This window comes from Gloeocapsa sp. DLM2.Bin57 (assembly GCA_007693955.1).
GTDB lineage: Bacteria > Cyanobacteriota > Cyanobacteriia > Cyanobacteriales > Gloeocapsaceae > Gloeocapsa.
The window spans coordinates 1-57,671 of sequence record RECR01000053.1 but is presented as its reverse complement, the minus strand read 5'-3'; the positions used below and the strand labels follow the sequence as shown (position 1 = coordinate 57,671).

At 38.8% G+C, this 57,671-nt stretch carries 58 protein-coding genes and 2 pseudogenes (1 of these 60 running past the window's edge); 34 read left to right on the top strand and 26 right to left on the bottom strand.

Annotated features, from left to right (window positions below; genetic code table 11):
- Positions 1 to 743: the 3' portion of a glycosyltransferase family 2 protein gene (locus EA365_05085; GenBank protein ID TVQ46658.1), read on the top strand. 643 nt of this gene lie to the left of the window's left edge; the window shows 743 of its 1,386 coding nt (coding positions 644-1,386); its start codon lies beyond the left edge, outside the window; it ends in the stop codon at positions 741 to 743.
- A 58-nt stretch (positions 744 to 801) separates the two neighbouring features.
- A complete protein-coding gene (metH, locus tag EA365_05080) occupies positions 802 to 4,356 on the top strand; it encodes a methionine synthase (protein TVQ46657.1) in 3,555 nt (1,184 codons plus the stop codon).
- 39 nt (positions 4,357 to 4,395) lie between these two features.
- Here metH and EA365_05075 read toward each other — a convergent pair.
- The 4 genes and pseudogenes from EA365_05075 to EA365_05060 all read right to left on the bottom strand — a co-directional run bounded on the left by EA365_05075 (position 4,396) and on the right by EA365_05060 (position 7,441).
- Positions 4,396 to 4,848: pseudogene (locus tag EA365_05075) on the bottom strand (transposase).
- A 5-nt stretch (positions 4,849 to 4,853) separates the two neighbouring features.
- Positions 4,854 to 4,988: pseudogene (locus EA365_05070) on the bottom strand (transposase).
- Between the two features lie 176 nt (positions 4,989 to 5,164).
- Complete coding sequence (locus EA365_05065; GenBank protein TVQ46656.1) at positions 5,165 to 6,973, bottom strand: penicillin-binding protein 2; 1,809 nt, start codon at positions 6,971 to 6,973, stop codon at positions 5,165 to 5,167.
- A 3-nt stretch (positions 6,974 to 6,976) separates the two neighbouring features.
- The gene (locus EA365_05060) at positions 6,977 to 7,441 is read right to left on the bottom strand and encodes a hypothetical protein (GenBank protein ID TVQ46655.1); all 465 of its coding nucleotides are present in this window, start codon (positions 7,439 to 7,441) and stop codon (positions 6,977 to 6,979) included.
- A gap of 451 nt (positions 7,442 to 7,892) precedes the next feature.
- Here EA365_05060 and EA365_05055 point away from each other — a divergent pair, with 451 nt between their 5' ends.
- Positions 7,893 to 9,044: a serpin family protein gene (locus tag EA365_05055; protein TVQ46654.1), complete on the top strand. Its 1,152-nt coding sequence runs from the start codon at positions 7,893 to 7,895 to the stop codon at positions 9,042 to 9,044.
- A gap of 27 nt (positions 9,045 to 9,071) precedes the next feature.
- Here EA365_05055 and EA365_05050 read toward each other — a convergent pair whose 3' ends face one another.
- Positions 9,072 to 9,368, bottom strand: a complete 297-nt coding sequence (locus tag EA365_05050; protein TVQ46653.1) for a hypothetical protein — start codon at positions 9,366 to 9,368, stop codon at positions 9,072 to 9,074.
- Between the two features lie 39 nt (positions 9,369 to 9,407).
- On the opposite strand from EA365_05050, the gene EA365_05045 reads away from it, so the two are divergent.
- The 8 genes from EA365_05045 to EA365_05010 all read left to right on the top strand — a co-directional run bounded on the left by EA365_05045 (position 9,408) and on the right by EA365_05010 (position 17,274).
- The gene (locus EA365_05045; protein TVQ46670.1) at positions 9,408 to 10,634 is read left to right on the top strand and encodes a serpin family protein; all 1,227 of its coding nucleotides are present in this window, start codon (positions 9,408 to 9,410) and stop codon (positions 10,632 to 10,634) included.
- Positions 10,635 to 10,649: 15 nt separating this feature from the next.
- Complete coding sequence (locus EA365_05040; protein TVQ46652.1) at positions 10,650 to 11,249, top strand: DUF1517 domain-containing protein; 600 nt, start codon at positions 10,650 to 10,652, stop codon at positions 11,247 to 11,249.
- Positions 11,250 to 11,253: 4 nt separating this feature from the next.
- Positions 11,254 to 12,105 carry a hypothetical protein gene (locus EA365_05035; GenBank protein TVQ46651.1) on the top strand — a complete coding sequence of 284 codons (852 nt, stop codon included), beginning with the start codon at positions 11,254 to 11,256 and terminating at the stop codon, positions 12,103 to 12,105.
- Positions 12,106 to 12,188: 83 nt separating this feature from the next.
- The gene (trpB, locus tag EA365_05030; protein TVQ46650.1) at positions 12,189 to 13,424 is read left to right on the top strand and encodes a tryptophan synthase subunit beta; all 1,236 of its coding nucleotides are present in this window, start codon (positions 12,189 to 12,191) and stop codon (positions 13,422 to 13,424) included.
- Positions 13,425 to 13,438: 14 nt separating this feature from the next.
- Entirely contained in the window at positions 13,439 to 13,882 is a 444-nt protein-coding gene (locus EA365_05025) for a CAP domain-containing protein (GenBank protein ID TVQ46649.1), read from the top strand.
- Positions 13,883 to 13,885: 3 nt separating this feature from the next.
- Positions 13,886 to 14,515, top strand: coding sequence for a ribonuclease D (locus EA365_05020; protein ID TVQ46648.1), 630 nt, complete (start codon positions 13,886 to 13,888; stop codon positions 14,513 to 14,515).
- Between the two features lie 260 nt (positions 14,516 to 14,775).
- The gene (locus tag EA365_05015; GenBank protein ID TVQ46647.1) at positions 14,776 to 15,927 is read left to right on the top strand and encodes an NAD-dependent epimerase/dehydratase family protein; all 1,152 of its coding nucleotides are present in this window, start codon (positions 14,776 to 14,778) and stop codon (positions 15,925 to 15,927) included.
- Between the two features lie 213 nt (positions 15,928 to 16,140).
- Positions 16,141 to 17,274: a glycosyltransferase family 1 protein gene (locus EA365_05010; protein TVQ46646.1), complete on the top strand. Its 1,134-nt coding sequence runs from the start codon at positions 16,141 to 16,143 to the stop codon at positions 17,272 to 17,274.
- Here EA365_05010 and EA365_05005 read toward each other — a convergent pair whose 3' ends face one another.
- Both EA365_05005 and EA365_05000 read right to left on the bottom strand, forming a co-directional pair.
- The gene (locus tag EA365_05005) at positions 17,275 to 18,528 is read right to left on the bottom strand and encodes a LysM peptidoglycan-binding domain-containing protein (GenBank protein TVQ46645.1); all 1,254 of its coding nucleotides are present in this window, start codon (positions 18,526 to 18,528) and stop codon (positions 17,275 to 17,277) included.
- A 70-nt stretch (positions 18,529 to 18,598) separates the two neighbouring features.
- Complete coding sequence (locus EA365_05000; GenBank protein TVQ46644.1) at positions 18,599 to 19,171, bottom strand: leucyl/phenylalanyl-tRNA--protein transferase; 573 nt, start codon at positions 19,169 to 19,171, stop codon at positions 18,599 to 18,601.
- A 77-nt stretch (positions 19,172 to 19,248) separates the two neighbouring features.
- On the opposite strand from EA365_05000, the gene EA365_04995 reads away from it, so the two are divergent.
- On the top strand, positions 19,249 to 21,444 hold the full coding sequence (locus tag EA365_04995; protein TVQ46643.1) for a phosphoketolase: 2,196 nt from the start codon (positions 19,249 to 19,251) through the stop codon (positions 21,442 to 21,444).
- 35 nt (positions 21,445 to 21,479) lie between these two features.
- Here EA365_04995 and EA365_04990 read toward each other — a convergent pair whose 3' ends face one another.
- Positions 21,480 to 22,268 (bottom strand): DUF2993 domain-containing protein, encoded by a 789-nt coding sequence (locus tag EA365_04990; GenBank protein ID TVQ46642.1) that lies wholly within the window; start codon positions 22,266 to 22,268, stop codon positions 21,480 to 21,482.
- Positions 22,269 to 22,323: 55 nt separating this feature from the next.
- Positions 22,324 to 23,208, bottom strand: coding sequence for an alpha/beta fold hydrolase (locus tag EA365_04985; protein TVQ46641.1), 885 nt, complete (start codon positions 23,206 to 23,208; stop codon positions 22,324 to 22,326).
- A 119-nt stretch (positions 23,209 to 23,327) separates the two neighbouring features.
- Here EA365_04985 and clpS point away from each other — a divergent pair, with 119 nt between their 5' ends.
- Together clpS and EA365_04975 are read left to right on the top strand one after the other, a co-directional pair.
- Positions 23,328 to 23,615 (top strand): ATP-dependent Clp protease adapter ClpS, encoded by a 288-nt coding sequence (gene clpS, locus EA365_04980; GenBank protein ID TVQ46640.1) that lies wholly within the window; start codon positions 23,328 to 23,330, stop codon positions 23,613 to 23,615.
- A 20-nt stretch (positions 23,616 to 23,635) separates the two neighbouring features.
- Positions 23,636 to 24,439 (top strand): CPBP family intramembrane metalloprotease, encoded by an 804-nt coding sequence (locus tag EA365_04975; GenBank protein TVQ46669.1) that lies wholly within the window; start codon positions 23,636 to 23,638, stop codon positions 24,437 to 24,439.
- A gap of 78 nt (positions 24,440 to 24,517) precedes the next feature.
- Here EA365_04975 and recF read toward each other — a convergent pair whose 3' ends face one another.
- From recF to EA365_04960, 3 genes are read right to left on the bottom strand one after another with little or no spacing between them, the layout of a single operon-like run.
- On the bottom strand, positions 24,518 to 25,645 hold the full coding sequence (recF, locus tag EA365_04970; protein ID TVQ46639.1) for a DNA replication/repair protein RecF: 1,128 nt from the start codon (positions 25,643 to 25,645) through the stop codon (positions 24,518 to 24,520).
- Positions 25,646 to 26,524, bottom strand: coding sequence for an NAD(P)-dependent oxidoreductase (locus EA365_04965; GenBank protein ID TVQ46638.1), 879 nt, complete (start codon positions 26,522 to 26,524; stop codon positions 25,646 to 25,648).
- Positions 26,521 to 27,744 (bottom strand): hypothetical protein, encoded by a 1,224-nt coding sequence (locus EA365_04960; GenBank protein TVQ46637.1) that lies wholly within the window; start codon positions 27,742 to 27,744, stop codon positions 26,521 to 26,523. Before EA365_04960 ends, EA365_04965 begins: the two co-directional genes overlap by 4 nt.
- On the opposite strand from EA365_04960, the gene EA365_04955 reads away from it, so the two are divergent.
- The 3 genes from EA365_04955 to EA365_04945 all read left to right on the top strand — a co-directional run bounded on the left by EA365_04955 (position 27,650) and on the right by EA365_04945 (position 31,253).
- Positions 27,650 to 28,759 (top strand): esterase-like activity of phytase family protein, encoded by a 1,110-nt coding sequence (locus EA365_04955; GenBank protein TVQ46668.1) that lies wholly within the window; start codon positions 27,650 to 27,652, stop codon positions 28,757 to 28,759. The two genes, EA365_04960 and EA365_04955, sit on opposite strands and share 95 nt — an antisense overlap.
- A gap of 32 nt (positions 28,760 to 28,791) precedes the next feature.
- Positions 28,792 to 29,628: a phosphodiester glycosidase family protein gene (locus tag EA365_04950; protein TVQ46636.1), complete on the top strand. Its 837-nt coding sequence runs from the start codon at positions 28,792 to 28,794 to the stop codon at positions 29,626 to 29,628.
- 191 nt (positions 29,629 to 29,819) lie between these two features.
- Positions 29,820 to 31,253 carry an alanine:cation symporter family protein gene (locus EA365_04945; protein ID TVQ46635.1) on the top strand — a complete coding sequence of 478 codons (1,434 nt, stop codon included), beginning with the start codon at positions 29,820 to 29,822 and terminating at the stop codon, positions 31,251 to 31,253.
- Positions 31,254 to 31,287: 34 nt separating this feature from the next.
- On the opposite strand, the gene EA365_04940 is transcribed toward EA365_04945, so the two are convergent.
- Positions 31,288 to 32,511 carry a DNA cytosine methyltransferase gene (locus EA365_04940; protein ID TVQ46634.1) on the bottom strand — a complete coding sequence of 408 codons (1,224 nt, stop codon included), beginning with the start codon at positions 32,509 to 32,511 and terminating at the stop codon, positions 31,288 to 31,290.
- 3 nt (positions 32,512 to 32,514) lie between these two features.
- Here EA365_04940 and rdgB point away from each other — a divergent pair, with 3 nt between their 5' ends.
- Positions 32,515 to 33,105, top strand: a complete 591-nt coding sequence (gene rdgB / locus EA365_04935; protein TVQ46633.1) for an RdgB/HAM1 family non-canonical purine NTP pyrophosphatase — start codon at positions 32,515 to 32,517, stop codon at positions 33,103 to 33,105.
- Here the strand turns inward: rdgB and EA365_04930 are convergent.
- The gene (locus EA365_04930) at positions 33,102 to 33,233 is read right to left on the bottom strand and encodes a photosystem II reaction center protein Ycf12 (GenBank protein TVQ46632.1); all 132 of its coding nucleotides are present in this window, start codon (positions 33,231 to 33,233) and stop codon (positions 33,102 to 33,104) included. The genes rdgB and EA365_04930 overlap by 4 nt on opposite strands.
- Before the next feature lie 85 nt (positions 33,234 to 33,318).
- Between EA365_04930 and EA365_04925 the strand changes: the two genes are divergently transcribed.
- Positions 33,319 to 34,584 carry a glycerate kinase gene (locus EA365_04925; protein ID TVQ46631.1) on the top strand — a complete coding sequence of 422 codons (1,266 nt, stop codon included), beginning with the start codon at positions 33,319 to 33,321 and terminating at the stop codon, positions 34,582 to 34,584.
- A gap of 109 nt (positions 34,585 to 34,693) precedes the next feature.
- Here EA365_04925 and glmU read toward each other — a convergent pair whose 3' ends face one another.
- The 6 genes from glmU to psbU all read right to left on the bottom strand — a co-directional run bounded on the left by glmU (position 34,694) and on the right by psbU (position 41,364).
- Positions 34,694 to 36,049, bottom strand: coding sequence for a bifunctional UDP-N-acetylglucosamine diphosphorylase/glucosamine-1-phosphate N-acetyltransferase GlmU (gene glmU / locus EA365_04920; protein ID TVQ46630.1), 1,356 nt, complete (start codon positions 36,047 to 36,049; stop codon positions 34,694 to 34,696).
- A gap of 77 nt (positions 36,050 to 36,126) precedes the next feature.
- Entirely contained in the window at positions 36,127 to 36,627 is a 501-nt protein-coding gene (locus tag EA365_04915) for a hypothetical protein (protein ID TVQ46629.1), read from the bottom strand.
- Positions 36,627 to 37,961 carry a trans-splicing intein-formed DNA polymerase III subunit alpha C-terminal partner DnaE-C gene (locus EA365_04910; protein TVQ46628.1) on the bottom strand — a complete coding sequence of 445 codons (1,335 nt, stop codon included), beginning with the start codon at positions 37,959 to 37,961 and terminating at the stop codon, positions 36,627 to 36,629. The genes EA365_04915 and EA365_04910 overlap by 1 nt, the downstream gene beginning before the upstream one ends.
- A 5-nt stretch (positions 37,962 to 37,966) precedes the next feature.
- Positions 37,967 to 39,256, bottom strand: a complete 1,290-nt coding sequence (locus EA365_04905; GenBank protein TVQ46627.1) for a Glu/Leu/Phe/Val dehydrogenase — start codon at positions 39,254 to 39,256, stop codon at positions 37,967 to 37,969.
- A 21-nt stretch (positions 39,257 to 39,277) separates the two neighbouring features.
- Positions 39,278 to 40,915 (bottom strand): L-aspartate oxidase, encoded by a 1,638-nt coding sequence (nadB, locus tag EA365_04900; GenBank protein ID TVQ46626.1) that lies wholly within the window; start codon positions 40,913 to 40,915, stop codon positions 39,278 to 39,280.
- 50 nt (positions 40,916 to 40,965) lie between these two features.
- Positions 40,966 to 41,364 (bottom strand): photosystem II complex extrinsic protein PsbU, encoded by a 399-nt coding sequence (psbU, locus tag EA365_04895; GenBank protein ID TVQ46625.1) that lies wholly within the window; start codon positions 41,362 to 41,364, stop codon positions 40,966 to 40,968.
- A 232-nt stretch (positions 41,365 to 41,596) separates the two neighbouring features.
- Between psbU and EA365_04890 the strand changes: the two genes are divergently transcribed.
- From EA365_04890 to EA365_04875, 4 genes are all read left to right on the top strand, one after another.
- Positions 41,597 to 42,109 carry a DNA starvation/stationary phase protection protein Dps gene (locus EA365_04890; protein TVQ46624.1) on the top strand — a complete coding sequence of 171 codons (513 nt, stop codon included), beginning with the start codon at positions 41,597 to 41,599 and terminating at the stop codon, positions 42,107 to 42,109.
- 333 nt (positions 42,110 to 42,442) lie between these two features.
- Positions 42,443 to 42,685, top strand: a complete 243-nt coding sequence (locus tag EA365_04885; protein ID TVQ46623.1) for a hypothetical protein — start codon at positions 42,443 to 42,445, stop codon at positions 42,683 to 42,685.
- A gap of 105 nt (positions 42,686 to 42,790) precedes the next feature.
- Positions 42,791 to 42,934, top strand: a complete 144-nt coding sequence (locus EA365_04880) for a high light inducible protein (protein TVQ46622.1) — start codon at positions 42,791 to 42,793, stop codon at positions 42,932 to 42,934.
- A 194-nt stretch (positions 42,935 to 43,128) separates the two neighbouring features.
- Complete coding sequence (locus EA365_04875; protein ID TVQ46621.1) at positions 43,129 to 43,404, top strand: hypothetical protein; 276 nt, start codon at positions 43,129 to 43,131, stop codon at positions 43,402 to 43,404.
- A 22-nt stretch (positions 43,405 to 43,426) separates the two neighbouring features.
- Here the strand turns inward: EA365_04875 and EA365_04870 are convergent, their stop codons facing one another.
- From EA365_04870 to EA365_04855, 4 genes are read right to left on the bottom strand one after another with little or no spacing between them, the layout of a single operon-like run.
- On the bottom strand, positions 43,427 to 43,900 hold the full coding sequence (locus EA365_04870; protein ID TVQ46620.1) for a pentapeptide repeat-containing protein: 474 nt from the start codon (positions 43,898 to 43,900) through the stop codon (positions 43,427 to 43,429).
- A gap of 3 nt (positions 43,901 to 43,903) precedes the next feature.
- Positions 43,904 to 44,542, bottom strand: a complete 639-nt coding sequence (locus EA365_04865; GenBank protein TVQ46619.1) for a histidine phosphatase family protein — start codon at positions 44,540 to 44,542, stop codon at positions 43,904 to 43,906.
- A gap of 21 nt (positions 44,543 to 44,563) precedes the next feature.
- Positions 44,564 to 45,871, bottom strand: a complete 1,308-nt coding sequence (locus EA365_04860) for a TAXI family TRAP transporter solute-binding subunit (GenBank protein ID TVQ46618.1) — start codon at positions 45,869 to 45,871, stop codon at positions 44,564 to 44,566.
- Positions 45,858 to 47,690 (bottom strand): chloride channel protein, encoded by a 1,833-nt coding sequence (locus EA365_04855; GenBank protein ID TVQ46617.1) that lies wholly within the window; start codon positions 47,688 to 47,690, stop codon positions 45,858 to 45,860. The genes EA365_04860 and EA365_04855 overlap by 14 nt, the downstream gene beginning before the upstream one ends.
- Positions 47,691 to 47,740: 50 nt before the next feature.
- On the opposite strand from EA365_04855, the gene EA365_04850 reads away from it, so the two are divergent.
- Entirely contained in the window at positions 47,741 to 47,935 is a 195-nt protein-coding gene (locus tag EA365_04850) for a copper chaperone (protein ID TVQ46616.1), read from the top strand.
- Positions 47,936 to 47,940: 5 nt separating this feature from the next.
- Here EA365_04850 and EA365_04845 read toward each other — a convergent pair whose 3' ends face one another.
- Together EA365_04845 and EA365_04840 are read right to left on the bottom strand one after the other, a co-directional pair.
- Positions 47,941 to 48,276: a DUF4870 domain-containing protein gene (locus EA365_04845; GenBank protein TVQ46615.1), complete on the bottom strand. Its 336-nt coding sequence runs from the start codon at positions 48,274 to 48,276 to the stop codon at positions 47,941 to 47,943.
- 38 nt (positions 48,277 to 48,314) lie between these two features.
- The gene (locus EA365_04840; GenBank protein TVQ46614.1) at positions 48,315 to 49,331 is read right to left on the bottom strand and encodes a phenylalanine--tRNA ligase subunit alpha; all 1,017 of its coding nucleotides are present in this window, start codon (positions 49,329 to 49,331) and stop codon (positions 48,315 to 48,317) included.
- 53 nt (positions 49,332 to 49,384) lie between these two features.
- Here EA365_04840 and surE point away from each other — a divergent pair, with 53 nt between their 5' ends.
- The 10 genes from surE to EA365_04790 form a co-directional block, all read left to right on the top strand.
- The gene (surE, locus tag EA365_04835; GenBank protein ID TVQ46613.1) at positions 49,385 to 50,209 is read left to right on the top strand and encodes a 5'/3'-nucleotidase SurE; all 825 of its coding nucleotides are present in this window, start codon (positions 49,385 to 49,387) and stop codon (positions 50,207 to 50,209) included.
- A 56-nt stretch (positions 50,210 to 50,265) separates the two neighbouring features.
- Entirely contained in the window at positions 50,266 to 50,853 is a 588-nt protein-coding gene (locus EA365_04830) for a DUF3727 domain-containing protein (GenBank protein ID TVQ46612.1), read from the top strand.
- 74 nt (positions 50,854 to 50,927) lie between these two features.
- Positions 50,928 to 51,602, top strand: coding sequence for a deoxyribose-phosphate aldolase (gene deoC, locus EA365_04825; GenBank protein ID TVQ46611.1), 675 nt, complete (start codon positions 50,928 to 50,930; stop codon positions 51,600 to 51,602).
- Positions 51,586 to 52,386, top strand: a complete 801-nt coding sequence (gene recO / locus EA365_04820; protein TVQ46610.1) for a DNA repair protein RecO — start codon at positions 51,586 to 51,588, stop codon at positions 52,384 to 52,386. Before deoC ends, recO begins: the two co-directional genes overlap by 17 nt.
- 12 nt (positions 52,387 to 52,398) lie before the next feature.
- Entirely contained in the window at positions 52,399 to 53,757 is a 1,359-nt protein-coding gene (locus EA365_04815; protein ID TVQ46609.1) for an MFS transporter, read from the top strand.
- 86 nt (positions 53,758 to 53,843) lie between these two features.
- Entirely contained in the window at positions 53,844 to 54,845 is a 1,002-nt protein-coding gene (locus EA365_04810) for a ketoacyl-ACP synthase III (GenBank protein TVQ46608.1), read from the top strand.
- Positions 54,846 to 54,855: 10 nt separating this feature from the next.
- The gene (fabD, locus tag EA365_04805; protein ID TVQ46607.1) at positions 54,856 to 55,737 is read left to right on the top strand and encodes a [acyl-carrier-protein] S-malonyltransferase; all 882 of its coding nucleotides are present in this window, start codon (positions 54,856 to 54,858) and stop codon (positions 55,735 to 55,737) included.
- Entirely contained in the window at positions 55,721 to 56,362 is a 642-nt protein-coding gene (locus EA365_04800; GenBank protein TVQ46606.1) for a 1-acyl-sn-glycerol-3-phosphate acyltransferase, read from the top strand. Before fabD ends, EA365_04800 begins: the two co-directional genes overlap by 17 nt.
- A gap of 30 nt (positions 56,363 to 56,392) precedes the next feature.
- Positions 56,393 to 57,088, top strand: a complete 696-nt coding sequence (locus EA365_04795; protein TVQ46605.1) for a Uma2 family endonuclease — start codon at positions 56,393 to 56,395, stop codon at positions 57,086 to 57,088.
- 5 nt (positions 57,089 to 57,093) lie between these two features.
- A partial coding sequence (locus tag EA365_04790; protein ID TVQ46604.1) for a Uma2 family endonuclease occupies positions 57,094 to 57,671 on the top strand: 578 nt, incomplete at its 3' end.

The window sequence follows — 57,671 nt, the reverse complement described above, 5'->3', positions numbered from 1 at the left end:
GTGCAGTACAAGTGCGCAAAAGTATCACCAACGCTGAATTTAACTTCTGGACTCAAGGACAAGATACGGAAATGGTCCTAGATAGTTATTTACAACAACAACGCATAGCAGTAGGAGGAATGGGAGAATTAAGAGGTAATGGTCAATTCGTGCGTCGTAGCGCCTTAGAAAGCTGTGGAGGTTGGAACGAAGAAACCATCACCGATGATCTAGATTTAACCATCAGACTACATTTAGAACAATGGGATATTGGTTTTTTACCCTATCCCGCAGTAGGAGAAGAAGGAGTAACTTCAGCGATCGCCCTTTGGCATCAACGTAATAGATGGGCAGAAGGAGGATATCAACGTTATCTGGACTATTGGCGTTTCCTAGCTAGTAAAAGGCTAAGTTTAGCTAAAAAACTCGATTTAATGCTCTTTTTTGGCTTTCAGTATTTATTACCCACAGCAGCCATACCAGATTTAATGATGGTAATTTTACGTCATCGTCCCCCCATTTTTGCACCATTGAGTACTCTACTAATTTCTATGTCTTGTTGGAGTATGTTATGGGGATTGATTCGCATTCGTCGTCAACAACAACCCGTGACTTTCTCCTTTCTAATGGCGATTACTTGGCAAATATATAAAGGGATGATTTATATGTTACATTGGTTAATAGTCATGCCAAGTACTATTATGCGGATGTCAATAAGACCAAAACGTCTCAAATGGGTTAAAACTATCCACCAAGGAATATAGCTAAAAATTAAGAAAATATGTTAAAAATTTAAATAAAGATAAATTAAGCTGTTTCCCTATGAATAGTGCTTTTCTCAATCATCTTCATAAACCTAATCGTCCCGTGTTAGTCTTTGACGGAGCGATGGGAACTTCTATACAATCTCAAAACCTCACAGCAGAAGATTTTGGTGGTCCTGAATACGAAGGGTGTAACGAATATTTAGTACATACTAAACCAGAAGCGATCGCTCAGGTTCATAGGGCATTTTTAGAAGTAGGCGCAGATGTGATTGAAACTGATACATTTGGGGGAACACATCTAGTCTTAGGAGAATACGATCTCGCAGATCAAGCTTATTATCTTAACAAAACAGCAGCTCAATTAGCCAAAAAACTAACAACAGAATACTCTACCCCAGAAAAACCAAGGTTTGTAGCAGGTTCAATGGGTCCGGGAACTAAATTACCTACCCTCGGACATATCGACTTTGATACCCTGAAAAACGCTTATGTAGAACAAGCAAGAGGATTATACGATGGTGGAGTAGATTTATTGCTCGTAGAAACCTGTCAAGATGTTCTGCAAATCAAAGCAGCTTTAAACGCGATTGAAGAAGTCTTCGCCGAAAAAGGCGATCGCCTTCCTTTGATGGTGTCTATCACCATGGAAGTAATGGGAACAATGCTCGTAGGCTCAGAAATTAACGCAGCTTTAGCCATACTTGAACCCTATCCTATCGATATTCTCGGTCTAAACTGCGCCACAGGTCCAGAGCAGATGAAAGAACATATCAAATATCTCTCTGAACACTCTCCCTTTATCGTCTCCTGTATCCCTAACGCAGGATTACCAGAAAACGTAGGCGGACAGGCTCACTACAGATTAACTCCTATGGAGCTACGCATGGCGTTGATGCACTTCATCGAAGACTTAGGAGTACAAGTAATCGGTGGTTGTTGTGGAACAAGACCAGAACATATCGGTCAACTCGTGGAAATGAGTAAAACCCTTACCCCCAAACAACGCCATTATCACTACGAACCAGCAGCAGCATCGATTTATACCACCCAAAATTATCTTCAAGATAACTCCTTCCTGATCATCGGAGAAAGACTCAACGCTAGTGGTTCAAAAAAATGTCGTGACCTTCTTAACGCCGAAGATTGGGATGGTTTAGTCTCCCTAGCTAAAGCCCAAGTCAAAGAAGGTGCTCATATCCTTGACGTCAACGTAGATTACGTAGGACGGGATGGAGAAAAAGATATGCACGAGTTAGCCTCAAAGTTGGTTAATAACGTGACCTTACCCTTGATGCTAGACTCCACAGAATGGCAAAAAATGGCAGCAGGGTTGAAAGTAGCAGGGGGGAAATGTATCCTTAATTCTACCAACTACGAAGATGGAGAGCCACGCTTCTATAAAGTCTTAGAATTAGCTAAACAATTCGGCGCAGGTATCGTCGTAGGAACGATTGACGAAGAAGGAATGGCTCGTACAGCCGAGAAAAAATTTGAGATTGCTAAACGAGCTTATGAAGCAGCTACAGCCTACGGAATACCAGGACACGAGGTGTTTTTTGACCCACTAGCTTTACCAATCTCCACAGGGATAGAAGAAGATAGAGAAAACGGCAAAGCAACCATCGAAGCGATCGCTAAAATCAGAAAAGAATTACCCGACTGTCATATTGTTTTGGGTGTTTCTAACATCTCCTTCGGTTTAAACCCGGCGGCCCGTCAAGTACTTAACTCAATATTTCTTTACGAAGCAATGCAGGTAGGAATGGACGCAGCGATCGTCAGCGCTAATAAAATCCTTCCTGTAGCTAAAATAGAACCAGAACATCAACAAATTTGTCGAGATTTAATCTACGATCGCCGTAAATTTGAAGGTGATATCTGTGTTTATGACCCCCTAACCAAACTAACAGAAGTATTCGCAGGTAAAACCACTAAACGAGATAAATCCGGAGACGAACATTTACCCCTAGAAGAAAAACTAACACGACACATTATCGATGGGGAACGTCAAGGACTAGAAGATAACCTTGCCAAAGCTTTAGAACAATATCCACCCCTAGATATTATTAACGTTTTCCTCCTCGATGGGATGAAAGTAGTCGGGGAATTATTCGGCTCAGGACAAATGCAATTACCCTTTGTACTGCAATCAGCCCAAACTATGAAAGCAGCGGTAGCTTATCTAGAACCTTTCATGGAGAAAAAAGCTGATAATAGTAGTAAGGGTAAATTTATCATCGCTACGGTTAAAGGAGACGTTCACGATATCGGTAAAAACCTCGTAGATATCATTCTCAGTAATAATGGTTACGAAGTAATTAACCTTGGTATCAAACAACCCGTAGAAAATATTATTCAAGCTTACGAAGAACATGGGGCTGACTGTATCGCTATGAGTGGACTTTTGGTTAAATCCACAGCCTTTATGAAAGAAAACCTCGCAGTCTTCAACGAACGGGGTATCACTGTACCAGTTATCCTCGGTGGTGCTGCTTTAACCCCTAAATTCGTTTACGAAGACTGTCGTAAAACCTATAAAGGTCAAGTCATCTACGGTAAAGACGCCTTCAGTGACCTACACTTTATGGATAAATTAATGCCAGCTAAACATGAGAGTCAATGGTCAGATTCAGAAGGATTCCTCGGAGAATACGCGATTAATAACGCTAGACAATTAGTAGAAGAAGATCAAACCGAAGACTCAACCACTACTACCTCAGAGTCATCTACAGAGACAGTAATAGATACCAAACGTTCTGAAGCAGTAGAGGTAGATATACCACGTCCTACACCGCCATTTTGGGGAACAAAGGTACTATCTCCTGCTGATTTCGATTTAAAGGAGATTTTCTGGTATCTAGACTTACAAGCTTTAATCGCAGGTCAATGGCAATTCCGTAAACCCAAGGAACAATCACGCGCAGAATACGATCAATTCCTCGCCGACAAGGTTTACCCCCTTTTAGAGGATTGGAAACAAAGAGTTGTCGCTGAAAATATTCTTCATCCTACGGTTATTTATGGTTATTTTCCCTGTCAATCTGAGGGTAACTCTCTGTTGATCTATGAACCTGAAATAGTCCAAAATAAAGGTTTTTCAGCAGATTTAGAACCAATCGCCGTCTTTACCTTCCCCAGACAAAAATCGGGACGTCGTCTCTGTATCGCTGACTTTTTTGCACCTAAAGAAAGTGGTCTAGTGGATGTCTTCCCTATGCAAGCAGTAACCGTAGGAGAAGTAGCCACAGAATACGCTCAAAAACTCTTTGCAGCTAATGAGTATAGCGATTATCTCTACTATCACGGTATGGCGGTACAAACCGCAGAAGCTTTAGCAGAATGGACACACTCCCTTATCCGTCGAGAGTTGGGCTTCGTGGCTAATGAACCAGATAATATCAAGGATATGCTACAGCAACGCTACCAAGGCTCGCGCTATAGCTTCGGTTACCCCGCTTGTCCAAATATTCAGGATCAATATCGTCAGTTAGAGTTGTTAGGCTGCGATCGCATTAATATGTACATGGATGAAAGTGAGCAAATCTATCCCGAACAATCTACCACAGCGATTATTACTTATCATCCCGCAGCTAAGTATTTTACAGCTTAGCAATCAATTGGACACTCCCCATCCTTTTAGGGTGGGGATTCAAAGGTTCAATGAAGTGACTTGCTCTGACAGAATTGCTTCAACCAGAGTAGGGGTCTCCTCTCCCCAAGCGTTAGTTCCGATGTGCCCCACCGTACTTAATCCTCTTTGTAATATATTGATAGCAGCGTTTTCATCACGATCAGCGATATATTTACAATGAGGACATTTATGAGTTCTAGTAGATAGACTTTTTTCTACCTTTTCTCCACAATTAGAACAGTTTTGGCTTGTAAAATGTGGCATCATTGCTACAGTTATTTTACCAAACTTAGTCCCAAAATATTCTAACCAAACTCTAAATTGATACCATCCTGCATCATTAATAGATTTAGCTAGTTTATGATTTCTAACCAGATTACGCACTTTTAAATCTTCATAGGCTACCAAATCATTAGACAGGATTACGCAGCGCGCTAGTCTTTTTGCGTGCTCTTTACGTTGCCTACTTACTTTTATAGGTCATATTTGTTAACACCTTTATTATCCATCCAGTAACGTAAACACTTGTTTTGGATGAATTGACCTATAGGAATAGCTTCGTCAATAGCTTTATATTGGCTAGGTTTGGCTAAAGAGTTTGAACTCGTCAACTATCATCTTATGCTTGACCTTTAGCTTAAACCAGTCTAACATAGATTAATGAAAAAGTAAAGCCCTCTGCCAAGGAGGGGGTTTTAAACCCATTTTTCTGATAATTATCCGCTTAGGTAGTGTAGCACTAATTCTCACTGGCAGTTACTATATGTTTACTGGTACACAATGGTTTTTAGGGGGTTTCTAACTCACCATCGGGAGGAATACCCTCGATCGCTATTAATGACTGCATTACTTCTCCCACGATTGGCGCTGCTACTGTACTACCAAAAGTGTTATGTCCCTTGGGTTCATCTACCACCGCTAAAACTACATATCGAGGTGAACTAACGGGTATAATCCCCACAAAACTAGTAATTTTTGCACTAAGATCATAACCTCCGCGTACGGCTTTTTGAGAAGTACCTGTTTTCCCAGCGATGCGATAACCTGGTACTTGTGCTGCAAAGCCACTACCTTCTTCTACCACACTTTCCATCATTTTTAAGACAGCTTGAGTGGTTGTAGGAGAAAAAATCCGTTTCTCATTATAGTTAGGTTGCCAATGTAAGTTACCCTGACTATCTACTAAACCATTAACCACTCTAGGGGTAACCATCACACCATTATTAGCTAAAATCCCATTTAATTGTAATAATTTTAAGGGAGTTAGAGACAAACCTTGACCAAAAGAAGCGGTAGCTGGTTCGATTTCGTGACTAAAAAACTCTACTTCTGGTTTAAGATGTCCTGGTGTATCTCCGGGTAAACCTACCCCTACATTAGTTTTTAAGCCTAAATTTTCTAGTTGTCTATAAAAATCTTGGGGGGGGATACGTTTCATGATTTCGATCATACCCACATTACTAGATTTTTCGAGAATCTCGGTGATACTGAGAATACCATTAGCCCCTTTTTCTTGATAGTCATGGTTTCTTACTTCCCAAACATCTATTTCGAGTTTACCTGCATCGTATATCCTCGTATCAGGTTGAATGACTCCCATTTCTAGGGCGATCGCCACATTAATTGATTTAAAGGTTGAACCAGGTTCATATAAATCTGTAACAGCCCAATTTCTGAATAATTCTACGGGATATTTACTATAATTATTAGGATCGTAAGTTGGTTCAGACACCATAGCCAATAGTGCTCCATTTTGAGCATCCATTACTAATACTGTCCCTCTTTTAGCATTATAACGTCTTATTTGTTTTTGTAGGGCTGTTCTGGCTACTTTTTGTAACCCTAAATCTATGGTTAATTGTAACCTTAAATCATCAACTGTTAAGAAATTTGCGGGTATTTCTGCAGGAATAATATAACCTTCTCCTGTTCTTCTAACCGTCAATCTATCAGGAGCAATATTACTGCTAATAATTCGTTGTTGACTATTTTCTATTCCCGCTTGTCCTTGATGTGCTCTATCAACGTAACCTACAACTTCAGCTATGGTATTTCCCTGGGGATAAAACCTTCTATATTCTTGATTTAAATCAATTCCATTCAATCTCAAAGCTTTGAGATCTTCCGCTACATGTTCAGGTAAATTATCTACTAATTTAATACCTGTTGGTCTGGTTTGGAATTTTTCTACTAATTCACTAGGAGTTTGTTCAGGAAGAATAGTCGCTATTTTTTCGGCAACTTCTTCAGGAGTTTCGCTAAAATATTTAGGATGAATATATAAGGTATAGTGCAACTCATCTGTTGCTAAAACATTATTATTTCTATCAACTATTTGTCTTCTAGGAGTATAAGGAGTTAAAGAGGTTAATTGTTGTTGTTTAGCTTTTGTGGCTAATTCTTCTCCTTGTATAATTTGTAAATAATATAACCTCACCCCAAGTAAGACAATAGCTACGAGCAATATACCCCAAACTAGTCTTAATCTGAGTGGATAAGTTCTTTTTGCTACAGATTTTTTTATTCGTTTGGGAGGATGATTAGAAACTAATCTTAGTTTTCTTGACTTGTGATGAGATTTTTTCAAATAACTCATAGATTAATACGCTAAAGGAGAATCTTTAATGATTGTCATATCCACAGGATTAGACTGTTGAGTGATTGACTCTGGATTATTTTCTAGAGGAGAAATAGATAAAAATAAGGCTTGTTCTGGTGTAGGATAGACTAAACTATTATTTTGGCTTTCTTTTTGTCGGAGTAGTTCACTTCTTTGAATTTCATTAGTAGTAGTTAGCTGACGTTCTTGACGTTGTAGAGTCGTCAGCCTTCTATACTCTGTGTTCCACTTTTCCGGAATTCTCACGGTTAAACCAAATATAGCTAAAGCTGCGGTAACTAATAGTAAAGAGCAAATAGAGGAACTTTTCTGTAAAAATATTAATAATTTTAGCTCAAGGGGTAACTGTTTCGGTTGGGAAATGGTTTTAACTTTTTGATTCTTTCTGAAATCAACTACGATTACTGATTTATCCCGAGATTTCTGTTGACGCAGATTAGACATACTCATTAACTAATTAGTGATTTGGAGTCGATTATAACAGATCCCTTGAGTAAACAAGTAATCAAATCAAGGTAAATTATCTTTTGGATAGATCCTAATCCTCGCTAAATAATCCAAAGCTTTCCGATAATTTCAGATTTTTGCAGACCAAAGATAAATGTAATAATAGTATCAATTATATCTTGATGACCTAGTTGTTTTGGTAATCGTCAAACAGTAATTCCTAAATATTCTGAAGGTTTAAAGGGAATCGGATTGCTCAAATCTAAATCTAGAGTTAGTAAACATCTTTTATAAGTAATCTCTGTTACCTAGGATTAATTAGGCGATCGCCAAGAAATAATTAACCTGTAGAACTTACTTTAATTATCTTTACGTATAATCGTTTCTAAGTAATGTATATTAATAGTAATTTGCCTAATTAAGAATAACCAGACAACCACAACCAACTATGTCAGAAACAGAAAATATGACTGCAACTCAAGAGATAGTCAAAGCAAATAACAGCTTTGGATTTGATGTATTCTCTTTACTCTGGAAATATAACCAACAGGAGAATATTTTTATCTCCCCTTCTAGTATGAGTTTCGCTCTCTCAATGCTCTATAATGGTGCTACAGGAGAAACCGCTAGAGAGATGAGAGAGGTTTTACATACTAAGGATTTAGACTTAGAGATGATCAATCGCCAAAATCAAACAATCAGGGATATTCTAACAGATATTGATCCTCAAGTGCAACTAGCGATCGCCAATTCTTTATGGTTAAAAAAAGATTTCAGTTTTCAAGCAGAATTTTTAAGTAATAATCAAACCTTTTATAACGCTCAAATCAGCGAATTAGACTTTAGTAGTCCAGAAGCAGTAGTAACCATTAACAATTGGGTGAATGAGAATACCGCGGGTAAAATTACAAAAATCATTGATGAGATTGACGAAGCAATCGATAGGTTATGTCTGATTAATGCGGTTTATTTTAAAGGAGATTGGACTTATCAATTTAATCCCCAAAAAACAACCGAGAGAGCATTTTACCTTACAAATGGTCAAGAAGTAAGCGTAGAAATGATGTCTCAAAAAAGTCGATTTTATTACTTAGAAACAGAAGATTTTCAAGCAGTCAGTCTCCCTTATGGAGCAACAGAAAATCTGAATATGTATATCTTTCTTCCTTCTGAAGAAAGCAATTTAGGTGAATTCATCGGCTTGTTAAATCTCGAAAACTGGCAACAATGGCTATCCCAAATGCGACCAATAAAAGTAAATCTATATTTACCCAAATTTACAATAGAATATAACAGGGACATGGAAAATATACTCATAGAATTAGGGATGCAACGCGCATTTTTAGAAATACAAGCTGAGTTTGACGCTATGACGAAAGAAGAAGTCTATGTCAACAAAGTTAAACACAAAACCTTTATCGAAGTCAACGAAGAAGGAACAAAAGCAGCTGCAGTTACTGCAATAATAGTGAGTACAGGTTTTACAGAATCTCCCACAATGACGATGAAAGTAAACCGACCCTTTTTCTACGTCATTGGGGAACGTCAGACAGGTACAATAATATTTATGGGTGCAATGCTGAACCCAACAATAGAGTAATTGAAGCGTTGATGAAAGTCGAGATCTTCAGTTGGTTTTAATCTGCTTTTGACCATAATCACGCCAAATTTCCCTGAGTCCTAATGTCCCCGTAAAAAAGGTATATATGGCTAATTTTAAAGGGTTATCAGCTTTATTATAAGTATAAATAAAAGCGATAATAGCTTCAATAAAATGACTTACTAAAGCAATAATAGCTAGCAAAGTTATCACTTTAAAGAAGTAGTAATTATTCAGACTATTATTAACAAAAGAAGTGATGATGATAGCCACAGAAACTAGCATACTAAGAGTAGCGATAATTTTGAGAATTTTCCAGAACATAAATAAGTTAAAATGAAAGAATCTTTTCAAGATATAGCTATGATTAAAAAGACTAAGCCACTAATCATTTTTCTACTATCTCTATTGTTAACTATAGTAGGGATAACCGTACAACCACAACCAACTATGTCAGAAACAGAAAATATGACTGCAACTCAAGAGATAGTCAAAGCAAATAACAGCTTTGGATTTGATGTATTCTCTTTACTCTGGAAATATAACCAACAGGAGAATATTTTTATCTCCCCTTCTAGTATGAGTTTCGCTCTCTCAATGCTCTATAATGGTGCTACAGGAGAAACCGCTAGAGAGATGAGAGAGGTTTTACATACTAGAGATTTGGATCTAGAGACAATCAATAGCCAAAATCAAACAATCAGAGAGATTCTAACAAATATTGATCCTCAAGTGCAACTAGCGATCGCCAATTCTTTATGGTTAAAAGAAGGTTTCAGTTTTCAAGCAGAATTTTTAAACAATAATCAAACCTTTTATAACGCTGAAATTAGCGAATTAGACTTTAGTAGTCAAGAAGCGGTGGTAACCATTAATAATTGGGTGAATGAAAATACAGCGGGTAAAATCAGCGAAATTATTGATAGTATTGACCCTCAAGAGATATTATTTCTGATTAATGCGGTTTATTTCAAAGGAGATTGGACTTATCAATTTAATCCCGAAAATACTAGTCAGAGAGAATTTTACCTCACAGATGCTCAAGAAGTAAGTGTAGAAATGATGTCCCAAATGAGTGATTTTGCTTACTTACAAAACGAATATTTTCAAGCAATTAGTCTCCCCTATGGAGAAACAGAAAATCTGAATATGTATATCTTTCTACCTGTTGAAGGAAGCAATTTAGATGAATTTATTAGCTTATTAAATCTTGAAAATTGGCAACAATGGTTAGCCCAAATGAGACCAATAGAAATAAGTATAAGTTTACCCAAATTTAAAAGAGAATATGAACAAGAAATGGGAGATATACTCAGAGAATTAGGGATGCAACGCGCATTTTCCGCAGAACAAGCCGACTTTGACGCTATGACGACACAACCAGTCCACGTGAGTAACGTTAAACACAAAACCTTTATCGAAGTTAACGAAGAAGGAACAGAAGCAGCAGCGGTAACTTCAATAGGAGTACGTGCCACTTCAGTAGGACCGATAATGGAGGTAAACCGCCCCTTTTTCTACGCCATTGGGGAACGTCAAACAGGTACAATACTCTTTATGGGTACAATGCTGAACCCAACAGTAGAGTAATTGAAGGTAAAAAAGATGGGTTTATTAGGCGATCGCTTTAACAGACTAACCGGAAAAACTCGTTATATGGTGTGTCGCATCTTTCTCCACCTCAGAGGTCAAGAAGTAGCTCCTATACTAGGTGTATTAAATCAGGCTTCACGCTCAGCTATAGCAGCAGAGGGAGATTTAGCAGTATTAGGAGAATGTCTAGTGGAAATTTGCGAAAACTTGTTACAACAAAAGTTATATTGGCAATCAGCAGCCAATGAAGGGGATGTCTTCTGGAATGAAGGAGAAGCCGGAGAATACATCAACGAACTATTTACAGATTCTTCACAGCGTTACTTAGCGGACGCAGATTTTGGAGGAGTAGAGGAAAACGAACTTCTCACACTTCCTGTAACCGAGAATTTAATTGTTATGATCGCAGTAGCGGTAGAAGGAGAAGTAGCGGAACTAGAAACAGACTTAGCGAGTATCTCCGCGATGGAAGACGGGTTAAAAACCTTAATTAACCTCAACTATCAAAACAGATATCGCGCGATTCAAGTTCACTTCTCACCAGCTAAACTAGGAGATGAGTTGACTAGTGAGCAACTAATCTTAAACTTTCCCGAATTAATTCCCTTATAAAATTATGTTTCGTAAAATCATCACCCTATTACTATGCTTAAGTCTAAGCTTGACGACGATCGCCTGTAGTTCAGGACCATCGAATCAAGTACAACAAACTAGTAGTAACAAACCAGCAGTACTCAATAATCAACTCGAAGACGGAAAATACCCCGTTCAACAAGCGAGTTATGACGACGTCGATGGTATTTATACCCTGATGTTGTTAAACACTCCAGCAGGAAAACCCCCTATTTATCAGACAGCTAACTTACAAATGGCGCGTTTAAGCGAAGAAGCGATCGCCAATGGGGAAAAAACCTATCTAGAGATGAATAACAACCAACCAGTGATGTACCTAACGGAAGATTTCAAGATAGAATACTATCACAACGTCGCCGAAACTCAAACCAATCCTCAAACAGGACAACAAGAAACGGTGATAGTACGTCGAGAGTCTAATTTCTGGTCACCCTTTGCAGGTGCATTAGCAGGTCAAGTCGTGGGTAATCTCTTATTTGCACCCCGTTACTACGTTCCACCTGTTTATACACCAGGAAGACCTTTAACAGGTTATGGTGGTGTAGGTACAAGCTTTGATGGAGCAGTCCAGAATTATCAGAGTAATCACAATAGTCCTCCACCAGTAGTCAAGAATCGTCAAGTCTTAAGAACTTCAGGAACAGCCAAACGTACCCCAACTACAACCACAACTAGAACCAATAGCGGAACTAAATCTAGTGGTAGTGGTTTTGGCTCTAGTGATCTTAACACACCTAGAAAAACCAATACCCCAACTAGCACTACTCGTCCCAGAAGTGGTAGTTTTGGTAGTAGTGGTACTAGAAGAGCACCAGTCAGAAGCAGAAGACGTTAATCTTTAAAGTCGCGGAGTGATTTACACCCTCGCGACTAAATCATTTAAAATAATCTAAATAAAATCATCAGACTAAAAGAACCGTGACCCTGACACCAATTTCCCCCACAACTAGCCAAGTTCCCGACGAACTAGGACGCTTTGGACCATACGGCGGTAAATACGTACCTGAAACCCTGATACCAGCTTTAGCAGAGTTAGAAACAGCGCTAAAAACTTATCAACATGACCCCGAATTTCAACACGAATTATGCGAGTTACTAACTGATTACGTAGGGAGACCAAGTCCTCTCTATTTTGCCGAGCGTCTCTCCACCCATTATCAACGTCCCGACGGCTCAGGAGCATTAATCTACCTCAAAAGAGAAGACTTAAATCACACAGGTGCTCATAAAATTAACAACGCTTTAGCTCAAGTCCTCCTGGCTAAACGCATGGGTAAAACACGCATCATCGCTGAAACAGGAGCAGGACAACATGGGGTAGCTACAGCTACAGTCTGTGCTCGTTTTGGGCTAGAGTGCGTCATTTATATGGGTGTTCACGATATGGAACGCCAAAAACTCAACGTCTTTCGGATGAAATTACTCGGCGCAACGGTAGAGCCAGTAGCCGCGGGAACAGGTACTCTCAAAGACGCTACCTCCCAAGCTATTCGCGATTGGGTAACCAATGTAGAACATACCCACTATATCCTTGGCTCAGTAGCAGGACCTCACCCCTATCCCATGATGGTTAGAGATTTTCACGCCATTATTGGTCAAGAAACCCGCAGACAATGTCAAGAAAAATGGGGGGGGTTACCAGATATTCTCCTGGCTTGTATCGGTGGTGGTTCAAACGCTATGGGGTTATTCTCTGAGTTCGTTAATGAATCAACGGTACGCTTAATCGGTGTAGAAGCAGCAGGAGAAGGTGTGGCTTCAGGCAAACACGCAGCTACCCTCACCGCAGGAACTCCAGGAGTTTTACACGGTGCGATGAGTTATCTATTACAAGATAAACAAGGTCAAGTCATAGAGCCTCATTCTATCAGTGCAGGCTTAGATTATCCCGGTGTAGGTCCAGAACATAGTTATCTCAAAGATAGTCACAGAGCAGAATATTACAGTGTGACTGACTCGGAAGCTGTAGCGGCTTTTCAACGGGTAGCTGAGTTAGAGGGAATTATTCCCGCTTTAGAAACCGCTCACGCTTTTGCTTATCTAGAGACTCTTTGTCCTCAATTGACTGGTAATCCCCGCATTATTATTAATTGCTCCGGTAGGGGTGATAAGGATGTACAAACCGTAGCTAAATACCTCGAGCAACAGTGTTAAGGTTTATCTTGCTGATGTTGCTGAGTTGTCAATTGGTTTTTTGGAGTAAACCTCTTTACTCTCAATCCTTTTCAGCTCTAGAATTGTCGGTACATGAACAAGTAAATCAATATCGCGCTTCTTTGGGGTTGAATTCCTTAGAATTAAATGAGGATATCTCTAATGCGGCGAGAGTTCATTCTCAAGACATGGCAGGGGGGATTGTACCTTTTAGTCATGATGGTTTTGAACAACGTGTGGAGGTCATCTCCTCTACTATTCCTTATCGTAGGGTTGCTGAAAATGTGGCTTATAATCAAGGTTATGATGATCCAGTTACCGTAGCTGTAGAGGGTTGGATTGATAGTCCCGGTCATCAGCAAAATATGGTGGGTGATTTTAATCTCACAGGTGTAGGAGTGGCTAAAGATGACGAAGATAAGTATTATTTTACTCAGATATTTATTTTGAAACCCTAAATTATGTCTCTAGCTAACTTGCAAGTTTGTGAACGGGATTTACCCCCCTCTATCCTCTCTTCCTACCTTAACTCCGAAGCGATCGCTATTGATACGGAAACCATGGGCTTAAATCTGGGGCGCGATCGCCTCTGTTTGGTACAATTGTGCGATTCTACTGGTAATGTTACCGCTATTCCCATCGCTATCGGTCAACAAGAAGCACCCAATTTAAAACAATTACTCGAAGCTGAACATATCCTCAAAATCTTTCATTACGCTCGTTTTGACGTAGCTCAATTACGTTATCGTTTAGGTATTGAAACTCAACCTATTTTCTGTACTAAAATTGCTAGTAAACTCGCTCGTACCTACACTTCTAGTCATGGTTTAAAAAGTCTCGTACAAGAATTAGAAGGAGTGGAGTTAGATAAATCTTTGGGAAGTTCCGATTGGGGTAACCCTGATAATCTCTCCCCTGAACAATTACAATACGCAGGTAACGATGTACTCTATTTACATAGTCTTTCCCGTAAATTAACCGCCATGCTTAAACGAGAGGGACGTTGGGAATTAGCACAACAATGCTTTGGGTGTATCCCTGTATTTGTTTCTTTAGATTTAAGGCAGTATAAAGATATCTTTGAACATTAATTTTTATTTAGAAGCTATTTGTGATTTCGGCAAAAGATGAGGATTAAGAAGTAATATGTCAAAAAATGTTCATTCTCTTTCGATTATCGTACATTATTAAACCTCTTGCCAAAATTAAAATTAAAAACTATTAGAGTTTATGTAGTATAGTATAAATTTAGGGAGATGGGGCAAAAACTAACTAAGATATGTGCTCAATAGGGTACCATTAACTGATACATTTACCAAATATTGGTAAATCAAGGTTAATAGACAAGAAAATGAAAGTACTAGTTATTGGTGGTGATGGTTATTGCGGTTGGGCAACCGCGCTACACCTGTCTAACAAAGGATATGAAGTAGGGGTATTAGATAGTTTAGTACGACGTCATTGGGATAATCAACTCGGTGTAGATACGTTGACTCCTATCGCTCCTATTCACACTAGAATTAAAAGATGGCGTGATTTAACGGGTAAATCTATTGATTTGCTAGTTGGCGACATTACAGACTACGGTTTTTTAAGTAAAGCACTACATGAGTTTGAACCAGAAGCGATCGTCCATTTTGGGGAACAACGATCCGCACCTTATTCGATGATTGATCGTGAACACGCGGTTGTAACTCAAGTTAATAATGTTGTTGGTACTCTCAATCTCCTCTACGCGATGAAGTCTGATTTTCCCGATTGTCACCTAGTTAAATTAGGAACAATGGGAGAATACGGGACACCCAATATTGATATCGAGGAAGGATATATCACGATTGAACACAATGGACGTAAAGATACTTTACCCTATCCTAAACAACCAGGTAGTTTTTATCATTTAAGTAAAGTCCACGATAGTCATAATATCCATTTTGCTTGTAAAATTTGGGGTTTAAGAGCTACAGATTTAAACCAAGGGGTAGTCTATGGAGTACTTACCGAAGAAACGGGAATGGATGAATTGCTACTCAACCGGTTAGACTATGATGGTGTCTTTGGTACTGCTTTAAACCGTTTTTGTATCCAAGCGGCGATTGGTCATCCTCTGACAGTATATGGTACAGGTGGACAAACCAGAGCGTTTTTGGATATTCGTGATACCGTACGTTGCGTAGAATTGGCGATCGCTAATCCTGCTGATGTTGGACAATTTCGCGTGTTTAACCAATTTACCGAAGCATTCAGCGTAGGTGATTTAGCCTTAATGGTGCAAAAAGCTGGTTCAGCAATGGGGTTAAAAGTAGAAATCAATAATCTAGACAATCCCCGTGTAGAATTAGAAGAACATTATTTCAACCCCAAAAACACCAAGTTATTAGACTTAGGTTTACAACCCCATTATCTCTCTGATTCCTTACTTGATTCTTTACTCAATTTTGCGGTTAAATACAAGGATCGGGTTGATTTAGAACAAATCCTACCAAAAGTTAGTTGGAGAAGATAATTAACCCCAGGGTTAGGGTTTTCCCTACCCCTCCCTGACAAAGGTAGGTTTTTGACAATCACCTTGTAGTAAAAATAAGACAAATGATAGAAAACAGGCTTTTTGACTTGTAGTATTTAGCTCATCCTCTATTGTTCCTTCCTTCAACAGTCTCGTCTTCACCGAAATGTTAAAAACCTAGCCCTACTTTTTACGATAATTTGTGAATTGCTTATGAAAATCGCCTTATTTACAGAAACCTTTTTACCCAAAGTCGATGGTATAGTTACCAGATTGCGTCATACAGTAGAACACCTGCAAAGACAGGGACACCAAGTTTTACTATTCTCTCCCGAAGGAGGTATCACCGAGTATAAAGGAGCAAAAATTCAGGGAGTTCCCGGAATTCCTTTACCATTGTATCCTGAGTTAAAATTAGCCTTACCACGACCTGCTATTGGTACTGCTTTAGCTGAATTTCAACCAGATTTAATTCACGTAGTTAACCCCGCGGTGTTGGGTTTAGCAGGGTTATACTATGGCAAAACTCTGAATATTCCTTTAGTAGCTTCATATCATACTCATTTACCACAATATTTACAGCACTATGGTTTAGGTGCTCTAGAAGGTTTATTATGGGAATTACTCAAAGCAGGACATAATCAAGCCAGTCTCAATCTCTGTACCTCTAGCGCAATGGTGGAGGAATTAACCAAACACGGTATCGAAAGAGTAGATCTCTGGCAAAAAGGGGTAGATACAGAAATGTTTCAACCACATTTAGCTTCTACCTCCATGCGCGATCGCCTCTCCCAAGGATACCCGGAAGCACCCTTATTACTCTACGTGGGGAGAGTATCCGCAGAAAAAGAAATAGAACAGATTAAACCCGTCTTAGCAGCTATCCCTGGTGCGCGTTTAGCGATTGTAGGTGATGGACCAAACCGAGAAGCTTTAACCGCACATTTTGCTGATACTCCTACTCACTTTGTGGGATATCTCCAGGGGTTAGAATTAGCTTCGGCTTACGCTAGCGCTGATGCTTTTGTTTTCCCTTCTCGCACTGAAACCCTAGGACTAGTGTTATTAGAGGCGATGGCGGCAGGATGTCCTGTAGTAGCTGCTCGTTCTGGAGGGATACCCGATATCGTTACCGATGGGGTAAACGGTTACATGTTTGACCCGAATGACCCAGATGGGGCGATCGCCGCTACCCAGAAATTACTATCTACAGAGACAGAAAGAGAACAAATGCGCGCTCGCGCTCGCGCTGAAGCCCAGCGCTGGAGTTGGTCTGCTGCTACTCGTCAGTTAGTCAATTACTATCAAGATGTCCTCAATAATAATTCTTTTTCTGCTGCTGCTTAGTTATCGTGAAGGTAAATGAGCTAGAGGGTTAACAGGTCCTTGTTGATAGGGATGGATCTCAAAATGTAAATGAGGACCTGTGCTATAGCCAGTGCTACCCATCTCAGCGATTTGTTGACCCTGTTCTACGGTTTGACCTCGACGCACTAAAAGGCGATTATTATGAGCGTAAAGGGTAACGCTGCCGTTATAATGACGAATTTTAACTAAATTACCATAACCATAAGCGTGCCAACCTGCATAGATAACCTCTCCTGAAGCTGCAGCGTGAATAGGTGTACCAATTGGTCCGGCGATATCTATCCCTTGGTGCATTCTTCCCCAGCGCCAACCAAAACCTGAAGTAAATACTCCCTTGGCCGGCCAAATATAACCATCGAATACTTCTAGATTGGGGGGTGTTTCTGGTAAGTATTCTTCGGGAGCAAGTAAGGGAGGTAATTCGGGTATATTGGGTTGACGGGCGACTATTTCCGTTTCTGTTGTTCCTACATCAGAAGGTTGTACACTAGCAATTATCGAGGGTTGTTCTGGTTGTTCACTTTCGTACTGTTTGCGCAGTCTGACTACGTCTTCTCTAAATTTGGCTAAAATTGGTGATATTGGTTCTGCTGTTTTGGTTTCGGTTTTAGTAACACTTACTAACTGTACAGGGGTATTTTCTGGTCTTTGATGTTCTTGTCGTAATCTGATAACCTCCGCTCTTAATCTGGTGAGATGAGGATCTTGAGTTGGGGGTGTAGCTACTTCCGCTGTTGGTTTAGGTGCTTTAGGAATAACTAAACGTTGATTGACTTCGATCAGTTCAGGATTAGAAATTTGATTAATACTAGCTAATTCTTGGGGAGAGACTCGATAACTCGCGGCTATTTCATTGATTGTATCTCCAAATTTAACTATATGTACTGTTTCTTCTGGTAAGTTACTATTTAAATCTATGGTTTTAGGAGGTTTATTGACTTTAACAGTCGTTAAAGAGGTAGTTGTTTGTTTATCTTTTTTGATGAGGTTAAGTGCTTGATTACTAGTATGTCTGGGGTTGACGGGACTAGATTTAAGCTGTTTATCTAAATTAAATCCTTGTGCTTGAACTGGATTTGCTAAAGAGTTGGCTACTACTTGCTCAGGTAATAACGCTGTAGTTGCTCCCATGGAAAGAGCTAAACAAACCATAGCCTTTGAATTACGCGATCCAGTTTGATTTTCTGATACTTGTTTCTGCGATTGTGGCTCTATTCTACGATTATCTCTCATGGCAAACCTCAACTTTTGTATTAATTTAGACAATCAATCCGTGGGATTATTTTTTATAAGGATTTTAACACTAGTCAACAAAATTACAATTAATCTTTAGGGCTTGTTGTAGTAAAGACTGATATTGGCGATCGCCGATCAGATAACTGCCAAACCTTTCGAGATGGGGGTTTTGCATTTGTACATCAAAGAGAAGATAACCGCGTTGGCGCAAATATTCTACCAATTTTACTAAAGCTACCTTAGATCCTTCTGGTATTTGATAAAACATTGATTCACCGATAAAAACACCCCGAATCGCAATACCTAAAACTCCACCTGCTAATTGATCTTGTTCCCAGGTTTCAAAACTATAAGCCCATCCTGCTTGATATAATTGGTAATAAATCTTGATTAATTCTGGAGAAATCCAGGTACTTTCTCGATTAGCACAACCTTCACAAACAGCTAAAAAATCTTGATTAATCCTGACTTGAAACCGTTGTTGATTGATAGCGCGACGTAGAGATTTAGGATAAGTAAACCGAGAATCAAGAGGCATTACAGTACGTCGATTAGTAGAATACCAGCCTAATCTGTCATCATCATCAGCCATTAAAAAATAACCGCAACTATAATTTTGAATAATAGTACTTATATCCATAAATAAAGAGTAAAGTGTATCCTTTTTGCTAAAATTAAGGTTATCTTCAAAATTAACCATATAACGGATCAAGCCATATGACTGTAGCTAGCACAATTCCCGCTTTTTGTCAAGGAATACAATATTTCGGTGAAGCAGGAGCAGAATACCAGAAATACGGCAAAGAAGCGGCGATCAAATTAACAGAGGTGAAAATTGCCTCGCCACAGGAGCAACAAGCTGTCTTTCAAACTTTACTAGCTGCCGATGCACTACGCTATTTAACACTGCAAATAACCGCGAGTAAAGCATCAGGACACCCTGGGGGATTTGCTAGCATCACAGAGGCGATCGCCTCTTTAATTATGTTAGGGCATAAAAATATCCTTACAGAAGTAGGACATCACGCCCCTGGTTTTTATAGTACAATGTTTTTAGATCGTTCTTTGGAGAAAATGGGTATTACAACCGTTAGCCAACTCAGAGAACGTTTTCGGGAAATGCACGGTTTACTAGGACATCTTTCCGGACAGATTCCTGGTTTACTCAACCCAGCAGGACCATTAGGACAAGGGCAACATTTCGCTATGGCAGGAGCTAAACTACATCCTGAAATACTATTCCCTGTAACCATTGGGGATGGAGGACTAGGAGAACCATACATTATGAGTAGTTTTGGTCACTTTCATACCGCCTATCCCCAAGTAACTAATTTCTTACCGATTTTAGTCTGGAATGGTTATAGTCAAGAACATCATAGCATGGTTTCCACTAAAACCAACGCCGAAATGATCGAGTATTGGCGTGGTAATGGTTTTGAAGAGATTATCTTAGTTAACGCTAAAGACTATGACGATACTCAACAACCAGGAGAGTATGTAGATAGTACAGAATTTTCTTTCTCAGCTCGTTTACAATTTACCCAAGCAGTCTTAGAAGCCACTGCTAAAGCAGCAGAATCAGCTTTAAGTGGAAAACTAACAGTACTCATTGTCAAACAACTCAAAGGCGCAGGAGTCCACGCTCGTGGCGCTAAATCCCATAATCTCTACCCTCATCATACCCTAGACAACGCTGAGATTGTGGCAGCCTTAAAAGAGCGAGCTTTACCCGTAGAAGCTTGGCAATTAGTGAGAACTAACTTTGAACGTTCAGGGGGAGGACCTGCAGCGAGTCATGTAGTTACTGAAGCAGAATTACCCTTACCAGAATTAGGAGAACTACCCTTAGTAGAATTCCCCATCGCAGCAGAAAAGAAAGTAGCTACCACCGCTATGGGAGAATTAGTGGCTCACGTTGGTAAACAAGACCCCAACTTTGTTGTCACTAACGCAGATGGTAACGCAGCTTCAGGGATTAACAATATCAATGTCGCCCTTAAAATCGTCCATCCCACGGTAGATGAAGATTATTTTCAAGGTCCTCAAGGTCAAGTGTATGAGCCTCTCAGCGAGGATGCTTGTGCAGGATTAGCAGCAGCTTTAGCTTTATTTGGCTCTCGTAGCTTATGGTGTTCCTATGAATCTTTTGCCATTAATGGGCTACCTATTTGGCAAACCGTCACTCAAGCTATGACTGAATTAAGAAGAACTACGCCAGCCACGGTTACTCTGTTTACAGCAGGAGCTTTAGAACAAGGTCGCAACGGTTGGACTCATCAACGTCCTGAGATTGAGAACTATTTTGCAGCGATGATGCGCAATGGCAATGTCTTCCCCTTATTTCCTTGTGATGCTAATAGTATTCAAGTTTGCTATCAATGGGCTTTAACTCAGAAAAATAAAGGTATTACCATCACCGCTAGTAAATCTCCTCTACCCATATTATCTACTTTTGCTCAAACCGAACAAGCTTTAGAAGAAGGTGGTTTTATTCTGCAAGAAACCGAAGGTAAACAAAAAGTTGTATTTGCGGTCATCGGGGATATGACTTTGACTCCTGTATTAGCAGCAGCAGAGCTTCTGCAAAATCAGGGTATTGGTGTACGTATCCTCTCGGTGATTAGTCCTCGTCGTTTTTATCGTCCTAGTGATGTAGATTGGGAACATAGTACTCAAGGTGATGGTCAGTTTTTAGACGATGCAGCCTTTACTAACTTATGCGGTGGAGACGCTCTGATTGGGGTTACAGGTGGTAGTAGCGCGATGCTAGAACCAATTATGCTGCGTAGTCAAGCACCTCGTGATGTTTTCGCCTGGAAACGTGGTGAGACAACCGCTAGCGCTGGTCAATTGATGGCTTATAATGGTTTAACCGCAGAAAATTTAGCTAAACGAGCTTTAGAATTGCTTTAAGAGAGTGGGGACGCTTGAGTAAAGCGCCCTACTTGTTAGCCAATACGGGGGAAATATTCTATTTCAGCGTAACCACTAAATAACAGATATTTTCCTTCGGTTTCCAGACGATTAAGACGCATTTTGACACCGTCTAGGTCAAAACGGTCTAAATCTACCATTTCGTTTAAAACTTCACCAAGACTATAGGTAAGAGTTTCTGAGATTGATTGTAACTCAGGTTCAATCCCAACGGGTTCAAAGCGAACATTATTAAACTGGAGACGTCGTCGTTTCAGGATAGCTAGAGTACAACTGAAACTAAGAGGAATTAATCCTTGGGGTAAATTAGCTTTAGCAAAAACTTTGAGTTGATTTTCGGGTAATAACTCTAATTGAACATCCGTAAAAGAAATGGGTTTACCCTCTGAGAGATTATCTAAAGCGGGTATAGACAGATTTTCTAGTCTTTTTCTGACTAATTGCGCTTCGAAAGCTTTATTAATATCTGTTTCGGACAACTTCACCAAGGCGATCGCTTGAGTAGGTTGTTTCAGAGCAATTTTACCCTGGAGTACCGAACTAAAGTCAAGAGATACCGCGTCAGTCTCAAAAGACATTTCTTCGGTACGAAAATCCCGTCTAATGACTAAACCGCTACCACTCATTTTAAAGCTGTCAATACTTCCCTGTAGTAATTTGCTAGAGGGTTGACAGCACACCTGAACATTTACTGCTTCACTTCGAGTAAACAGGTGGCGAATGGTATTTGTAGCAACCGTATTGAGGAGGTTTTCTCCCCAATCTGCACCTTTTTGATGATTAGAACCAATGCCACCAAACATATTTATATACATCGATTGAGCAACGTTTTTTTCTTTGTAACAAAATATTAACAAATTAGCCTAGGGAAATGACCCAAGAACGCATAATTTGGTTAATCTCTTGATGTATTTCATCGTGGGGACAATGACCAGCTTCTAGGTAATATTCCGTTAAATCAGGGTAATATTGGCGGAATTTCGCACCACGACTGCGAGAGTCCATCCAAGGGTCTTTTTCTCCCCATAACATTAACAGGGGGCTGTTCATTTGTTGTAAAAGTACGTCGTTTTTTTCTCCTTGAGGATTTTTGAACACAGCAGCGAATACCTCAGCTGCACCGCGATCGCAAGAAGGACGATAAATAGCTTGTACCAATTCTTCGGTAACCGCTTCTTGATTCCAATAAACCTTTTTCAGAGTCTTACGAATCATATTAGGTTGTCTGAGGTATTGAAAGAGTAAATAACTTCCCCAAGGTTGTAACAAAATAGACCGAGTTAGTTGACCAAACCATGCTTTAATAGGGCTAGACTTACTTACTGCTTGAGTTTCGCTAAATGGTCCGGCGGTATTAATCAAGATTAAACCTTTGACTGCGTCATGATGCTGCGCGGCGACACAGAGAGAGGTATAACCTCCTAGGGAATTACCAGCTAAAACTACGGGTTGTTTAATTACTTCGCTGATAAAGTTATAGAGTTGATCTCGCCATAAATTAGCACTATAGGCGATCGCCGGTTTAGCCGATCTCCCAAAACCCAACAAATCAATTGCCCAAACTTGAAAATCTTTTTGTAACTCTTCTATATTATGACGCCAATGGTCTGTAGAAGCTCCAAAACCATGAACCAGTAACAGAGGAGGTTTTCCGTCTTTATGTTCACCTGCTTGCACATAATAGATAGAGTGTCCAAGCCATTGCCAATAATTACCCGACTGATTTAAAACAGCAGTTTGCATAGATTTGTTAAGTAAACTATTATATCCTTAATATAAGTTTACAATATTTACCTAAAAAAGGGTTCTTGCTCAAAACAGTATCAAACTATAAAATCAAGATAAACAGAAGGAGGCTAATTATGTCATTAGATACTATTGAGAAGCGTTCAACCTCAACCATCAAAAAACACGCTCCCCGTTATCGCGTTTTACTCCACAACGACGACTTTAACAGTATGGAGTACGTTGTGCAAACTCTGATGCAGACTGTCGCAGGTATGACTCAACCTCAAGCTGTCAATATCATGATGGAAGCTCACACCAACGGTACTGCATTAGTAATCACCTGTGAACTAGAACACGCTGAGTTTTACTCAGAAACTTTAATTAATCATGGTTTGACTAGTAGTATCGAACCTGCAGAATAATTAACTTGAAACCTGCATATATCAAAAAAATAGCTTTTTACCCAGCACCAGCTAGGTTAACCCTATTCCTAGTAACTTTGTTGGTGCTGTGGTTACCCTTAGCTGCTCCCCTATACTGGTTATTAGGTAAAGATCCCAATCTAGTTAGTATCCTAACTATGGGATTACTATACCTAATATTTTTGGGGTTGATCCAACAGTGGGGAAAACGAGTTTATAATCATCCTAACCTATTAAAACGTTATGGACTAGTTAATACTCGTCAAAACGCGCAAAACTTTTGTCAAGGATTTACTCTCGGTTTTGTGGTTTGTTTAGGTATCTTTGTTATTCAGGGAGTCTTAGGGTGGCTAAATTGGCAACCTGGTAAGGATAATTTAGCCATAATCACTCTAGAAGGTATCTTAATTGGTATTGCTATTGGTTTTGCCGAAGAATTATTATTTAGGGGTTGGTTACTAGACGAGTTGGAGAGAGACTATACCCCAATTAAGGCGATGTGGTTAAATGGGCTAATCTTTGGGTTGTTACATTTTCTCAAACCCCTTGGGGAGATTATCAGAACTTTACCACAATTACCCGCACTAATAGCCCTAGGTTTAATTTTAGTCCAAACTAAGAGATTGCAACAACAACGTCTCGGAATGGCGATCGGGATACATGGTGGTTTAGTCTCTAGTTATTATCTTCTCAATGTAGGTAAATTAATTAGTTATACTGAAGTTGTTCCCGATTGGGTTACAGGTATTGATGGTAACCCCTTAGCGGGGTTAATGGGGTGGTGTGGATTAGCTGTTTTAGCTTGCTTAGTTATTAGGTTTTAGGTGTTGTTATTCCTATATAATATACCCCATAAGTGCATCTCTTGCCTCATTCTTAATTCTTAATTCGCGCATTTCTCCCTATTCCATATGAATACTACCCGCTTTAACTGAAAGGATTTGAGCAGCTTTTAACCAGTCTTGTTCAAAAGAATTAAGGTGAGTAGTAGTAATCAGAGTTTGACAACGAGAAGAAATCGCTTCTAGTAATTGATTTTGTCGGTGTAAATCCAATTCCGCGAGGACATCATCAAGTAATAAAATAGGAGACTCGCCAATAATTTGCTCAATTAAGTCTAATTCTGCTAATTTTAATGATAGTACTAAAGTTCGTTGTTGTCCCTGTGAGCCGTAAGATTTAGCAGGAGTTTGATTGATTAATAACTCTATATCATCGCGATGAGGTCCAACTACGGTTGTTGCGAGTTGTTGTTCAATAACGCTACGATCGCTGATTGCTACTAAAAAAGCTTGTTGTACCTGTTGGGGTTCATCAAGACTATAACAGACATTAGGACTATAGTTAATCTCTAATAATTCAGTGTTTCCGCTGATTTGTTGATGCCAATTTTGAGCTAAGGGAGTTAACCTAGTTAACACTCTAGCCCTACGTCTGATTACTCTAGATCCAAACGCTGCTAATTGAGCATCCCAGATCCCTAATTCAGTGAGATGATCAGCTACTGGTGGGGAATTTTGTTTATACAGTTGTTTAAGTAGGGCGTTGCGTTGGCGTAAAATTTTGTGATATTGTTGAATAATATAGGCGTAAACTGGTTCTAACTGCACCAACAGAGCGTCTAACCAATTACGACGAACTTCAGGAGCACCTCTGACTAATTCTAAATCCAGACTAGAAAATTGTACGGTATTAACCACACCTAAAAGATCTAGATGACGTCGGAGATTTTCCTGATTAAGACTAATGGAACGTTTCCCGGAACTACGTAAAGTCATAGCGACTTCTGTTGAACCATAGGAACGTTCTAAACTAGCAAGAATGCGACTTTCTTCTTTTCCTTCAAGGATTAAATCTTGGTCTTTTTTAGCGCGTTGAGTTTTGAGAGTAGCCATTAATTCCACTGCTTCGAGGAGATTAGTTTTACCTTGAGCGTTATCACCTAATAGGATAGTTTTATTAGCGTCAAAATTGACCTTTTGTTCTAGATAATTGCGAAAGCAAAATAACTGTAATTGCTGCAAAAACATTTAAGATAGATAAGCGCGAATCATTGCTTGAGTTCCTAATTCAGTACCCTTACCCTCATCTAATTGTCCCACTAATTTAAACAAATAATCCGCTAGATCAACACCTGGTAAATGTTCAGGTTGTGCTTGTTCTTTAACTAGACGTAAATCTTTGAGTATATGTTTAATCATAAAACCGGGATTCAAATCAGATGAAGTAATTTTAGGACCTAGATTACTTAAAGCCCAAGAACCCGCAGCACCTGTACTACAAACTTGAATCATTAAATTAGGGTCAATGTTTTGCAATTGAGCTAGATTAATCGCTTCACAAAGAGCTACCATATGTAGAGAAACGAGAACCTGATTACAGAGTTTAACTCCTTGTCCACTTCCTAAAGGTCCACAGTGATAAATATTTTTGCCCATCACCTGAAAACAAGGTTGACAAGCGTTGAAGTCTGCTAACTCTCCTCCAACCATAATAGTTAGAGTACCACGTTGCGCGCCAATATCACCCCCAGAAACAGGAGCATCGAGAAAACGTAAACCTGCTTCGGCTAGTTTTGTCCCAATGGCGATCGCCGCAGTTGCGCCAATGGTACTCATATCTACCACCAGACTAGAGGGTTGAGCGTGTTTAATCACTCCTGACTCTCCACATAAGACATCTTCTACGTCGGGAACATCTCCTAAACAAGAGAAGATTATCTCGGCATCTTGAACAGCTTTTGTAATAGTTTTAACTACACTAGCCCCCGCGTCAGCGGCTATTTTTACTCCAGGGCGATCGCTCGTTCGATTCCAAGCTTTAACCTGAAAACCTCCACGGACAAGATTAGCGGTCATTGGACCTCCCATTACCCCTAATCCGAGAAAAGCGATTGATTTACTAGTCATTCTGTTAATTTAGCGCGTATTTGGGCAATTTGAGACTCAAAATAAGCTTGTTCATAGTTGAGAGATTGGGCTACTTCTAAACCTCTTTCTAAAGCTATCAGAGCTTCATTATACTTATTTTGTGCTGTATATATTTTAGCAATTTGGTCATAAGTAGTCATCAAACCGTATAAATTGTAAGACTGTTGGTAAATTTCCACTAATTCCTGATATATTTGTAAAGCTTGCTCTAATTCTCCTGAACTGTGATAAAGGTTAGCTTGATGTGCTTTCGCTTCAGCCGCTAGACCATATTGTTGTTGTGACCATGCTATGGTAAAGGCTTCTTGATAGTTTTGACTAGCTAGGGTAATTTCATTAAGAGCTTGATAATCTAAACCCAGAGACAGTCTCAGTAAGGCTAAATCGGTAAGTTGTTGATTGTCTGTATAAGTTGTTACCAATTGCTCTTTAATTATGACGGCATTTTCTGGATTAGATATTTCGCTATAAATTTCGGCTAATTTTTGGAGATAATTACTCTCAGCGAAGGTATCAGACTGTAAACGAGCTATTTCTAATAATTCTGTATAGACTCTAGCTGCATTGTTATAGTCGAATCTAGCTAGATATAATTCTCCTAAATTGTCTAAAATTTCTTTTTGATCTTCTGATTGGGTTAATAATTGCTCATAGATGTTAATCGCTTCTGCCCATTTGCGCAACTGTTGATAAGCTTTTCCTAAATCTAGCCAGAAGGGAGAATCAGGAGGTAATTCCTGCTCAATAGTTTCTAAGCGATCGCTGATTATACTCGCATCTTCTGGACGATTTTCTGACCAGGCGATCGCTCCTACTCTTCCTAAAGCAGTTAACTCCTCTGCTAATCCTAAAGCTCGTTGTAACCTTAACTCCTCATACCAAAGAGCAAAAGCTTCATCAACCAACCCTATTGCTAGTTTAGCTTGAGCTTGAGCATCTAAAGCGGCGATCGCTTTTTGAAGACGATAACGCTCAAAAGAAGTTAAAGGACGATCGATACTAGGTAAGAGGGGATCAGGTGTGGTACTCTCTAAAGGAGAAGCCATCCCTGGATTAGTTATAGCACCAAAATAAACCAAGATGATCACTAAAAGTTTTAATAACATTAAAGTAATTCTTATTGTAATAATTGCTATTATAGTCTCTGGTTGTACCATTTCGCCACAAGTTAGCGCCGAAGACAGACTATTTTTAGGCATTTCTTTAGAATTTCTCGGAGAATATCAACTACCTAAACAAGAATTTCAAAACACTCCTGTTGGTGGTTTATCAGGTTTAAGTTATGATAGTAGCAATGGAAAACTGCTAGCTATTTCTGATGATCGCTCGCAATTAGCACCAGCTCGTTTTTACACCCTCAACCTAGACTTTAGCGATAGTTCAACTATTGCTAAAGTAAGTGTAGAGGGAATGACTGTCTTGCTCAATGAACAAGGACAAACCTACCCCACCGGAACGATTGATCCTGAAGGAATTGCTCTCTCACCCCGTCAAAGCGTCTTTATCAGTAGTGAAGGTGTACCTAGCAACAACATTGCACCCTTTATTCAAGAATACGATCTTACCCAAGGAACATTAAAAAATAGTCTGAAAATTCCCCAACGCTACTTTAACCCTCCCGATCAAGGAGTCAGGGAAAACCTCGGTTTTGAATCTCTTACCCTGAGTCCTAAAAGTCTAGCACCTGGTGACCCTTTTCGTTTATTTACCGCGGTAGAATCCTCTCTGATTCAAGATACTAGTGATCAACAACAATCAGCCCCTATCCGCATGATGCACTATGTGATGAATACTATCGGTGATCCTATTTTAGTGGGAGAACATCTCTATCTACTCGAACCAGATCCCTATATTGATACGATGAGTAATGGTTTAACCGAATTATTCGCCTTAAACACAGAAGGTCATTTTTTAGCTTTAGAACGTACTTTTAGTCTTTCTGGATTTGGTGCAAAAATCTTTGAGATAGTTATTGCTAACGCTACTGATACCGCAGGTGTCACTAGTTTAGCAGGAGATCTCCGCGGTATTCAACCAATACATAAGAAACTACTACTAGATTTAGATGAGTTAGGAATTGAATTAGATAACCTTGAAGGAATGACCCTAGGTCCACGTTTACCCGATGGTAGTCAAAGTCTGATTTTAGTTAGTGATGATAATTTTAGACCAGAACAAGTTACTCAATTCCTACTGTTTCGCTTTTCTAGTTAATCATGGTGTTTGACAATTAAGAGACAAAAACAATGAATTTTTCCTACTCTTGCCTTTTGCCTCTTGCCTTTTGCCTCGCATTAGTTAGCACTCTTGCTACTGCTTCACCCCAATTACAGTATCAAACCTACGATTTACCCCAAGCTGTTATTTATACCTTGCTAATTCCTCATACCTTCTCAGGGGTAGTAACGGTTGCTAAAAGTCCCCAATTAGCTACAGTTGGTGAATTTGCTACCCAATCAGGGGCGATCGCTGTTCTCAATGGTGGTTATTTTGATCCTCAGAATCAACTCTCTACCTCTTATCTAATCCAAAATGGTCAAACTATCGCTGATCCTCGGGATAACCCCAGACTAATTAATAACCCGGATTTAACACCCTATCTTCCTTTAATCCTCAATCGTAGCGAGTTTCGACGTTACCAATGTGATCATAACAATCGTTACGATATCGTTACCCGTAATGAACCAATTCCCCCTGATTGTACTCTAGTTGATGCTTTAGGGGGAGGTCCTCAGTTATTACCAGAATTAACCGCTATCAGTGAAGGTTTTGTCGCTGATCAGGATGGGCAATTGGTTAGAGATGTTCTCGGTATTAATCAACCTAATTCTCGTACAGCGATCGCTCTTACTACTAGGGGGGATTTACTCTGGATTATTGTTACCCAAAAACAACCTAAACAGGGTTTATCTTTAACAGAACTAGCTGATTTTTGTCGGGGTTTGGGTCTTAAAAAAGTTCTTAATTTAGATGGTGGGAGTTCTACTAGTTTATATTGGGATAATCAGACTTATTATGGTCAAATTTCTGATCAACAAGAAAGAGTTATTCGTACCGTTAAATCGGTTTTACTAGTAAAGTAAAGTTGTCTAATAATGTTTTTTAGGCATTTATTGCTAGGAAGTTAGCTTGCCTATAAACACTCTTTTTTTACTTATTACCACAAGTACGGGAGAGCAGATACAACAACTTAGAGTTGTATTAAGAGTAACAAAATCATTTATCCTGATCAATTAAGATTTACTTTGATTTAACAAAAAAGGCTTAATTATTGATGCTAGATTTTCTAAATGAATTACTCTGGGGAAAAATACTCATAGTAGCACTAGTCGCCATTGGGTTACTATTTACCATCCGTTCCAAGTTTGTACAATTTCGTTACTTTTTCCACATGTTTGGCATGTTGGGGAATTCCTTTGAGACCGAAGAAGGACAAGTAAGCTCATTTCAAGCCCTAGCCCTAAGTGTAGCAGGTCGTGTAGGAGCAGGTAATATAGCGGGAGTAGCCGTAGCGATCAGTATCGGAGGTCCTGGAGCAATCTTCTGGATGTGGTTGATTGCTTTAATTGGTATGGCTACTAGCTTTTTTGAATGTGCTATAGCACAAGTCTTTAAACAAACTCAACCCGATGGAACTTATCGCGGTGGACCTGCTTATTATATGGAAAAAGCTTTAGGTCAACGTTGGATGGGATCTATATTTTCCTTTTTATTACTAGTAACCTTTGGTTTTGGTTTTAACGCTGTTCAATCCTATACAGTAGCAACCTCTGTTAATGATACCTTTGGTATTCCTACCAGTATCACTGGATTGGTTTTAATGATCGTTTTGGGATTGGTGATTTTTGGTGGAGTAAAAAGAATTGCACAACTAGCTGAATTTATCGTACCTGCGATGGCTGGTGGTTACTTCTTGATGGCTTTATTTGTATTAATTACTAACATAACACGGTTACCATCAGTAATATCTCTAATTATTAGCAGCGCTTTTGGTTTAAACCAAGCGATCGCGGGTGGAATTGGTGTGGCTTTAATCTTCGGTGTCAAAAGAGGTCTATTCTCCAATGAAGCAGGTTTAGGAAGTGCACCTAATGTAGCCGCGGTAGCTTATGTCAAACATCCAGCTAATCAAGGTATCATTCAATCATTCAGCGTATTTGTTGACACAATCATTCTCTGTACTTGTACAGCTTCGGTTATTCTCTTATCTAACGTCTATCAACCAGGAAGTGAAGAACAAGGAGGAATACTCTTAACTCAGTCAGCCATGGCTGAACACCTTGGCGGTTGGGGAAGAGGATTTATCAGTATAGCCCTAGTACTATTTGCTTTTACCTCGATTATCTATAACTATTACCTAGGTGAAAACAGTCTGAATTTCTTTACTGAAGGAAATAAGCTAGTTTTTAATATCTTTCGTGTCTTAACTCTAGCTTTAATTATCTGGGGTGCTGTACAAGACTTGGGTACTGTATTTGGATTCGCTGATTTAACCATGGGGTTATTAGCAATCGTCAATATAGTCGCTTTGTTTAAACTAGCCAATCTTGGTTTGAGAGTTATGAAAGACTTTGACCAACAAATCAAACAGGGTATTAAAGAGCCAATCTTTGACGCTAGAAAATTTGCCGATGTTAATCTAGATCCTCAAAGTTGGTCAATACCAGAAGTTCCTGTAGAATCTAATCTCTATATAGACAGAGTTTAAAATCTCAAGCACAACTCTAGCTGGTGGGCGTTACTCACCAGTTTTTTTTATTAATATCCCCATATTTTAAAGCTTGTTTCATATTGAATTTTAAGATATCTTCCTCTTGAGCAATTAAAGTGTTAGTTTCAAAATTATTAGCCTGAAGATTCATTGCTTTAATTATTTCTTCTCCCAATGATTTAGCTAAAAAAGGTATAACAGCGTTACCAATTTCTCGAAAACCATGCCAAATAGTGTTATGAAAACGAAACCAATCTGGAAAAGTATGTAATCTAGCTGCTTCTCTAATCGTTATACATCTAGGCTCAGAATAATGTATGGGACGAGGTGCTGTATATGCTCCTTTGTCACTTCCAGTTCCTGCTCTTAAGGTATTGCATTGTCCATCATAGGCTAGTTTAAAAAATCTACTTGTTTTTTCAATATTTCCAGGTAATGTTGTCTTAAATCTTTGAATTGTTTTCTCGAGATGATGTGATCCTAAATGCCCATAAACTCGGTTAGAAACTTGTCTAGTATGACATAAAGAAAATTCACCACTAGGATTTAAAGAATAGCTTTTCCTAAAACCAGAATAATCTAAAACATTAGCATCAATTCCTAGATCTTCTCCTATATATGCTTGATGAATCCTTAAATCATCTATTGCTTCTCCGCAAGTAGATAGAGGTTTTAATTCATGGGAGTGAGATTGTTCAGGATACTTTACTTGTTTTACGTCTAATCTAGAACCACAAATAATCAATCTTTTTCTCTTCTGTGGAGCACCATAAAAACAAGCGTCTAGAATAGCAATTGGTTCTGTAATTGTATAACCGATTTTAGCAAATTCTCGAATTAATTCTTGGAGAAGTTTTTGATGTTTACCAGAAGCAATTCCCGGCACATTTTCAAATAAAAAATATTTGGGTTTAATTTCTTTAATTATGCGAAAATATTCAAATACCAATGAATTGCGAGGATCATCGAGTTGTCTTTTTCCTATACAAGAAAAACCTTGACAAGGAGGACCACCAGCGATAAGGTCTATTTCAGTAGCATAACCTTTAGCTTCTATAGCCTTAAGTAGTTCTCTAGAGGTTAATTCTCTAATATCTTTACAAATACTGACACTATAGGGAAAATTAAAATGATGCACTAAAGTGTGTATTAAGTCAATTTCTACAGCTGCTACAATATTAAATCCAGCTGCTTCTAAACCGAGGGACATTCCACCACAACCTGAAAATAAGTCAATAGCAATAGGTCTTCTCATAAAATGAAAAAATTAGTCGTCGCCACTAGTAACCCTGGTAAACTTAAAGAAATGCAAGAGTATTTAACCGCTAAAGATTGGCAATTAGAGTTAAAACCTCCTGAACTTGAGGTCGTAGAAACAGGGTTGACTTTCACTGAAAATGCTCGTCTCAAAGCTAGTACCGTCGCCAAAACTCTCAACCAATGGGCGATCGCTGATGATTCTGGTTTAACGGTGGAAGCTCTCAACGGTGCACCTGGTATCTATTCTGCTCGTTATGCTAGAACAGATTCAGAGCGGATTAATAAATTACTTAAAGAATTAGAAGGCAATCCCAATCGACGTGCCCAGTTTATCTGTGCTGTGGCGATCGCCTCTCCTGATGGGTCAATTTTTGCTTCGGCGATCGGTATCTGTCACGGGGAAATTAGCACCACCCCTACAGGTAGCAATGGTTTTGGCTATGACCCTATTTTTTATGTACCCCAATATCAACAAACTTTCGCCCAAATGAGTCCAGAATTAAAACAACGGGTGAGTCATCGTGGTCTAGCTTTTGCTGATTTACTGTCTCAACTAGAAACTAGCAACGACAACTCTACAGACATTTAAAGGTCTCCCCCGCGAAAAGCTAGCACAAAAATAACAATAGGTCCTGCTAGCATAATTAAAGCTACAAAAGTCAACTGAACAATCGCTTCATAGTTAAGGTTACTGAAAATACTAGTTAGAAATTCCATTGCTTCAATTAAATAAAAACGCCAAAATCTATGATATCACGTCAATTCACCCCTGATTTAAAGAAACGTTACAAAAGTACATAAATTGAGAGAATTATTAACTACACTATTTAACCAAGCAGTAACCGTCGCTTTACCCCAACAGCGACTAGCAAAATTTTTACCACCCCCACCAACAGGTAAAACTATCGTCGTCGGTGGGGGAAAGTCAGCCGCTTTAATGGCGAAAGTTGTTGAGGATAATTGGGAACAAGATCTCACGGGTTTAGTTATTACTCGTTATGGACATAGGGTCAAAACCGATAAAATACAAGTAAAAGAAGCCTCTCACCCTATACCTGATCATAATGCTGTAGAAGGCACACAACAGATATTTAATTTAGTTAGTAATTTAACCCCCCATGATTTAGTAATTTGTCTGCTTTCTGGAGGTGGTTCAGCTTTATTAACCCTTCCTCCTCCCGAGTTAAATTTAGAAGATGTGATCAATATCCATCAACAACTGTTACGCTGTGGAGCTAATATTAAAGAAATTAATACAGTACGTAAACATCTCTCTCTCTCAGCAGGAGGAAGACTCGCTATAGCGGCTTATCCGGCTCAAGTGGTTAGTTTAATTATCTCTGATGTACCCGGAGATGATTTAACCGTCATCGCTTCAGGTCCTACTATTGGGGATTCTATCACCTCTACAGACGCTTTAGCTATTCTCCACCAATATCAGATACCCTTATCCCCTCATCTACAACAATATCTAACCACTAATCCCTCTCCAGTTATTCTCCCCGAGGATAAGCGCCTACACACAGTGCAAAATCTCCTGATTGCTACTCCCGAAATCTCCTTAGAATCGGCGGCTAATTTAGCCCAGACTCATGGTTATAACACCCTTATTCTCTCAGACTCTATCCAAGGAGAAGCCAAAGAAGTAGGTATAGTTCACGCGGGTATCGTACAACAAATAGTCCGTCATCGACAACCCCTCGCCCCTCCCTGTGTAATGTTTTCAGGTGGAGAAACAACAGTAACCCTCTCTAAACAGGGAAAAGGAGGACCTAATAGCGAATTTCTCCTCTCTCTGGCGATCGCTCTTGATGGTTTACCCCATGTTTACGCCATCGCTTGTGATACTGATGGTATCGATGGTTCAGAAAATAACGCAGGTGCGATTATTACACCATTTACCCTACAACAGGCTAGGGAATTAGGTTTAAATCCTCAAGAATATTTAACTAATCATGATAGTTATTCTTTTTTTGCTCAGTTAAACTCTTTAGTAATCACAGGTCCTACCCTGACTAATGTTAACGATTTTCGCGCTATTTTAGTTACCAGAGGGAGAGGGGAGTAGGGATACGGAAATATGTTATATAAAAAAAATAATACCCTGCCACCGTTCCACCGAACTCCCTAAACCCTACCTCAATCAGTAACTTTTGTCCTCAGATGCAACATCTACGTTAAACTTCAGGTTGAGGACGCCATCCTGGTTTAACAACTTGAGGAGGACGAGTAATAACCAAAGAGTCATCAGGAACATCTTTAGTAACCACAGATCCTGCAGCTACAGTGACATCTGCTCCTAGGTTGACAGGAGCGACAAGAACACTATTAGCGCCAGTTTTCGAGCGATCGCCTATAGTAGTAGGCTGTTTTTTAACCCCATCATAATTAGCAGTAATTGTACCTGCACCAATATTAACTTGGTCACCCAAGGTAGCATCACCAAGATAACTCAGATGAGCTGCATTAGTTTTAGCCCCGAGAGAACTATTTTTAATCTCTACAAAGTTACCGACGCGACAACCCTCACCTATAATAGCTTGACCACGTAAATGAGCATAAGGACCAACACGAGTATGGGACTCAACAATACTATCAGTGACCACTGAGTACATAACCGTAACATTATTACCAATCTGACTATTTTCAATCAAAGAACCAGGACCAATCCGACTACCCGCCCCAATAACCGTATTACCGCGCAGATGAGTTTGAGGTTCAATAACCACATCAGGATGGAGTTGAACAGAATCATCAATAGTGATCGTATCAGGAGCAACCATAGTGATACCTTTAGTCATCCAAGCATCCTTGACCCTAGTTTGTAAAATATCATAGGCAGTAGCTAATTGTTGGCGATCGTTAATCCCTAGGATTTCCAAGTAATCAGGGATATCTTGAGCCATAACCTGTTCTAAATAATTAAATACTTCAGTTAAATAATATTCATTTTGACTATTATTAGAGGTTAATTGGGGTAAAACGGTAGCTAATTTTTGCCAATTAAAACAATAAATTCCCGCGTTGATACGGTGATTTTGCTTTTGTGCTGCGTTACAGTCTTTATCCTCCACAATTTGGGTAACAAGATTTTGACCATCACAGAAAACCCTTCCGTAACCTTTAGGGTTAGGTAAATGTGCAGTGAGGAGAGTAGCTGCATTACCATGATTTTTATGAGTAATCAGCAATTCATTAATAGTTTCAGGACGCAATAAAGGAACATCTCCATTTAAAACCAGTAAATCTCCTTCAAAATCCGTCAAAATCGGTAACAGTTTTTGGATCGCATGACCTGTCCCCAATTGTTGAGACTGTTCGACAAATTCTATCCCCTCTAGATGGTTTAAAGCTTGTTTAACTAAATTTCCTTGGTAACCTACAATAACGAAAAAATGAGCAGGATTAATTAAATTACAGCTATTGATAGCTCTTTCTACGAGCGATCGCCCTCCCAAGGTATGTAAGACTTTAGGATAGTCAGATTTCATCCTAGTACCTCGTCCAGCTGCTAATATGGCTACTGCGATCATCAGTTTGTCCCTTATTATCTTATAACTGTTCCACCGACATTAATGTTAATACCTTTAGGTACTAACTAACAAGACCTTTAGATATTTGTACAAGACAGGATATTATTACAAAACTTTACATCTTTGTTCAAAATAGCTGTTATTTCTGCAGGAGTAGTTGAGTCCAATAATATTAAAGCAGGATAGACAGCGTCTCCCCACCGATGATGTTTTCCTTGACAACATTCTTGATATTGATAACAATTATTTTCCAATCGAGAAATTACCCGAGGAATATCAATACTTTCATAAATATTATACTGACAATTATCTAAAAAAATCCCTGTAGCTGGATCAATAATATTAATAATTAGATAATTCTGTAACTTTTGACAAAATTTAAGAAAATTATCTCTTAATTTATCTTTTGACTGTTCTAGATTATTGTTAATTTCTATTTGCAACAAAATTACTAGCATAAAATGACAATTAATCCCCAGGTTATTTTTGATATAAGCATCCATTTCTGTGAGATAAATTTCTACATTATTATCAAGACAATTCCAACTATTAATAACCTTAGTAGTAAGCATAATCATTAAGTTAAAGAAGATACCTGTACTGCAAAACCAGCATTTGTCAAAGCTTCCGCTAAAGAGGCTGCATTTTGTACCCAAAAATTTTGACCAAAGCGAATTAATTTACTTTCATTTCCCATTTTTAATCTAGCAATTACTGGAATTTTTGCTTCTGTTTTATCTCCTGATTGTTCTTGAATAATACCTTTTAAATTATTATTTTTAACGTTATCTAAAGCATCATTGACATCTAAATCTATGATAACTATTTTAACAATTTCTACTGGTTGAATATCATCAATTATTAACTGTGACTGTTCATCTTTATGTTCAACTTGACCCCAAACTATAAGTGGATTATTTACTTGTAGATTTGCTTCTATTTTCTTATAAATACTAGGAAAAACTACCCCTTCAGCTTGACCACTAACATCTTCTAATTGAATAAATGCCATAGGTTCACCTTTTTTAGTCATAATCTTCTTAAGATTATTAATTATAACTACAGTGCTAACTTTTTCTCTAGCTTTCTTGTCGGGTAATTGCTCAAGATTAATAGGTGATAATAATCGAGCTGATTTTTGCAGAGATTTTAAAGGATGTTCCGAGACATAAAAACCTAAATTCTCTTTTTCTAAGCGTAATTTCTCATCAAGAGGAAAATCTTCAACGGGTTTAGAAGTTGGTTCTTGGTCAAAATTGCCCTCATTGGCGTTATTATTACCTAATAAATCAAACAAATTTGTTTGTCCACTTGCTTGCTCTTTCGCTTTAGTTTGCGCCCAACTAATAACTACTTCTAAATCATTGATTAATTGTTGACGATTAGATTTAATTGAGTCAAAACCACCACAATAAATAAGAGTTTCTAATGCTCTCCGATTAACTGTGCGCAAATCAACACGAGTACAAAAATCACCTAAAGACTTAAAACTTCCTCCCGCTGCTTCTCTAGCGTTTAAAATATTTTCGATCGCCCCTTCACCGAGGTTACGCACAGCCGATAACCCAAAGAGAATAATTGTGTCACCAGAGGGGGTAAAATCTCTTTGAGAACGATTGATATCGGGTGGTTGTACCTCTATCCCCATTTTCTGGCAATTTTCGCGATATTTTTCGACTTTCTCTTGGTTATCGCTACTAGCTGTTAGCAAAGCACTCATATACTCTACAGGGTAGTTAGCTTTGAGATAAGCTGTCTGATAAGTTATATAAGCATAAGCTGTAGAGTGAGATTTATTAAAACAATTAGAAGCAATCAACCCTTGTTTAATCAGAAAATTATGGTCTTGACTGACACCAATGTCATAGACTGGTTGTATTCCACAGGATTCACGTTTAACAATTTTGACCATCGTTATTAACCTTTATTATTATAATAATCTCTAGTACCTTTAGCGTCGAGAGCTTCACTTAAACGATTAAGTGCGTGGATATAAGCTGCGGTGCGCATAGAAACAGAGTGTTTTTGAGCGATGTCCCAGGTTTGTTCAACCTCTACAACCATTTTTTCTTTGAGTTTTTCGTTTATTTCTGTAAGAGTCCAATATAAACCACTGCGATTTTGTACCCATTCAAAATAACTTACCGTGACACCACCTGCGTTAATCAGGATATCGGGAAAGACGTAGATACCTTTTTTATCTAGAATTTCGTCTGCTTCAGAGGTAGTAGGACCATTAGCCACTTCAAATATATATTTAGCTTGAATATCTTTAGCATTAGCCGCGGTAATCTGATTTTCTAAAGCAGCAGGAATAAGTATATCTACGTCTAAGGCTAGTAATTCCGTATTACTAATATTTTCGTGCTCTACAATATTGCAGACACTTTTAGAGCAATAAACTGCTTTCATGGGGTAACCATCTTTTTTATATTGTCTAATACTAGGAATATCTAACCCTGTACTAGCGTAGATACCTCCTTGAGAATCGCTAACAGCCACAACCTTATAACCAACTTTAGACATTAAATCAGCTAAGATACCCCCGACATTACCAAATCCTTGGATAGCAACGGTAGTTTTTTCAGGTGGTTGAGAGAATTTCGGGAGAATAGCGTTAATCGCGTAAAAAGCACCCATAGCGGTAGCTGAAGTCCTTCCCTGACTACCACCCATAGTAATCGGTTTACCTGTGACTACACCAGGGCTAATGCGACGTTTAATGATAGAGTATTGATCCATCATCCATCCCATAATCATTTCGTTGGTATAGACATCTGGTGCGAGAATATCTATATCAGGACCAATAAAATCGGCGATCGCTTCAATATAACCTCTACTCAAGCGTTCTAATTCTTGTTTAGATAATTCTTTAGGGTTAACGGTAATCCCTCCTTTTGCACCACCGAAGGGAAGATTAAGGAGTGCTCCTTTAAAAGTCATCCAAAAGGCTAAAGATTGGACTTCATCGAGAGAGACGCTAGGATGATATCTTACCCCTCCTTTTCCTGGACCTCTCGTATCGTCGTAACGCACCCGATAACCTTGAAAAATCTCTAATGAGCCATCATCCATGCGCACAGGAATAGATACGGTTAAACTAGCTTTAGGGTATTTAAGACGTTTGAGACTGTCTTCGGAGATGGAAATATAATCGAGGGCTTTTTCTAGTCTTTTACTAGCATCTGCAAAAAGTGATTGTGACATGATTGTTACTGTGATGATTAATTACTTTGCCAAAATGCGATCGCCTTGAATTAAGGTATGTACTTGCCAAGATTCTAGGGTATCGGGATAATCTAAACGATAATGTCCTCCGCGACTTTCTGTGCGAAAAAGGGCACTTTTAAGGATTAAATAACCTATATCCACAAGGTTTGTCGTTTCAGCGTAGAGACGTAGCTGATTTACTGCTTCTGGTGAGGTAAAAACCAGGGTTTCTGTAGGTGTGGAGTTAGCTATATGTTGTTTTATTGGTTGTTCTGCTAATATTTTACGCCACGCCGAGACTTTTAGTAAGGCTTGATTAAGTCTTGTTCCTGTACGACATATTCCCGCACTTTGCCACATTAAAGAGGGTAATTCTGCTCTGATTTTAGTTATTGTTTCTAGATCTCGTTTAAAATTAGCTTTTATTTCTTGTGGGGTTGTTTCTCTGGGTACATCTCTACTGGGGTTAATCTCAAGTTTCTTTAATTGCGCAGCAAAGACGATACATTCCAATAAAGAGTTACTCGCTAGACGATTAGCCCCGTGTACTCCTGTACTAGCTGTTTCTCCTACGCTATAGAGTCCTGGTATTGAGGTACAACTGTTTAAATCAGTCTCGACACCACCCATCCAATAGTGAGCCGCAGGTGTAACTGGTATTAACTGATTAAATATATCTATACCCCAATGTTGACAGACTTTGATGATGTTGGGAAAACGATGACGGATTTTTTCGGGAGGAATATTACTTAAGTCTAAGTAAACCTGTGCTTGGGCTGGATTAGGACTATGTTTTTGTAAATGACTAAAAATTGCTCTACTGACTACGTCTCTTGGGGCTAATTCTCCTGCTCGGTGATAATTAAAAGTAAAGCGATCGCCTTTTTCATCTACCAAATATGCTCCTTCTCCCCTGACTGCTTCACTAATCAGAAAATGGGGTGCTCCTGGTACGGTTAAAGCTGTAGGATGAAATTGGATAAATTCTAAGTCTCTGACGATTGCTCCTCCACGCCAAGCTAAGGCTACTCCATCACCTGTACTTACCCCAGGATTAGTGGTTTGAGCGAATACTTGTCCTCCTCCACCTGTAGCGAGAATCACTGCTTGTGCTTTAATCCACTCTAGACGATTTTCGTAGAGTAGTTGCACTCCTTGACATTGTTGTTGCTCGTCTAACCATAAATCTAGGGCTAAAGTTTGGGGGAAAATCTCGATATTGGGTTTAGCTAGGACTTTTTCGGTTAGGGTAGCTACGATCGCTTTTCCTGTGGTGTCAGCTGCGTGTAATACCCTAGGTTTAGAGTGGGCAGCTTCTAGAGTCATCGCTAGTCTATCTCCTTTGCGGTCAAAGGCTACCCCTAATTCTACTAGAGAGGCGATCGCTTCTGGTGCATGATTAACTAAAAATTCTACCGCTTGGCGATCGCATAACCCCGCCCCTGCTTTGATTGTATCTTCTAGGTGTAACTCGGGTGAATCTGAGGGATCTATTGAAGCGGCTATCCCACCTTGAGCCCAGTCACTTGCACCAGTTTTTAAAGTATCTTTGGTAATGATACCCACTTGCCAATGTTCAGGTAAGCATAAAGCTGCGTATAATCCCGCAGCCCCTGAACCTATTACTAATACATCAAACTGGTTAGCAATCTTCATCATGACATTATAACCCACTCAGCGCCAGAGTGGGTGTACTCATTAAGCTCTTAGTAAATCCCTGGATTATAGCGATCGTCTCCTTCGTTGAAGACATCAGCAGGAGGAGTAACGGCAAAGTCTTCGAGATGTTCTGATAGTAATTCTTTTTGACGATCTGATAAGTCAGGAATTTTCAGTACATCTTCTACTTGTTCATAAGGCGCATTTTGCACGATTTTTGCGGCTAAACTTGGATAATATCCTCTATATTTGCGGAATAATCTCACGTTGGCGTTATTTAAATCGATTTTTTTACCGTATTCTGTTTTTAGTACTTCGTCTGCTGGATTACGAATTTCTGTCTCTGCGGCTAAAACTGTGGTCTTACCCCAGCTTAATTGTCCTATATTACCTACCCAGCCCCAGCATAAAATTACTAAAGCTAAGGTTGAAATTAATTTTTTCATCAATTCCAAATCTCCTAAATCAATATTAAGCTCAAGTTCTCATTGTTTTAACAGCTTTTTGCTGCAATCCCTATCATATCCCAAAGAGGTCAACCTGTAGATAGTAATTTTCCATCCTCTGGCTCTTAAATCACTAAATAATGTAATTTAAATTAATACTCTTTTTTAGTTGACAAAACGAAGTCATTATGAGTATAATTAAATTTAACAAGAGTAATTAGGAAAAATAATTATGGCTTCAGTAACATCTAAACCAAAAACAGAAGGGTTTTACCCAACCAGTATTGACTTAGCTTTAGATATCCGAACCGAGATAGTCAAAATTTTGAGTCAAACCCTAGCTAGTAGTCTAGATTTAAAAACTCAAACCAAACAAGCTCATTGGAACGTTAAGGGGCTGAATTTTTACTCTCTACACCTGTTATTCGATGAAATGGCGTCAGAATTAGAAGAATTTGTGGATATGGTAGCAGAAAGAGTCACCGCTTTAGGTGGTACTGCTTTAGGAACAGCCAGAATCGCTGCCGCTAACTCGATCTTACCAGAGTATCCTACTGATATCGCTGAGGGGAAAGAACACGTAAAAGCCTTGAGCGATCGCTTTGCTGCTTATGGTGCACACTTGAGAAAAGCGATCGAAGATACGGACAATTTAGGAGATGCAGATACAGCTGATTTATATACGGAGATTTCCAGAGCGATCGACAAGCGCTTGTGGTTTTTAGAAGCTCATTTAGTTGGTTAATTTAAGAATTGACGAATCAAGCTACAAAATTAGCTCTACCACCAAGCCGTGAGTCATTGCACCATCTGTTTTAAACCTATTTTCTTGATAAGGACGCCGAATAAAAGCGTCCTTTATTATTTGAGCAATTTGGAAGAGGTCATCTACAACAACAGATGCCATTGAATGAAACTATGCCTTAAATTGGCTTATTTGTCAACCCCCTACACTACTACCCATCTGGTTCGGATACCACCACTTATTCTTCTTGTCAAGCTATTGCAATAAAAGTTTACAGTTTGTTATACTTATTAAAGTAAAGCAAATCGAAAAAAACAAGCCAAGGAAAAAGATATGAATAGTGATTCTAATATTTACAGAAACAAAGACCTGTTTGCACCCGTTGTGTTTCGTTCACAATTCAATAATTTTCAGCCAATCAACGCTAATGAAGCTTGGTCATTATTTTTCACAGCAGGTAATGAAGATAAAAATTTAGGATTTAATCCTGAAACAGGGAGATTTTTTACCTATCTTTTAATTGCCCTTGTGGTGGTAGGAAGTCTTGGGGAAATTATTTTCACTCAAGTAAGCTAAAGATAGTCTGAAAAAGACAAATTGGACTGAAAATTTAAGTTCTAGTCAATCAATTGTGACGATAATTGACAGTAAAATAAACAAATCTTAACGAGGGTTAAAAATATGGAAAATCAAGAAGTAAAATTTGGATTTACTCAATTCGCTGAAACTTGGAATGGGCGGTTAGCTATGCTAGGTTTCCTGATTGGAATTGCCACTGAACTTTTAACAGGTCAAGGAATCTTATCTCAAATAGGTTTAATGTAACTGTAACGTAAGTTCGACGAAGCTAAAAAGGGTTTTAAAGGCACTCAGGCAAAAGCAGTATTTTATATATAAATAATACTCTTAGCACCTAATACCTAACCCCTAATGCCGAACTCTTACTAACCATGACAGCGTAATTATCCTTTAAAAAAGGATTACGTTGTCTTCTGTAAATCTAGTTCAAAAATTTATTTATGTTTCCAAATCTTTTTAATGCAACTCAAGAATATTGGCGCAAACTAGACGAATTAGAATCCGCTTATCAGCAAGATAAAATCTCACTAGAAGAGGTTGATCTCAGAGTATCAGAATTAATGGCAGAACTTGCTCAAGAACGCCGTTCCACCTTCAACTATATGAGATACATATCACAAAAGTGGTTAGCCGAACAAAAAAACACTGTTATCGGCATAGGTATCCTAGTATTTGCTACCTACGCCTGGATATTGTTTAGCTTCAATAACTGGTAATTGATCGCTTTTTGATAACTAACTAAGGACAAAAAAGAGTCTCTCTAGTATCCCTTCCTGTCACAGGATTAGTACCTTTAGCAATTTTACATAAGTATTTTTGTTCGTAAGAGAGAATCAAAGCGTCAGTAAAGTCAGCACCTTCGATATTCACACCAGGAAATTTAGTATTACTCAAAAAAGCGCCAACTAAAATAGCGTCTTTGAGATTAGCATCATTCAAACGAGCCGAATCAAGGGTAGCATCAGTTAGATTAGCACCTTCAAAATTAACCGCTTCTAAATTAGCCGAGAAAAAACGTACACCAGTGAGATTAGCGTGACTAAAATCACTTTCACGTAAACTAGCTAAATCAAAACTAGCATCCCGCAAGTCTTGACCAGAAAAATCGTGACCGATTAAAGTTACCTTATTATAATCTACGGCTAGAACTGGTAGAGTTAGTAACGGTAATAAGATAATGGTGGTGATAATCAGTTTTATTAAACCTTTCATTATTTAAGTCCCCTTACGAGCTTGTAAACTTTCATCCAGATAAGAGCGATCGCACAAACTCTGCAACATTGGTCCATGAATACCAAATTTTACCTTACTAATGCCACCTACTAGTAAATCTAGGCGATCGCGATAACGTCCTAAATCAATCCCCAACAGACTACATAAAATAATCCTAATAGTAGTCTTATGAGAAACAACTAAAACATTTCCTTCAGTATATTTACTTTCAATTTCTGAGATAACTAAAGAAGCACGACTAGCCATTTGTACAGCTGTTTCACCTCCCGTAGGTGGATTCCAGGCAGGCTCAGTCATCCAATTGATATAATCATCTAAATGATTTTCTTTTACCCATTCTGGGCTTTTAGCCTCCCATTCACCATAATTAAGTTCCCTAAGTCCATCCCGTAACTGCATTTCCATACCGATAGCGTCACAGAGAGGCTTAGCCGTAGCAACAGTTCTTTTCATGGGACTACAATAAACAGCAGTCCACCGAACAGATTGATAAGCCTTAGCAAAAGCCTCAGCCATTTGTACTCCGGAGGGGGTTAATTCAGGATCAATACTACCGCAATAACCACCTGTGATACTGTAGCTAGTTTCTCCGTGTCTAAGAAAGTAAATATTTAAACTCATGATCTAGATTAAGTAAATGTTTTACGATTTTTTCAAGTTTAACTCAGGTATTCCATTAGATAATAAAACCTCACGGTGACGAATGCTATTAAAAGCTACATCCCAAGGAAAAGTAAAAGATTGAAAAGACTCAGCCGAAATGCGATCGCGATCCAAATCTTCCACAACCTTATTAAACAATTGAAATAACTCAGTTTGTATTTCCTCTAACTCGGCAATACTGTTACTAGTATTAATGCGCTCAATCAATTGGATAATTTGCAGATTGTACCTATCAGCACGATTTTTTTGTTTTTCCTGTAACCAGATACGAAATTGCCAAATTCCCGAGATAACTAACATCGTTATCGACAGAATTAAGCCGATGGCTTCTGCGTATCTTTCTAAAAAGCTAGGCTCATCTTGATTATAATAAAACTTTGCTCCCTCGTGAAAAGAAAAGCCCAACTCATTGATATGATCAGGCTTACTAATCATCGCCGATTGGGGGTTTTTTCTGATTAAATCATTTCTCGCCTCAAAAATAATGCGCGTAATTTCTTGGACTAGATTAGGGTTAACGGATTTATGAGCCAATAACACCGCCCTAACCCCTACTACGGGTAAATCCTCACTAGGGATAGGAATAGCCCCATTATAAGCACCCATAGGAATAACATTAGGTTCAACCGCTGGCAATACTAGCTGTAGTGCGGAAGCTTGATCAATAGGAATTAAAGTTACTTGCTCGTTTTGCAATAATTCTGTAACAGATTCATTACCTAAAGCGATAATGCGAAATAAAGCATCAACTTCACCATCTAACAAAGCCTGATGAGCTTCACTAGGAGACATGGGAATCCCTTCAAAATCCCTTTCGTAGATGCCATAATGTTGACTCAAGGGCCAAAATAAATTATAAGAGCCACTACCAATTGGCATCAAAGCAATTTTTTTACCCTTCAAATCACTAAAATTGTTAATTCCTGAGTCAACACGAGCAATTAAATGAAACATTTCAGGAAACAAAAAAGTCATCGCCTTGACAGAGTTATTGACAGAAGTATCAGCTTGTAAAATAGCTAAATCAACTTCATGCTCTGAGATTAACTCTTCGTTTTCCTGTGAGCCACTAGTTTCTATAACTTCGATACGAATGTTGGGTTGATGTCTAGAGACAACCGTGGCTAAAGCATTACCAAAGGCATAATATACCCCAGTCTTACCCCCTGTCGCCATAGTCAGAGTATGAACCTGTCTTTGACTATAAATCCAATGAGAAGTAACAGCGATAGCAGCAGTGATACTAAATAAAACCAACAGCCAAATTAATTTATTAGTTCGTGACATAAGGATTAACTTTTTTTAAACTTATCATAGCTGATGTAGTTAAATTTAGGTCAGTAGCTAAATTAATTAAAGGTTTATCAATTACCCCTAAAATTTCTTGGCAATTCTCCTTTGACACCACAGGGAGTAAATATAAATCACGAGCGAGCATACGTTTATACACATCAGCTAGAGACTCATGAGGGTAAGCGTGGAGAACATCAGTTGTGCACACATCAGCTACTAATAACTGTTGCACTTCTTCTGCTTGTGTGAGCATAACTTGAGATAAATCTCTTAAACTAAGAATACCCGACAATTCTTGAGCTTCAGTAACGATTAAAGCCGTATGACATTTAGCCTCCAACATCATTTCGGTAGCTTTTAAAACAGGGGTTGACTGCAATAGTTTTACACAATCAACACTCATCATTTCTCCTACAGAAACATTTTTTAAGATATCTAACTCAGTATCCTGATTCAGATTAATACCCATTTCTGGAAAATTAAGAGTTTGTACCATAGGTTGAGCTTCCACTAGATAGACAATCCAAATACTCGTACCTACCGCAGCCATCAGAGGTAAAATAATCAAGTAATTTTGCGTCAATTCAAACAATAAAATAATCGCTGTCAAAGGTGCTTTAACACTACCTGCTAATAGAGCAGCCATCCCCACCATAGCATAAGCAGCAGGAGGAGCAATTATGCCCATTTCTCCAGGTAAAATCACCCCCAAGACTTGACCATAAATTGCCCCTAAACAAGCACCCAAAAACAAAGCAGGAGCAAAAATACCCCCAACTAAACCACTCCCGAGACAAATAACCGTTACTAATAATTTAACCGTTAAAATAGTTCCCAAATAGGGAATAGAAAAATTAGTTCCAGATAAGATAACTTCCAAAGTACCATAACCTATACCTAACACCTGTGGTAAAAATAAACCAGCTAAACCAACACTAACTCCACCTAGCATTGGTTTTAGCCATAGGGGTAGATGCTTTAAATTTTGAAACCGAACTTTGGCAAATTTAATACTCTGAGTATAAACTAAAGATAGAAAACCAGCCAAAACACCTAAACCTAAATAAAGGAAAAATTCCCATTGATTAAGTACTTGATAGGTAGGTAAAATTAAACCAGGGTGAATCCCTAAAAAAACTCGCGAGATAGTCGCCGCTACCACCGCAGCTAGCATAATAATACTAGCTGCAGGAGTAGTGAAACTTGTTCCTAAGACTCTTTCTAAAGCAAAAAATACTCCCGCAATAGGTGCATTAAACCCAGCAGCAAAACCAGCAGCAGCACCAGCACTCATTAACAACTGTGCCCGTTTTTGGGATACACGCAATAATTGGGCTAATAATAAACCTACATTACCACCAATCTCTACCGAAGGTCCTTCAGGACCTAAAGAAGCACCTGTACCTAAAGAAATAGCAGCCCCTAAACATTTAGTCAAGATTAATTGGGGTGAAACTTGAGTTAAATTGTCTTTGAGACAGTTATAGTTATTAAAATTAGGATAGAGCCAATAGAGTAAACCAACGATCGCTCCTCCTAAAATAGGAATCAACACTAAAGTACCATAACCTAAGACTGATAAATAACTCAGTAAGACGTTAAAACTAAGATTTTGAAAAACCTCAATTAAAACAGAGAAGATTACTAACCCTAAACCCGAAATACCCCCAATCAGAAAAGCTGAGATAAAAAAAATGATTTCTGGTGAAGGTTGTAACTGATTGAGTAATTGAGTTAAACGATAAGAAAGAGAAAATGATTTCAGGGTAGATGTTACTAAAATATGGGGTGAAGAGGGTGTCTTGGTACTCATTGTTTGAGTATTTTATGTTATTATTAAAATTATTTTAAGGAGTAATAAGCATGACTATCAATCTTAAAGTACCTACCATCGTTTGTGATGGCTGTGTTGAGACAATCACCAAACAATTACAAAAAAACTTACCAGAAGCTCAAGTTACCATAGATATTGATACTAAAACAGTTGCGGTAGAAACTCAAGCTTCTGAAGCTACGGTTAAAGAGATTATCACATCCACAGGTCATACTGTAGAATAATCAAACTAAAGTAAACGCCAAATGAAAGGGTAACGGAAAGGAGTATCAGGGTTACCCCAAATTTGGATTATGGCTAAAATAGGCATAATGATACTAAATAGTAACAAAATTGGTCCTAAGATAAAGCCTAGTAATCCCAAGGTGAAAAAGGCTAAAACCCCGATAATAATGCCATACAACCAGACATTAAAATGGAAGTTTAAAGATTCCTTGGCGTTTTCTTTAACTACATCATCATCAGCAACAAAGTAAATCGCTAAAGGAATACCTACAGAGACTACCGTTGAACTTAAAAAGATAGAGGCTTGAGAGAGAATAGCTAGTAATTTTCTTTTATCCATGGTCTTTAAATTAGGTAAGAAACTATCTTTAATCTAGCTTAAATAGTAGTAGAAAATTGTCGTAAAAACCGTAAATCACTATTGTATAAACGACGAATATCATCGATTTGATGTAACACCATAGCGAACCTTTCTACACCTAAACCCGCAGCAAAACCCGTATAAATTTCGGGATCATAACCTACAGCAGTTAAGACGTTAGGATCTACCATACCACAGCCCATAACTTCTAACCATTTACCTTGCCATTGTACATCAACTTCAGCCGAAGGCTCAGTAAAAGGGAAATAACTAGCTCGAAAACGTAGGGGTAAATCTTCACCGAATATCTGACGGATAAATTCTTGAATTGTACCCTTAAGTTGGGCGAAGGTTAAACCCGCATCTATCGCTAAAATCTCTACCTGATGGAAAACCGCTGAGTGAGTAGCATCTACCGTATCTCGTCGATACACCCTTCCTGGAGCGACAATTCGAATGGGGGGTTCGTGTTCCTCCATGTAACGTATTTGTACTGAAGATGTATGGGTACGTAAGAGTCTCTCTTGAGGAAGGTAAAAAGTATCCTGCATATCTCGCGCGGGATGATCAGGTGGGGTATTTAACGCTTCAAAGTTATAATAATCAGTCTCTACATGAGGCCCTGAAGCTATAGTATAACCAAGACCAACGAAAATGTCCAAAATACGGTCAATCATCTCATTGAGGGGGTGGATATTACCCACAGGGCGACTAAGACCGGGCATAGTTACGTCCAGGGTTTCTGCTGCTAGTTGCGCTAGCAGTTGTTGTTGTTGCAGCTTCTCTCTTTGGCTTTCAAGTTGGGTTTGAATGTCTTCTTTGACTTCGTTAGCAATATTACCAATTACAGGGCGATCCTCGGGAGAGAGTTTACCCATAGATCGCAAAATTACCGAGAGTTCCCCTTTTTTGCCTAAATAATTAACCCGTAACTTTTCTAATTCATCTGTATTAATAGTAGAGGCGATCGCACCTATGGCTGTCTGTTGTAAAGTTTTAAGTTGCTTCTCAATTTCTTGGAGAGTTGTAGTCATACCCTATAATTGATTATTAGCTTTTCCTGCTCAAGTATCTTAACTTATTTGTGATGAATAAACCTCTAAAATTACTGATTAGTAACGATGATGGCGTTTTTGCCTTGGGATTACGTACTCTAGCCAATACCTGCGCCGCAGCTGGCTATGATGTTACTGTGGTCTGTCCTGATCGCGAACGTTCAGCAACAGGTCATGGTTTAACTGTACATCAACCTATTCGCGCCGAAGTCGTTAACACCGTCTTTGACTCTCGGATTACCGCTTGGTCTTGTTCGGGAACACCCGTTGATTGTGTTAAACTCGCTCTTAATGCTATTTTAACCACTAAACCCGACTTTGTCCTCTCAGGAATTAATCATGGTTCAAATCTAGGTAACGATATCCTTTATTCTGGTACTGTTTCCGCGGCAATGGAAGGAATTATGGAAGGGATTACTAGTATCGCTTTAAGTTTAGCTAGTTTTACTTCTAAAGAGTTCCAAGTAGGGGCTGATTTTGCTCTACAATTATTGCAAGAACTAAGAGATCAACCCTTAGCTACACCAACTTTATTTAACGTTAACATACCCCCTGTACAAGCAGAAGCGATCGCAGGAATTAAACTCACCCGTCAAGGTTTACGACGCTATATCGAAAGCTTTGAAAAACGTCTCGATCCTCGCGGTAAGAGTTATTATTGGTTAGCTGGTGAAGTCATCGAAGAAATTCCCCAACCCCAACACCTTCACCTTCCTCCATCTCTCCCTACCGATGTACAAGCTATCCGCGAAAATTATATTACTGTTACCCCTTTGCAATATAATCTAACAGATATTCATAGTGTTAACTCTTTGCTAGAAGAAAATAGGTTTAATCATTCTCTTAAATTTTTCTAGCTCCAATTCATGATATGCTCATTTTAACTAATTAATCTTAATCTTTTGATTGCTTTATGTCCTCATCTCAATTTTATCCCGCCAACGAACAAGATGACCACGAGAATTTAACTATATTTGATAGTTCAGGACGTTCTCTTGATTGTTATATCGAAAATTCTTTAGAGTATAAAGACTCGGTTTATCTACTCTTAATTCCCTGCGATTCTCCCGTGATTATTCTCAAAGAAAGTGAAGAAGATTTAGAAGAGTATGACGAAACAATAATTATCGAAGAAGAAGAAGAAATAACTACTGTTTTTGCTGATGCTAAAGCAGTTTTGGCTGAACTAGATTTATTGTTACATCATACAGCTTATACCTTAACCGTTACAGGAGAATTGCCCCCCCTTGATGAAGAACATATCTGGAATTTAGAAATAGAGGAAGACGAGCCACTTTTAGAACAAGAAGAATTACAGTGGTTAGCTTGTTTTTATTATGATAACGAAAGATATAATATCTGCGCTCCTATTAATCCTCTGTTATTTGTAGCCAAAGATGACCCTAAACATGGTTTACAATTACTATCATCAGCTGATCCAGAATTAAAAGAAATTCTGCAAGAACTATTACTTGATGATGATTTAGATGACGAAGATTAAATTAATTCATAATAGTAGAGTTATGTCTTATTCTACTATTTAAAAATAATTATTTAGGTAGGAAAAATAGAGCAGTGGAATCATTTGATCTTAATATAGCTGAATATATCGATCATGCCCTACTTGATCCTAGTGCGACACCAGAACAAGTAGAAATATGTTGTGCTCAAGCTGAACAATATAAATTTGCAGCGGTATGTGTTTATCCGAGTGCGGTTAAACAAGCTAGAGAGTTATTAAAGGGTAAAAAAGTAAAAGTTTGTACAGTAATTGGCTTTCCCACAGGTGCTACAACAGGAAAGGTTAAACTATACGAAGCCCAAGAAGCCGTAGAAAATGGCGCAGATGAATTAGACGTCATGATTAACCTCGGTTGGTTAAAAGCAGGGAAATCAGAAGAGTTATACCAAGAAATCGCTCGGATTTGCTCAGATACAGGTAAAGTAGTTAAAGCGATTTTAGAAACAAACGTCTTGACTAACACCCAAAAACGATTAGCCGCGGAAATCTGCTTAGATGCGGGTGTAGGTTATCTGAAAACTTGTACTGGTTGGTTTGGAGGAGCTACAGTAGAAGATGTAAAACTATTACAGAAAATCACCCAAGGAAGAGTAGGTATAAAAGCTTCAGGAGGAATTCGTAGTCTAGAAGCAGCTAGAGAATTACTCAAAGCAGGTGCAACCCGTTTAGGTACATCTAGAGGTGTAGAATTGGTGACAACACAAGAACAAAATGAGTCGGATTTATAAGGTAACCGGAATAAATCTTAAAAGTATCCCCCTAGGAGAAGGCGATCGCCTGTTGACTATACTTACCCCTGAACAAGGTGTAGTCAAAGCTGTCGCACCAGGTGCGCGTAAATACCAGTCTCAATTGCGAGGACGTACTGATTTATTCGTAGTTAACCAATTAGTCATAGCTAAAGGGCGATCGCTAGATAAAATTACTCAAGCAGAAATAATCACTTCCTATCAAGGATTAAGTAATAATCTAGGTAAATTAGCAGCAGGACAATATTTAGCAGAATTAACCCTAGCTTTGGGATTAAGTGAACAACCCCAAGCAGAAATCTATGAACTACTGACAGAACATTTAACCAGATTAGAACAACTAGATAATCAAGAATCCTGTTTACCCTGTTTAACCCATGGGTTATTTCATCTACTAGCAATCGGGGGAATTGCACCGAGAGTAAATGCTTGTTGTATCACAGAAAAGATACTTAAGCCGAGATTAAATCAAAAAAATTGGCAAGCAGGTTTTAGCTTTGATGGGGGTGGAATAATTAGCCTAAGTAATCCTTCATCCCTTAAGATAGATAAACAGATTGATGCAGTAGAATTGACCTTATTACAACAACTAAAGACGCCAACACTACCGCCAATCAGTAGTATTTTTACCGACTCTATCTCCCCAACTACCGTCAACGATGCTTGGGTAAATGTAGAGCGTCTTCTACGTAATTATACGCAATATCATCTAGGTCGTACCATACGTTCGGCTAGTCTCATCGATAGTTTATCCCCTGTTTAACATCAATCAATTATGTCAGTTTATCCCCCTGAAAATAAAAACCATCCCGAAGTTACCAAACTCAACTCATTATTATCCTCTCCACAACCACGTTATCTACCCCAAGGTTTAATACCAGTTTTACAAAATCGTCAATTTTTAATTCTTTGGGGAGGTCAAATCTTTTCACAACTAGCAGATAAAATCTATCTAGTCTTAATGATCGCCATGATTGCGAGCAAATTTCAAAGAGTCAATCAATCCATTAGTGGTTGGGTATCAGCAATTATGATCGCTTCTACCATCCCTGCTGTACTTTTTGGCTCTTTAGCGGGAGTATATGTAGATAGATGGGTTAAAAAAAGCGTATTAGTACTATCTAATCTCCTCAGAGGGGTTTTAGTCTTAAGTTTACCCCTATTATTGGGCTTTAAAACCATAGAAAATGACCTCTGGGGAATACCTAGGGGTTTTTGGCTATTACTGGTGATAACATTTTTAATATCTTTATTAACGCAATTTTTTGCACCAGCAGAGCAAGCAACCTTAACCCTAATTATCCCCCAGAAAAACCTACTCGGAGCTAATTCTCTCTATACAACTACCATCATGGGAGTATTAATTATCGGTTTTGCTATTGGAGATCCTCTCTTAGCATTAGCCAACCGTATCGCCACATTATGGGGATTAAATAATAATATGGGTGGACAACTATTGGTAGGGGGAGCATATCTATTAGCAGGAATAGTTTTATTATTCTTATCAACCCAAGAAAAACAACCACATCAACAGCATAAAAAACCAACTTTTGGAGAAGATATCCAAGAAGCAATTAACTACCTACGTCAACATGAAAAAGTGCGAGATGCGTTAATACAGCTAGTGATCCTTTTTTCCGTATTCGCAGCCTTAGCAGTATTAGCAGTTAGTCTAGCCGAAACCATACCCGAATTAAAAGCCGAACAATTTGGCTGGTTATTAGCAGCCTGTGGAGTAGGATTAGGCATCAGTGCTACGATAATGGGTAACTGGGGTTATCAAGTAGCCTACTCTCGTCTCAGTTGGTGGGGAACATTAGGAATGGCGGTTTCTTTACTGGGGTTAGCACTATGTACAAACTTTCTCTGGTTAGAATTAATCATGATCATTTGCTTAGGTGCTTCAGCCGCCTGCATAGCAATCCCAATGCAAACTACTATACAAGCAGAAACCCCAGTTGATTTGCGCGGTAAAATTTTTGGCTTACAGAATAACGTAGTCAATATCGCTTTATCCCTACCCTTAGCTTTAGCAGGAATTGCTGAGAATGTGTTTGGTTTACAATCAGTTTTAATCAGTTTAGGGGCGATTGTCATTGTAGGGAGATTAATTTGTGAACCCTATCAGGTATAGTTAGATAAATGCCAAAAACTAAGTAAACAAGCGTACCGCTATCGGGATTCCTGCGGCATCGCGATAGAAGTAAAGGAGCGTAAATTTTGACACAATCAGGGGTAGGAATCAAAATAATTGGCTGTGGATCAGCAACGCCAACTCAAGTACTTACCAACGAACAACTTAGTCAGATAGTAGATACTTCCGATGAATGGATTACCACTCGTACAGGGATTAATCAAAGACATATAGCTTCGGCTAATCAATCTTTAGCCTCAATAGCAGCAACAGCCGCTCAATCAGCACTGTCAATGGCGAAAATCTCTCCTGAAGCCATAGACTTGATTATTTTGGCAACCTCTACCACGGATGATTTATTTGGAAGTGCAAGTAAAATTCAAAGTCTGATAGGTGCAACTAAGGCAGTAGCATTTGATTTGACAGCAGCTTGTTCAGGTTTTGTCTTCGCTTTAAATGTAGCAGCTAGTTTTATCCGTTCCGGGACATACCAGAATATTCTAGTAATTGGCGCTGATATTCTCTCTCGTTGGGTAGATTGGTCAGATCGTACTAGTTGTATTCTCTTCGGTGATGGAGCAGGTGCAGTGGTTTGTCAAGCAACCCCACAAGGCGATCGCCTTTTAGCTTGTGAACTCTACAGCGATGGTTCTCAAAATAGTTCTCTCAATCTCTCCTATCAGGGTGAATCCTACCCTCTAGTAGATAATCTTGAGGTAGCTAAAGGACGTTTTCAACCTATTACCATGAATGGAAAAGAAGTTTATCGTTTCGCTATAGCCAAAGTTCCCGAAGTAATCGAAAAAGTCCTCTTCAAAGCTAATCTCTCAGTAGAGGAAATAGATTGGTTATTACTACATCAAGCCAATCAAAGAATTCTAGACGCAGTAGCCGAAAAATTAAACATACCTCCAGAAAAAGTGCTTAGTAATTTAACAGACTATGGCAATACTTCTGCGGCCTCAATTCCTCTAGCTTTAGACGAAACCGTTAGACTCAACAAAATTAAACCAGGAGATCTCATAGTTTTAGCAGGATTTGGCGCGGGCTTAACTTGGGGTGCAGCTATTTTACAATGGGGAGAATAGGAATATAAATATGACTAAAACAGCGTGGATATTTCCAGGACAAGGTTCTCAAGCAGTAGGGATGGAAGCCAATTTACTAGAACATCCTCTCGCTCAAGAGCGTTTTAATCAAGCAGAAACTATCTTAAATTGGTCAGTATTAGAACTCTGTCAAGGAGACGAAGAAAAATTAGCCCAAACTCTCTACACTCAACCCTGTTTATACGTAATTGAGTCGATTTTAGCTGAATTATTATTAAAACAGGAAAATGCACCGGCACTAGTAGCAGGTCATAGTTTAGGAGAATACGTAGCCCTCTTTACCGCAGGTGTCTTTGACTTTCCTACAGGTTTAAATCTAGTTAAAAAACGCGCTCAATTGATGGATAGCGCAGCAGGTGGCAAAATGGTAGCGATGATGCAATTTAATCGCGAAGAATTAGAAGCCAAAGTCGCAGCCACCGCTGATGTAGTTATCGCCAATGATAACAGTCCCCAACAAGTAGTAATTTCAGGAACACCCACCGCAGTAGATGAATTAGTCAAACAAGTCAAAGCTAAACGCGCCGTACCCTTAAAAGTTTCAGGAGCATTTCATTCTCCCTTAATGCAGGAAGCAGCTACAGAATTTGCCCAAGTCTTAGCAGAGGTAGAGTTTAATGACGCCAAAATCCCTGTCATAGCTAACGTTAATCCTACTCCCGCTATAAAAGCAGAAGAAATCAAAACCAGATTAATTCAACAAATGACAGGCTCAGTGCGTTGGAGAGAAATTAGTGAGTATTTAAGTCAACAAGGAATCACAGAAGTAGTAGAAATAGGTCCTGGAAAAGTACTCACAGGGTTAATCAAAAGAACTTGTCCTGATTTAGGGTTAAAAAATATCGCTAAAATCGATGAATTCAGCGTCTAGAGAAAGAGAGCCTAGGGTCAATCTATTATTGTACCACTTATTTAAGTGGTCTGTGGTTGCTCCCACCTTTCATGTTTATTTTAGGGGCAATATTCAGGGTGCAGAAAATGTCCCTAAAACAGGACCATTAGTGGTAGTAAGCAATCACGCTAGTTATTTTGATCCACCCATTCTATCTAATTGCGTTGGTCGCCCTGTTGCTTTTATGGCGAAAGAAGAGTTATTCTCTATACCTATACTGAAACAGAGTATTAGCTTATATGGTGCTTACCCCGTTAAAAGAGGAGCAAGCGATCGCGCAGCTATTAAAGCTGCTTTGACTATGTTAAACCAAGGATGGGCTGTAGGTATATTTTTAGAAGGAACACGTACCCCCGATGGTTGTATCTATGAACCCAAATTAGGGGCGGCTTTAATTGCAGCTAAAGCTAAAGCCCCCCTATTACCCATAAGTTTACAAGGAACTCAAGGTATTTTACCCAAAGGCAAACGATTACCCCAATCTGTACCCCTAACTGTAAGAATTGGCGAGGTCATCCCTGCACCTACATCTACTAATAAGGCTGACTTAGAAGCTGTTACTACGAAATGTGCTACAATTATTAATAAAATGCTTATTGATTAGAATAGAATCAAGTTGAGTTTCAAAACAATTATGATTTTTCAAATTGACAATAGCAAGCAAACAGAAATTACTTATCCCGATAGTGATGGTCAACCCATGGCAGATAATACTCTTCAATTTCGTTGGCTAACCACCATTAAAGAGAATTTAGAGTGGTTATTTGCAGATAATAACCAAGTCTTCGTCGCAGGAGATTTACTCTGGTATCCCGTAGAAGGAGACAATAAAATCAGACAAGCACCAGATATTATGGTAGTATTTGGCAGACCAAAAGGAGATCGCGGTTCATATCAACAATGGTTAGAAGACAACATCCCACCCCAAGTAGTCTTTGAAATCCTCTCACCAGGTAATAGACAAGGGGAAATGAATCGCAAACTGTTGTTTTATCAAAAATATGGTGTAGAAGAATATTATCTCTATGATCCACAACATCAAGACTTAAGTGGTTTAATCAGAGTAGAAGAAGAATTAGTCCCCATTGAAGAAATGCTTGGTTGGGTAAGTCCACGTTTACAGATTCGATTTGAAATGGATACTCAATTAAGATTGTATCACCCTAATGGTGAGTTATTCTCTACTTATACAGAAGTTAAACAACGCGCAGATACAGAAAAACAACGCGCAGATACAGAAAAACAACGCGCAGATACAGAAAAACAAAGGGCTGAGAAATTAGCAGCCAAGTTACGAGAATTAGGCTTAAATCCCGATGAAATTAGCTAAAAACTATGATTTTTCAAATTGATAATAACAAGCAAACAGAAATTACTTATCCCGATAGTGATGGTCAACCCATGGCAGATAATACTCTTCAATTTCGTTGGCTAACCACCATTAAAGAGAATTTAGAGTGGTTATTTGCAGATAATAACCAAGTCTTCGTCGCAGGAGATTTACTCTGGTATCCCGTAGAAGGAGACAATAAAATCAGACAAGCACCAGATATTATGGTAGTATTTGGCAGACCAAAAGGAGATCGCGGTTCATATCAACAATGGTTAGAAGACAACATCCCACCCCAAGTAGTCTTTGAAATCCTCTCACCAGGTAATAGACAAGGGGAAATGAATCGCAAACTGTTGTTTTATCAAAAATATGGTGTAGAAGAATATTATCTCTATGATCCACAACATCAAGACTTAAGTGGTTTAATCAGAGTAGAAGAAGAATTAGTCCCCATTGAAGAAATGCTTGGTTGGGTAAGTCCACGTTTACAGATTCGATTTGAAATGGATACTCAATTAAGATTGTATCACCCTAATGGTGAGTTATTCTCTACTTATACAGAAGTTAAACAACGCGCAGA

What these genes read in the sequence shown, in the direction of transcription:
- EA365_04855 (TVQ46617.1), bottom strand. Translation starts at nt 47,690, where the DNA reads ATGAGTACCAAGACACCCTCTTCACCCCATATTTTAGTAACATCTACC.
- EA365_04875 (TVQ46621.1), top strand. Translation starts at nt 43,129, where the DNA reads ATGTTTCCAAATCTTTTTAATGCAACTCAAGAATATTGGCGCAAACTA.
- EA365_05055 (TVQ46654.1), top strand. Translation starts at nt 7,893, where the DNA reads ATGTCAGAAACAGAAAATATGACTGCAACTCAAGAGATAGTCAAAGCA.
- EA365_05045 (TVQ46670.1), top strand. Translation starts at nt 9,408, where the DNA reads ATGATTAAAAAGACTAAGCCACTAATCATTTTTCTACTATCTCTATTG.
- EA365_04800 (TVQ46606.1), top strand. Translation starts at nt 55,721, where the DNA reads ATGAATTCAGCGTCTAGAGAAAGAGAGCCTAGGGTCAATCTATTATTG.
- recO (TVQ46610.1), top strand. Translation starts at nt 51,586, where the DNA reads ATGAGTCGGATTTATAAGGTAACCGGAATAAATCTTAAAAGTATCCCC.
- EA365_04990 (TVQ46642.1), bottom strand. Translation starts at nt 22,268, where the DNA reads ATGTTTGGTGGCATTGGTTCTAATCATCAAAAAGGTGCAGATTGGGGA.
- surE (TVQ46613.1), top strand. Translation starts at nt 49,385, where the DNA reads ATGAATAAACCTCTAAAATTACTGATTAGTAACGATGATGGCGTTTTT.
- EA365_05005 (TVQ46645.1), bottom strand. Translation starts at nt 18,528, where the DNA reads ATGAGAGATAATCGTAGAATAGAGCCACAATCGCAGAAACAAGTATCA.
- EA365_04915 (TVQ46629.1), bottom strand. Translation starts at nt 36,627, where the DNA reads ATGATTATGCTTACTACTAAGGTTATTAATAGTTGGAATTGTCTTGAT.
- EA365_04950 (TVQ46636.1), top strand. Translation starts at nt 28,792, where the DNA reads ATGAATTTTTCCTACTCTTGCCTTTTGCCTCTTGCCTTTTGCCTCGCA.
- EA365_05035 (TVQ46651.1), top strand. Translation starts at nt 11,254, where the DNA reads ATGTTTCGTAAAATCATCACCCTATTACTATGCTTAAGTCTAAGCTTG.
- metH (TVQ46657.1), top strand. Translation starts at nt 802, where the DNA reads ATGAATAGTGCTTTTCTCAATCATCTTCATAAACCTAATCGTCCCGTG.
- psbU (TVQ46625.1), bottom strand. Translation starts at nt 41,364, where the DNA reads ATGAAAAAATTAATTTCAACCTTAGCTTTAGTAATTTTATGCTGGGGC.
- EA365_05015 (TVQ46647.1), top strand. Translation starts at nt 14,776, where the DNA reads ATGAAAGTACTAGTTATTGGTGGTGATGGTTATTGCGGTTGGGCAACC.
- glmU (TVQ46630.1), bottom strand. Translation starts at nt 36,049, where the DNA reads ATGATCGCAGTAGCCATATTAGCAGCTGGACGAGGTACTAGGATGAAA.
- EA365_04880 (TVQ46622.1), top strand. Translation starts at nt 42,791, where the DNA reads ATGGAAAATCAAGAAGTAAAATTTGGATTTACTCAATTCGCTGAAACT.
- nadB (TVQ46626.1), bottom strand. Translation starts at nt 40,915, where the DNA reads ATGAAGATTGCTAACCAGTTTGATGTATTAGTAATAGGTTCAGGGGCT.
- EA365_05040 (TVQ46652.1), top strand. Translation starts at nt 10,650, where the DNA reads ATGGGTTTATTAGGCGATCGCTTTAACAGACTAACCGGAAAAACTCGT.
- EA365_04865 (TVQ46619.1), bottom strand. Translation starts at nt 44,542, where the DNA reads ATGAGTTTAAATATTTACTTTCTTAGACACGGAGAAACTAGCTACAGT.
- EA365_05065 (TVQ46656.1), bottom strand. Translation starts at nt 6,973, where the DNA reads ATGAGTTATTTGAAAAAATCTCATCACAAGTCAAGAAAACTAAGATTA.
- EA365_04995 (TVQ46643.1), top strand. Translation starts at nt 19,249, where the DNA reads ATGACTGTAGCTAGCACAATTCCCGCTTTTTGTCAAGGAATACAATAT.
- clpS (TVQ46640.1), top strand. Translation starts at nt 23,328, where the DNA reads ATGTCATTAGATACTATTGAGAAGCGTTCAACCTCAACCATCAAAAAA.
- EA365_05020 (TVQ46648.1), top strand. Translation starts at nt 13,886, where the DNA reads ATGTCTCTAGCTAACTTGCAAGTTTGTGAACGGGATTTACCCCCCTCT.
- EA365_04870 (TVQ46620.1), bottom strand. Translation starts at nt 43,900, where the DNA reads ATGAAAGGTTTAATAAAACTGATTATCACCACCATTATCTTATTACCG.
- EA365_05050 (TVQ46653.1), bottom strand. Translation starts at nt 9,368, where the DNA reads ATGTTCTGGAAAATTCTCAAAATTATCGCTACTCTTAGTATGCTAGTT.
- EA365_04910 (TVQ46628.1), bottom strand. Translation starts at nt 37,961, where the DNA reads ATGGTCAAAATTGTTAAACGTGAATCCTGTGGAATACAACCAGTCTAT.
- rdgB (TVQ46633.1), top strand. Translation starts at nt 32,515, where the DNA reads ATGAAAAAATTAGTCGTCGCCACTAGTAACCCTGGTAAACTTAAAGAA.
- EA365_04960 (TVQ46637.1), bottom strand. Translation starts at nt 27,744, where the DNA reads ATGCCTAAAAATAGTCTGTCTTCGGCGCTAACTTGTGGCGAAATGGTA.
- EA365_04795 (TVQ46605.1), top strand. Translation starts at nt 56,393, where the DNA reads ATGATTTTTCAAATTGACAATAGCAAGCAAACAGAAATTACTTATCCC.
- fabD (TVQ46607.1), top strand. Translation starts at nt 54,856, where the DNA reads ATGACTAAAACAGCGTGGATATTTCCAGGACAAGGTTCTCAAGCAGTA.
- EA365_04830 (TVQ46612.1), top strand. Translation starts at nt 50,266, where the DNA reads ATGTCCTCATCTCAATTTTATCCCGCCAACGAACAAGATGACCACGAG.
- EA365_04930 (TVQ46632.1), bottom strand. Translation starts at nt 33,233, where the DNA reads ATGGAATTTCTAACTAGTATTTTCAGTAACCTTAACTATGAAGCGATT.
- EA365_04885 (TVQ46623.1), top strand. Translation starts at nt 42,443, where the DNA reads ATGAATAGTGATTCTAATATTTACAGAAACAAAGACCTGTTTGCACCC.
- EA365_04890 (TVQ46624.1), top strand. Translation starts at nt 41,597, where the DNA reads ATGGCTTCAGTAACATCTAAACCAAAAACAGAAGGGTTTTACCCAACC.
- EA365_05025 (TVQ46649.1), top strand. Translation starts at nt 13,439, where the DNA reads ATGTTGCTGAGTTGTCAATTGGTTTTTTGGAGTAAACCTCTTTACTCT.
- EA365_05010 (TVQ46646.1), top strand. Translation starts at nt 16,141, where the DNA reads ATGAAAATCGCCTTATTTACAGAAACCTTTTTACCCAAAGTCGATGGT.
- EA365_04850 (TVQ46616.1), top strand. Translation starts at nt 47,741, where the DNA reads ATGACTATCAATCTTAAAGTACCTACCATCGTTTGTGATGGCTGTGTT.
- EA365_04860 (TVQ46618.1), bottom strand. Translation starts at nt 45,871, where the DNA reads ATGTCACGAACTAATAAATTAATTTGGCTGTTGGTTTTATTTAGTATC.
- recF (TVQ46639.1), bottom strand. Translation starts at nt 25,645, where the DNA reads ATGTTTTTGCAGCAATTACAGTTATTTTGCTTTCGCAATTATCTAGAA.
- EA365_04985 (TVQ46641.1), bottom strand. Translation starts at nt 23,208, where the DNA reads ATGCAAACTGCTGTTTTAAATCAGTCGGGTAATTATTGGCAATGGCTT.
- EA365_04945 (TVQ46635.1), top strand. Translation starts at nt 29,820, where the DNA reads ATGCTAGATTTTCTAAATGAATTACTCTGGGGAAAAATACTCATAGTA.
- EA365_04815 (TVQ46609.1), top strand. Translation starts at nt 52,399, where the DNA reads ATGTCAGTTTATCCCCCTGAAAATAAAAACCATCCCGAAGTTACCAAA.
- EA365_05000 (TVQ46644.1), bottom strand. Translation starts at nt 19,171, where the DNA reads ATGGATATAAGTACTATTATTCAAAATTATAGTTGCGGTTATTTTTTA.
- EA365_04840 (TVQ46614.1), bottom strand. Translation starts at nt 49,331, where the DNA reads ATGACTACAACTCTCCAAGAAATTGAGAAGCAACTTAAAACTTTACAA.
- EA365_04845 (TVQ46615.1), bottom strand. Translation starts at nt 48,276, where the DNA reads ATGGATAAAAGAAAATTACTAGCTATTCTCTCTCAAGCCTCTATCTTT.
- EA365_04905 (TVQ46627.1), bottom strand. Translation starts at nt 39,256, where the DNA reads ATGTCACAATCACTTTTTGCAGATGCTAGTAAAAGACTAGAAAAAGCC.
- EA365_05060 (TVQ46655.1), bottom strand. Translation starts at nt 7,441, where the DNA reads ATGTCTAATCTGCGTCAACAGAAATCTCGGGATAAATCAGTAATCGTA.
- EA365_04965 (TVQ46638.1), bottom strand. Translation starts at nt 26,524, where the DNA reads ATGACTAGTAAATCAATCGCTTTTCTCGGATTAGGGGTAATGGGAGGT.
- EA365_04940 (TVQ46634.1), bottom strand. Translation starts at nt 32,511, where the DNA reads ATGAGAAGACCTATTGCTATTGACTTATTTTCAGGTTGTGGTGGAATG.